General features: G+C 62.2%; 48 protein-coding genes (2 of these 48 running past the window's edge). 23 read left to right on the top strand and 25 right to left on the bottom strand.

Annotated elements, in window-relative coordinates; genetic code table 11:
- Together DDE20_RS04325 and DDE20_RS04320 are read left to right on the top strand one after the other, a co-directional pair.
- Positions 1–1,055, top strand: the 3' portion of a protein-coding gene (locus DDE20_RS04325; protein WP_116557169.1) for a TRAP transporter large permease. The gene continues 262 nt to the left of window position 1, outside the view; 1,055 of the gene's 1,317 nt are visible here — the last part of the coding sequence; its start codon lies beyond the left edge, outside the window; the stop codon is at positions 1,053–1,055.
- A gap of 301 nt (positions 1,056–1,356) precedes the next feature.
- Entirely contained in the window at positions 1,357–2,184 is an 828-nt protein-coding gene (locus DDE20_RS04320; RefSeq protein ID WP_116557168.1) for a sugar phosphate isomerase/epimerase family protein, read from the top strand.
- Between the two features lie 249 nt (positions 2,185–2,433).
- Here DDE20_RS04320 and DDE20_RS04315 read toward each other — a convergent pair whose 3' ends face one another.
- Positions 2,434–3,270: a LysR substrate-binding domain-containing protein gene (locus tag DDE20_RS04315; RefSeq protein WP_116557167.1), complete on the bottom strand. Its 837-nt coding sequence runs from the start codon at positions 3,268–3,270 to the stop codon at positions 2,434–2,436.
- A gap of 150 nt (positions 3,271–3,420) precedes the next feature.
- Here DDE20_RS04315 and DDE20_RS04310 point away from each other — a divergent pair, with 150 nt between their 5' ends.
- The 8 genes from DDE20_RS04310 (at position 3,421) to DDE20_RS04275 (ending at position 11,564) form a co-directional block, all read left to right on the top strand.
- Positions 3,421–4,365, top strand: coding sequence for a 2-hydroxyacid dehydrogenase (locus DDE20_RS04310; RefSeq protein WP_116557166.1), 945 nt, complete (start codon positions 3,421–3,423; stop codon positions 4,363–4,365).
- Between the two features lie 32 nt (positions 4,366–4,397).
- Complete coding sequence (locus DDE20_RS04305) at positions 4,398–5,612, top strand: pyridoxal phosphate-dependent aminotransferase (RefSeq protein WP_116557165.1); 1,215 nt, start codon at positions 4,398–4,400, stop codon at positions 5,610–5,612.
- Positions 5,609–6,055: a RidA family protein gene (locus tag DDE20_RS04300; RefSeq protein ID WP_116557164.1), complete on the top strand. Its 447-nt coding sequence runs from the start codon at positions 5,609–5,611 to the stop codon at positions 6,053–6,055. The genes DDE20_RS04305 and DDE20_RS04300 overlap by 4 nt, the downstream gene beginning before the upstream one ends.
- Positions 6,056–6,125: 70 nt before the next feature.
- Positions 6,126–7,070, top strand: coding sequence for a transcriptional regulator GcvA (gcvA, locus tag DDE20_RS04295; protein ID WP_116557163.1), 945 nt, complete (start codon positions 6,126–6,128; stop codon positions 7,068–7,070).
- Positions 7,071–7,483: 413 nt separating this feature from the next.
- Positions 7,484–8,323 carry an aspartate dehydrogenase gene (locus DDE20_RS04290; RefSeq protein ID WP_240607831.1) on the top strand — a complete coding sequence of 280 codons (840 nt, stop codon included), beginning with the start codon at positions 7,484–7,486 and terminating at the stop codon, positions 8,321–8,323.
- Between the two features lie 60 nt (positions 8,324–8,383).
- Positions 8,384–9,346: a Bug family tripartite tricarboxylate transporter substrate binding protein gene (locus DDE20_RS04285; protein WP_116557162.1), complete on the top strand. Its 963-nt coding sequence runs from the start codon at positions 8,384–8,386 to the stop codon at positions 9,344–9,346.
- A gap of 33 nt (positions 9,347–9,379) precedes the next feature.
- Positions 9,380–9,856 (top strand): tripartite tricarboxylate transporter TctB family protein, encoded by a 477-nt coding sequence (locus tag DDE20_RS04280; protein ID WP_116557161.1) that lies wholly within the window; start codon positions 9,380–9,382, stop codon positions 9,854–9,856.
- Between the two features lie 55 nt (positions 9,857–9,911).
- Positions 9,912–11,564, top strand: a complete 1,653-nt coding sequence (locus DDE20_RS04275) for a tripartite tricarboxylate transporter permease (RefSeq protein ID WP_116557160.1) — start codon at positions 9,912–9,914, stop codon at positions 11,562–11,564.
- Between the two features lie 119 nt (positions 11,565–11,683).
- Here the strand turns inward: DDE20_RS04275 and DDE20_RS04270 are convergent, their stop codons facing one another.
- Complete coding sequence (locus DDE20_RS04270; protein ID WP_116557159.1) at positions 11,684–12,766, bottom strand: NAD(P)/FAD-dependent oxidoreductase; 1,083 nt, start codon at positions 12,764–12,766, stop codon at positions 11,684–11,686.
- Between the two features lie 111 nt (positions 12,767–12,877).
- Between DDE20_RS04270 and DDE20_RS04265 the strand changes: the two genes are divergently transcribed.
- A complete protein-coding gene (locus DDE20_RS04265; RefSeq protein WP_116557158.1) occupies positions 12,878–13,222 on the top strand; it encodes a MerR family transcriptional regulator in 345 nt (114 codons plus the stop codon).
- Positions 13,223–13,393: 171 nt separating this feature from the next.
- Here the strand turns inward: DDE20_RS04265 and DDE20_RS04260 are convergent, their stop codons facing one another.
- Positions 13,394–14,776 (bottom strand): ATP-binding protein, encoded by a 1,383-nt coding sequence (locus tag DDE20_RS04260; RefSeq protein WP_165814418.1) that lies wholly within the window; start codon positions 14,774–14,776, stop codon positions 13,394–13,396.
- Complete coding sequence (locus tag DDE20_RS04255) at positions 14,773–15,507, bottom strand: response regulator (protein ID WP_116557156.1); 735 nt, start codon at positions 15,505–15,507, stop codon at positions 14,773–14,775. Before DDE20_RS04255 ends, DDE20_RS04260 begins: the two co-directional genes overlap by 4 nt.
- Before the next feature lie 240 nt (positions 15,508–15,747).
- Between DDE20_RS04255 and DDE20_RS04250 the strand changes: the two genes are divergently transcribed.
- Positions 15,748–16,395: an EF-hand domain-containing protein gene (locus tag DDE20_RS04250; RefSeq protein WP_116557155.1), complete on the top strand. Its 648-nt coding sequence runs from the start codon at positions 15,748–15,750 to the stop codon at positions 16,393–16,395.
- 452 nt (positions 16,396–16,847) lie between these two features.
- Here DDE20_RS04250 and DDE20_RS04245 read toward each other — a convergent pair whose 3' ends face one another.
- The 5 genes from DDE20_RS04245 to DDE20_RS04225 are packed head-to-tail and all read right to left on the bottom strand — an operon-like array spanning position 16,848 to position 19,773.
- Entirely contained in the window at positions 16,848–17,894 is a 1,047-nt protein-coding gene (locus tag DDE20_RS04245) for an energy transducer TonB family protein (protein WP_116557154.1), read from the bottom strand.
- Between the two features lie 5 nt (positions 17,895–17,899).
- The gene (locus tag DDE20_RS04240) at positions 17,900–18,292 is read right to left on the bottom strand and encodes an ExbD/TolR family protein (protein WP_116557153.1); all 393 of its coding nucleotides are present in this window, start codon (positions 18,290–18,292) and stop codon (positions 17,900–17,902) included.
- On the bottom strand, positions 18,289–18,675 hold the full coding sequence (locus tag DDE20_RS04235; protein ID WP_240607830.1) for an ExbD/TolR family protein: 387 nt from the start codon (positions 18,673–18,675) through the stop codon (positions 18,289–18,291). Before DDE20_RS04235 ends, DDE20_RS04240 begins: the two co-directional genes overlap by 4 nt.
- 10 nt (positions 18,676–18,685) lie before the next feature.
- A complete protein-coding gene (locus DDE20_RS04230; RefSeq protein ID WP_116557152.1) occupies positions 18,686–19,366 on the bottom strand; it encodes a MotA/TolQ/ExbB proton channel family protein in 681 nt (226 codons plus the stop codon).
- Entirely contained in the window at positions 19,363–19,773 is a 411-nt protein-coding gene (locus DDE20_RS04225) for a hypothetical protein (protein ID WP_116557151.1), read from the bottom strand. Before DDE20_RS04225 ends, DDE20_RS04230 begins: the two co-directional genes overlap by 4 nt.
- A 228-nt stretch (positions 19,774–20,001) precedes the next feature.
- Between DDE20_RS04225 and DDE20_RS04220 the strand changes: the two genes are divergently transcribed.
- Genes DDE20_RS04220 through DDE20_RS04200 form a run of 5 tightly spaced genes read left to right on the top strand, consistent with a single transcriptional unit; the run spans position 20,002 to position 25,846 of the window.
- Complete coding sequence (locus tag DDE20_RS04220) at positions 20,002–21,024, top strand: hemin-degrading factor (protein ID WP_116557150.1); 1,023 nt, start codon at positions 20,002–20,004, stop codon at positions 21,022–21,024.
- Positions 21,025–21,027: 3 nt separating this feature from the next.
- Positions 21,028–21,846: a heme/hemin ABC transporter substrate-binding protein gene (locus tag DDE20_RS04215; protein WP_116557149.1), complete on the top strand. Its 819-nt coding sequence runs from the start codon at positions 21,028–21,030 to the stop codon at positions 21,844–21,846.
- A 6-nt stretch (positions 21,847–21,852) separates the two neighbouring features.
- Positions 21,853–22,923, top strand: a complete 1,071-nt coding sequence (locus DDE20_RS04210) for a FecCD family ABC transporter permease (protein ID WP_116557265.1) — start codon at positions 21,853–21,855, stop codon at positions 22,921–22,923.
- Position 22,924: 1 nt separating this feature from the next.
- On the top strand, positions 22,925–23,707 hold the full coding sequence (locus tag DDE20_RS04205) for a heme ABC transporter ATP-binding protein (protein WP_116557148.1): 783 nt from the start codon (positions 22,925–22,927) through the stop codon (positions 23,705–23,707).
- Between the two features lie 57 nt (positions 23,708–23,764).
- Positions 23,765–25,846, top strand: a complete 2,082-nt coding sequence (locus DDE20_RS04200) for a TonB-dependent receptor domain-containing protein (protein ID WP_116557147.1) — start codon at positions 23,765–23,767, stop codon at positions 25,844–25,846.
- 112 nt (positions 25,847–25,958) lie between these two features.
- On the opposite strand, the gene xylB is transcribed toward DDE20_RS04200, so the two are convergent.
- The 8 genes from xylB to DDE20_RS04160 all read right to left on the bottom strand — a co-directional run bounded on the left by xylB (position 25,959) and on the right by DDE20_RS04160 (position 35,560).
- Complete coding sequence (gene xylB / locus DDE20_RS04195; RefSeq protein WP_116557146.1) at positions 25,959–27,401, bottom strand: xylulokinase; 1,443 nt, start codon at positions 27,399–27,401, stop codon at positions 25,959–25,961.
- A 71-nt stretch (positions 27,402–27,472) separates the two neighbouring features.
- Positions 27,473–28,423: an ABC transporter substrate-binding protein gene (locus tag DDE20_RS04190; RefSeq protein ID WP_116557145.1), complete on the bottom strand. Its 951-nt coding sequence runs from the start codon at positions 28,421–28,423 to the stop codon at positions 27,473–27,475.
- Between the two features lie 34 nt (positions 28,424–28,457).
- On the bottom strand, positions 28,458–29,456 hold the full coding sequence (locus DDE20_RS04185) for an ABC transporter permease (RefSeq protein ID WP_165814417.1): 999 nt from the start codon (positions 29,454–29,456) through the stop codon (positions 28,458–28,460).
- An 11-nt stretch (positions 29,457–29,467) separates the two neighbouring features.
- Positions 29,468–30,985: a sugar ABC transporter ATP-binding protein gene (locus DDE20_RS04180; RefSeq protein WP_116557144.1), complete on the bottom strand. Its 1,518-nt coding sequence runs from the start codon at positions 30,983–30,985 to the stop codon at positions 29,468–29,470.
- On the bottom strand, positions 30,982–32,133 hold the full coding sequence (locus DDE20_RS04175; protein WP_205961615.1) for a Gfo/Idh/MocA family protein: 1,152 nt from the start codon (positions 32,131–32,133) through the stop codon (positions 30,982–30,984). The genes DDE20_RS04180 and DDE20_RS04175 overlap by 4 nt, the downstream gene beginning before the upstream one ends.
- Complete coding sequence (locus DDE20_RS04170; protein WP_116557143.1) at positions 32,133–33,188, bottom strand: sugar phosphate isomerase/epimerase family protein; 1,056 nt, start codon at positions 33,186–33,188, stop codon at positions 32,133–32,135. The genes DDE20_RS04175 and DDE20_RS04170 overlap by 1 nt, the downstream gene beginning before the upstream one ends.
- A gap of 18 nt (positions 33,189–33,206) precedes the next feature.
- Positions 33,207–34,502, bottom strand: coding sequence for a xylose isomerase (gene xylA / locus DDE20_RS04165; RefSeq protein WP_116557142.1), 1,296 nt, complete (start codon positions 34,500–34,502; stop codon positions 33,207–33,209).
- Positions 34,499–35,560, bottom strand: a complete 1,062-nt coding sequence (locus tag DDE20_RS04160; protein WP_116557141.1) for a LacI family DNA-binding transcriptional regulator — start codon at positions 35,558–35,560, stop codon at positions 34,499–34,501. The genes xylA and DDE20_RS04160 overlap by 4 nt, the downstream gene beginning before the upstream one ends.
- Before the next feature lie 927 nt (positions 35,561–36,487).
- Between DDE20_RS04160 and DDE20_RS04155 the strand changes: the two genes are divergently transcribed.
- Positions 36,488–44,848: an HYR domain-containing protein gene (locus tag DDE20_RS04155; protein WP_205961614.1), complete on the top strand. Its 8,361-nt coding sequence runs from the start codon at positions 36,488–36,490 to the stop codon at positions 44,846–44,848.
- A 163-nt stretch (positions 44,849–45,011) separates the two neighbouring features.
- Here DDE20_RS04155 and DDE20_RS04150 read toward each other — a convergent pair whose 3' ends face one another.
- Together DDE20_RS04150 and DDE20_RS04145 are read right to left on the bottom strand one after the other, a co-directional pair.
- A complete protein-coding gene (locus DDE20_RS04150) occupies positions 45,012–46,499 on the bottom strand; it encodes a flavin-containing monooxygenase (protein ID WP_116557139.1) in 1,488 nt (495 codons plus the stop codon).
- Between the two features lie 12 nt (positions 46,500–46,511).
- Positions 46,512–46,952: a cupin domain-containing protein gene (locus tag DDE20_RS04145; RefSeq protein ID WP_116557138.1), complete on the bottom strand. Its 441-nt coding sequence runs from the start codon at positions 46,950–46,952 to the stop codon at positions 46,512–46,514.
- Positions 46,953–47,084: 132 nt separating this feature from the next.
- Here DDE20_RS04145 and DDE20_RS04140 point away from each other — a divergent pair, with 132 nt between their 5' ends.
- Positions 47,085–48,065, top strand: a complete 981-nt coding sequence (locus tag DDE20_RS04140; protein WP_116557137.1) for an AraC family transcriptional regulator — start codon at positions 47,085–47,087, stop codon at positions 48,063–48,065.
- A 6-nt stretch (positions 48,066–48,071) separates the two neighbouring features.
- Here DDE20_RS04140 and DDE20_RS04135 read toward each other — a convergent pair whose 3' ends face one another.
- The 5 genes from DDE20_RS04135 to DDE20_RS04115 form a co-directional block, all read right to left on the bottom strand.
- Complete coding sequence (locus DDE20_RS04135; protein WP_116557136.1) at positions 48,072–48,485, bottom strand: RidA family protein; 414 nt, start codon at positions 48,483–48,485, stop codon at positions 48,072–48,074.
- 98 nt (positions 48,486–48,583) lie between these two features.
- Positions 48,584–49,534, bottom strand: coding sequence for an MBL fold metallo-hydrolase (locus tag DDE20_RS04130; RefSeq protein ID WP_116557135.1), 951 nt, complete (start codon positions 49,532–49,534; stop codon positions 48,584–48,586).
- A gap of 23 nt (positions 49,535–49,557) precedes the next feature.
- Entirely contained in the window at positions 49,558–50,892 is a 1,335-nt protein-coding gene (locus DDE20_RS04125; RefSeq protein WP_240607829.1) for a TRAP transporter large permease, read from the bottom strand.
- The gene (locus DDE20_RS04120) at positions 50,889–51,452 is read right to left on the bottom strand and encodes a TRAP transporter small permease subunit (protein ID WP_116557134.1); all 564 of its coding nucleotides are present in this window, start codon (positions 51,450–51,452) and stop codon (positions 50,889–50,891) included. Before DDE20_RS04120 ends, DDE20_RS04125 begins: the two co-directional genes overlap by 4 nt.
- 80 nt (positions 51,453–51,532) lie before the next feature.
- A complete protein-coding gene (locus tag DDE20_RS04115) occupies positions 51,533–52,573 on the bottom strand; it encodes a TRAP transporter substrate-binding protein (RefSeq protein ID WP_116557133.1) in 1,041 nt (346 codons plus the stop codon).
- A gap of 228 nt (positions 52,574–52,801) precedes the next feature.
- Here DDE20_RS04115 and DDE20_RS04110 point away from each other — a divergent pair, with 228 nt between their 5' ends.
- Genes DDE20_RS04110 through DDE20_RS04095 form a run of 4 tightly spaced genes read left to right on the top strand, consistent with a single transcriptional unit; the run spans position 52,802 to position 57,017 of the window.
- Entirely contained in the window at positions 52,802–53,554 is a 753-nt protein-coding gene (locus DDE20_RS04110) for an SDR family NAD(P)-dependent oxidoreductase (RefSeq protein ID WP_116557132.1), read from the top strand.
- A gap of 14 nt (positions 53,555–53,568) precedes the next feature.
- Positions 53,569–55,278 carry an FAD-dependent oxidoreductase gene (locus DDE20_RS04105; RefSeq protein WP_116557261.1) on the top strand — a complete coding sequence of 570 codons (1,710 nt, stop codon included), beginning with the start codon at positions 53,569–53,571 and terminating at the stop codon, positions 55,276–55,278.
- Complete coding sequence (locus tag DDE20_RS04100) at positions 55,271–56,176, top strand: DMT family transporter (protein WP_165814415.1); 906 nt, start codon at positions 55,271–55,273, stop codon at positions 56,174–56,176. Before DDE20_RS04105 ends, DDE20_RS04100 begins: the two co-directional genes overlap by 8 nt.
- 43 nt (positions 56,177–56,219) lie before the next feature.
- Positions 56,220–57,017, top strand: a complete 798-nt coding sequence (locus tag DDE20_RS04095; RefSeq protein WP_165814414.1) for an IclR family transcriptional regulator — start codon at positions 56,220–56,222, stop codon at positions 57,015–57,017.
- A gap of 96 nt (positions 57,018–57,113) precedes the next feature.
- On the opposite strand, the gene dctP is transcribed toward DDE20_RS04095, so the two are convergent.
- Positions 57,114–57,671 carry the 3' portion of a TRAP transporter substrate-binding protein DctP gene (dctP, locus tag DDE20_RS04090; protein ID WP_116557129.1) on the bottom strand. Its footprint extends 444 nt past the window's final position, so the window shows 558 of its 1,002 coding nt (coding positions 445–1,002); its start codon lies off the right edge, out of view; the stop codon is at positions 57,114–57,116.

Genomic DNA, 57,671 nt, shown 5'->3' with positions numbered 1-57,671 from the left:
TTATGAACAAAGTTCCCGGCGGGCTTTTGCACACCAATATTCTATCGTGCACGATGTTCTCGGCGATTTCAGGGTCATCTCTTGCCACCGCGACAACCATCGGATCTGTGGCCCTGCCGGTCATGAAAGAGCGTGGTTATAATGAGAGACTGGCGCTCGGGTCTATTGCTGCCGGCGGCACCCTCGGTATTCTTATTCCGCCATCCCTCATCTTGATCGTTTATGGATTGGTCGCCGAGGTTTCCATCGCCAAACTCTATGTCGCAACGCTCTTGCCCGGCTTGCTGATGGTGATCTTTTTCATGCTGGCGATCGCCGTCATTAGCAAATACTCAAAGACAGATTCTGACGCGCCGGCAGAGACTTACACCTTGCGCGAGAAGCTGTCCGGACTGGTTGACATCATTCCCGTCGCCGCACTTCTGACCTTGATCATCGGGGTGATTTACGGCGGCGTTGCCACACCGACCGAAGCAGCCGCTTTTGGCGCCACCGGTGCCTTTTTAATCGCGCTGTTTAAGGGGCGGGTGTCAATGGCGATGTTGCAAGAGACATTCCTGGCAACTTCGACAACAACAGCAATGCTGATGTTCGTTCTCGCTGCGGCGTTCCTATTGCAGTTCATTCTGGGATTTGTCGGTCTGCCGCGCGCACTTTCTCAATGGGTGCTGAGTTTCGGCCTGACGCAATTGCAGCTGATCCTGATGATGTGCCTTGTTTTCATCCTGCTGGGTATGGTTTTGGACAGCCTGCCGATTGTTGTCGCCGTGGTGCCAATATTTCTGCCGTTGCTGGAAGCGCAAGGCATTGACCTGATTTGGTTCGGTGTTCTTCTGGTAATCCTTATCGAGCTCGGTTTGATCACCCCGCCCATCGGAATGAATATTTTCGTATTGCAAGGCGTTCGGCGAAGATTGTATGGCGAGGACAATTGCGGGACCATGACAGATATCTTTTTGGGTGTTCTCCCGTTCGTTGTCGCAATGTTGGTAGTATTAGGTCTGGTCATCGCATTTCCGGGATTCTCCCTTTGGGCCGTAGAGGCGATGAGATGACTTCATGTTCCCATTAGCGCTTATCATGTTGCGTGGATCCAAGAATGGTAAAGGTATCGGGTTGGGATGGTGAAGGCTTAAACGCGTGTGTGGTTCTAATATGATAAATGTAGCGTTCGTGTTTTAGCGCTCATCTATCGTCAAACAATAAATCACACACGCGGGCCTGCACATTGGCTTGCCCGTTCGATGATCCAGATGAATCAACCAATTGCGGGATCGCACCGTTGAACCCGCCAGCAGCACACACAATTGAAACTGATTCCGTTCAATGAGAGACCGGACTCAATGGAATGAAACTATGAAACCTGTCACTGCAGACCGACTGTCACTAAACACCGCGACGGTGAAAACGGCGTGGACGCTTGCGCAATCAATAGATGGATGCGCACGCCACGGAATTGCGGGGATTACGCCTTGGCGCGATGTGCTGCAAGATATGGGCGTAAAACAGGCGGCACGCGCAATCAGGGATGCCGGCCTCACGGTTTCCGGGCTTTGCCGCGGCGGTTGGTATACGGCCGAGGGCGCGCTAACGCCGCAAGTGCTTGACGACAATAAGCGCGCAGTAGATGAGGCCGCCGCTATTGGCGCCGAGTGTCTGGTGATGGTGGTCGGCGGCTTAGCAGACGGGTCACGTGACCTGATTGCCGCACGCAGCATTGTCGAAGAGGGTCTGGCCCATACGCTCGACTATGCAAGGGACGTAGGCGTGCCCATCGCTATCGAGCCCCTGCACCCGATGTATGCTGCAGATCGGGCCTGCATAAATACCATGGGTCAGGCGCTGGATATTTGTGATCGGCTTGGGTCAGGTATTGGTGTGGTGGTGGACGTCTACCATGTGTGGTGGGATCCTGAGGTTCACGCGCAGATACGTCGCGCCGGTAAAGAGAGGCTGATGGGCTTTCAGGTCTGCGATTGGCTGCTAGAAACCCGCGATATGCTGAACGATCGCGGCATGATGGGCGACGGGATCATCAACATTCCAGATCTACGCGCCGCAGTAGAGGCGGAGGGCTTTGCGGGGCTGGTCGATGTGGAGATATTCTCGTCAAATGACTGGTGGAAACGCGATCCAGATGAGGTCTTGAAGACGAGCATAAGCCGCAGTTTGGCGACCTGCTGAATAGCTGTCTCGGCGACGCATCTCGCCCCAGTGACATGACAGGTGCAGCCGCCTGAACACCTCTTGAACCAACATTGCCGCGGGCGACACGCCCTCGACCATATGCCGCGCGGCTCCTGTTGTCTGGACCACAAGCGGGCGGGGCCGAAGTCTGGGCCACTGCGACTTGGTCTGGATTTGCTAGGGTGGCTGAAGGGGGGCGCGTGTATCACACGTCGATTGGGCCTCTGATCGAGCGGGCTAGGCACCCTAGCTCCGCAGCAACCTTATGCTCTCGGTGGTCAATCTTCGATGCGCCAGAACAAGCTCTCGGCTTTGGGCGATCTGCGGCAGGGCGACGCGTTTGACCGAGACGAGATCGTCGAGCCCGGCCCAGGCCGGAATGATGCTATAGCCGATGCCGTGTCCGACCGCGATGGCGATGGCCTCGACGGCGTCCAACTCGCACAGGATCTTGCTGTGCGGGATATGCGCTTTGATCCAGTCCGTCACCAACTGCCCGCCCCAGCTGGTCGGGTCGTAGACCAGCGCTTTTTCTTGGCGGATGATGGCTTCGGGTGAGCGGCTGTCTCCGGCCTGAGTGACCATCACCATGGGCTGCGATTCGATGTGGATGCAGGTGATCGATTTCGGGGTTTTGAACGGCGGGCGCACCAGGAAAGCGGCGTCCAATTCCTCGTCCAAAAGCCGCGCGTAAAGGTCTTTCGAGGTTCCTGGCGTGACGCTGAGCGTGGCAGCCGGGGCCTGCGCGGCGAAGCGCGACAACACGCTGGGCACGCGGTCGCTGAGCGCGGTCGAGATGGCCCCCAGGCGGATCGGACCGGCCAACCCGGTATCATCGAAGTCACTGGCGATCTGCGCGACATTGATTGCGATCTTCTTCAGTCTCGGCAGGATCGACAGGCAGTCTTGCGTCGGCGCGACCTGCTGGCCCGAGCGCACCACCAATTGCTTTCCCAATGCGCTTTCCAGGCTGCGGATGCGTTGCGCCACGGCGGCGGGGGTCAGGTTTTCACGCCGCGCGGCACTGGCAAAAGAGCCCGCATCAACGACGGCCAGCAGCGTAAGGATGAAGCGGGTGTCCATAGAAATCCTATCTTCTAAATCAATTAAAACATATTATATGTTTGCAACCGAACTTGCTAGTTTGCTTCCAAACCCTGCCCGGTGGCGCGGCGCCCGACTTGTGGCACTTGCAGGCCGCCGGGGTCTGAACCGGATGAGGACAGCTTAATAATGAAACCGATCGTTCCCTTCGTTCACAGTCTCACCGACTCCCTCGCTCAAGCCTGGGCAGAGGCCTTGGCGAACGCCGCGCCGGCACTGGATATCCGCGCCGCTGCCGATATGACCGAGGCCGAGCGTGATGCGGTTGAGGTCGCGATTGTCGCCAATCCTGATCCGGCGGCGCTGGCGGATTTTCCGAATTTGAAATGGGTGCAAAGCCTCTGGGCCGGTGTTGAACGCATCCTCAAAGAGATGCCGGGCGACGACATTCAAATTGCCCGTCTGGTCGATCCGCAACTGGCCGAAACCATGGGTGAAGCGGTGCTCTCCTGGACCCTCTATCTGCACCGTGACATGCCCAGATATGCCAAACAACAGGCGCAGCGGGCATGGGTTCAGCATGATCTACCCACCGCCGCCGAGCGCACCGTGGGCGTTCTCGGCCTGGGGCATCTGGGGCAAAAATCCGTGCAGCGCCTGCAAGGCAACGGGTTCAATGTTGTCGGCTGGAGCCGCTCTGCCAAGGATTTGCCCGGTGTCACCACCTATGACGGCGCCGACGGGCTGGCGCAACTGGCGGCGCTGGCGGATATCGTTGTGGTGCTCTTGCCATCGACACCGCAAACCCGTGGTCTTTTGGGTCAGCGGTTTTTCGACGGGATGAAACGCGGCGGGGCGCTGATCAATTTCGCCCGCGGCGATATCATCGACAATCCCGCGCTGTTGCAGGCGCTTGATAGCGGTCAGATGGATCATGCTGTTCTCGACGTCTTCCCCGTAGAGCCCTTGCCCGACGCCGACCCGTTCTGGACCCACCCCGATGTCACCGTCCTGCCGCATATCTCGGCGCCGACCAATAAAACCACGGCCTCCGCAATCGTTGCCCAGAATTTGAACACCTATTTTGCCACCGGCCAGATGCCGGACACGGTTTCGCGCAAGGCCGGATATTGATCCGCCGCGCGCCCCAGTTAACGGAGTTTCCCATGACCGCACTCGATCAGAAATTTGCCGCTCTCGCCGCCGATAACGCCCCGGGGCAGGAGGTCAGGCAGGATATGTCCGGCCTCGATGCCGTGATGAAAGGCGGCTTGTTTAACGGCACGCCGGTCGATTTTTCGCATGGCGATGTCGACGCGCATCCGCCCACGCCGGGTTCTGCCGAGGCGTGGCAGGCGGGTTTCGAGGTCGGCGGCCAGCAGGCCTATACCGAATACCGCGGCGCAGCGGCGATCCGCGAGAAAGTGGCTGCGCGGCTGGCGGAGTTCACCGGTCATCCGCTGAGTGCTGACAGCGAATTGATCATCACGCCGGGCACGCAGGGCGCGCTGTTTCTGGCCCTCGGCGCCACCGTCACCAATGGCACCAAAGTGGCTGTTGTCGAGCCCGATTATTTCGCCAACCGCAAACTGGTGGTGTTCTTTGGTGGCGAAGTGGTGCCGGTGGCGTTGACCTACGGCGGGCAGGGGAGCGATAACGGCCCTGATCTGGCGCAACTCGAAGCCGCGTTCAAATCCGGCACCGAAGTGCTGGTCTTCTCGACCCCGAACAACCCCACCGGCGTGGTCTATTCCGCCCAAGATATCGCCGCGATCGCGCGTCTGGCCTCGAGCTACGGGGTCACGGTGATTGTCGATCAGCTGTATTCGCGGCTGCTCTATACCGGCGAATCCTATACCCATCTGCGCGCCGATCCGCAGGCGCCGGGCAATCTGATCACCATCATGGGGCCGTCAAAAACCGAATCCCTGAGTGGTTTCCGCCTCGGTGTCGCCTTTGGCACCGCCGCGTTGATCGAGCGGATGGAGCGTCTGCAAGCCATCGTGTCCTTGCGCGCAGCAGGCTACAATCAGGCCGCTTTGGAGACTTGGCTCAACGAGCCCGAGGGCTGGATGGACGCCCGTATCGCCGCACATCAGGCGATCCGCGATGAACTGGTCTCGCTGTTCCGCGCGGCGGGGATCGAGGTCGCGGTGCCGCAGGCGGGCAGCTATGTCTTCCCCAAATTGCCCGACCTCAGCGTCTCGCCCGAAGTCTTCGTGCAGCTGCTGCGCCGTCAGGCTGCGGTCACCGTCACGCCGGGTTCGGAATTCGCCCCGGGCACCCGCGACAGCATCCGGTTGAATTTCTCGCAGGATCACGAGGCCGCCGTCGCCGCGGTCAAACGCATCATCGAGATGATCGAAAGATATAAAGCATGAGCCAAAGCCTGCCCCGTCCGGTGCCGCAGGGGCTTTACCTGCCAGCCATCCGCCACGGCGACACGATCTATACCTCGGGGTTCACCCCGCGCCGTGACGGGGTCTTGCTGCATGAGGGCAGGGTGCGCGCTGACCAGCCGGTTGAAAGCTACCGCGAACCGGTTGAAATCTCGGTGCAAAACGCGATCTGGGCCGTGCAGGCCCAGCTGCGCGAAGGGGAGCGTGTCGCACTGGTGTTGCAACTCAATGTCTTTGTGAATGCTGACGCCGGTTTCAGCGCCCATAGCCGCCTTGCCGATTTCGCGTCAGAGGCCCTGCGCGCGGCGTTTGGCGAGGCCGGTATCGGCAGCCGCACGGCGCTTGGCGTCGCGACCTTGCCCTCGAATGCACCGATCGAGATCAACCTCGTCGCTGCAGTTGCGGCGGGCGAGATACAGCGTTAACGACGCCTTGAAAACACCTGTGAACCCGCTAGACTGACCCAGCAAAAGTTATTCATCACGGGGCGGGGCGATGAAACGGCGGTTCCCTTCACTCAACGCCCTACGCACTTTCGAGGCGGCGGCGCGGCACCTGAGTTTCTCACTGGCGGCCGAGGAATTGCACGTCACACAGGCGGCGGTTTCGCGGCAGATCAAGATTCTCGAGGATGACTATGGCACCGCGCTGTTCAACCGGCTGACCCGCGCGGTAGAGCTTACCGATGCCGGTGCGCGGCTGTTTCCGCAGGTGCGCGAAGCGTTTCATCAGCTCGAAGTGGCCTCGAATCAGGTCTGGGGCAACAAGGGCAGCGGTGTGCTCACAGTCTCGGTTCTGCCGACGTTTTCGGTGAAATGGCTGATGCCGCGGCTGCTGGATTTCTCCGAGCTTTATCCTGAAATCGAGGTGCATCTGGTCAATACAATTGCGCCGGTGGATTTCGAGCGGGCGGAGGTGGATCTGGCAATCCGCGTCGGCACCACGGTGCCGCAGGACAGCAATCTGTCGCAAGTCGGCATTGATCTATTGATGGTGCGCGGCGGCGAACCCTTGGTCTATCAAGAGCTTTTTCCCGACGAGATGATCGCCGTTGCCGCCCCCGCATATCTGGAACGGCGCGGGCCGATCACCAATGTATATGACCTGCAGGGTGCCGATTTGATCCATATGGCGACGCGGCAGAATGCATGGGCGGACTATCTTGCCGCACTCGGCTGGCAGGCGCCGCCACCGCAGGACGGGCCGTCATACGGGCATTTCTTTCTGTCGCTGCAGGCCGCCATCGAGGGGCGCGGTATTGCCCTAGTGCCCGAGATTCTGGCCGAGGCGGATCTGCGCTCGGGCCTCTTGCTGAGGGCGCTACCGGATAAAATCCAGAGTGCCGGTGCCTATTACCTGATCGGGCGCAAAAGCGGTTGGAAACAAAAGAAAACCAAGATTTTCCGCGAGTGGATTCTCGGCAACGCGCAGCGCGACTGACCGGCGCCCTCACGCTGTCTTCGGCCCTGGGGCGGCTCTCTTGCATTGCGCGATTTTTGAGCTGCAAGCAGCCACCATCCTTCGCCAACAGCTTATCTTTTTAGCAACGATCCCGTTGAGGTTGCGCGCCACCTCTGCGACGCCGCCCGGCCTGCTCGCGGGTGCCGCATGGCTGGCCTTTGTCTCGCAAACTGGGCTACATATGTATTACAAAATATTATCCATCACTGCGTTAATGTCGTTTGTGATCGCCACAGCTTTCACCCTACCTTTTGACCACGTTGAAACAGCCGGTTTGGCTCTTTTCGATCCAGTTGGCTGCAGTTGGAGACCTGACACACAGCATGGAAGCGAAGTGACGTTGATCCAATTCAGCCCCGCAGATAACGGGGCGTATTCTATGAGGAGTGGGCATGCTGGGACATAAACGCATGGCAGGGTCAAAACCAGCGGTGACGCGGGTGGCGATTGCCAGTCTTGGGGCTGTCGGGCTGAAGCTGGCACAGGTTTTCGATGATGGATTCGATGGCTACCAATTGACCGCCGTCTCCGCGCGCGATCGCGACGCGGCCGCCGCGCGGGTCGCTGGTTTCAAAACCCCGCCCGAAGTGCTGCCGATCGAAGAGCTGGAATCCCGCGCCGATCTGGTGATCGAATGCGCGCCGGCAGAATATTTTGCGGATATCGCCGAGCCGTTCCTGCGGGCGGGCAAAACCGTGGTCGCGCTTTCGGCGGGTGCGGTGATCCGCAACGAACATCTGCTGCAAATCGCTGCCGATCACGCTGGCCGGATTATGGTGCCCTCGGGCGCGCTCTTGGGGCTCGATGCGGTCGCCGCAGCGGCTCAGGGCAAGATCGACTCGGTGCGGATGATCACCCGCAAACCGGTGCGCGGCCTCTTGGGGGCGCCGCATCTCGAAACCCACGGGATCGAGATCAACGGCATCACCGCGCCGATGAAAATCTTTGACGGCTCGGCCCGCGAGGCCGCGGTCGGGTTTCCCGCCAATCTGAATGTCGCCGTGGCCCTGTCGCTGGCCGGTATCGGACCGGACCGCACCCATCTGGAAATCTGGGCTGATCCCGCGCTCGAGCGCAATACGCATCAGATCAAAGTGGTGTCCGACAGCGCCCATTTCAGCATGGAAATCGAGAATATCCCATCCGAGAACCCGAAAACGGGCCGGATCACTGCGCAATCTGTGCTTGCATTGCTGCGCAAGCTGCACAGCCCGCTGCAGGTGGGAACATAGGCCGGACGACACGTAACTATCCGGAATTCGACAACGACAACGAAAACTAGGGAGTTCAATATGCATCTGTTCAAATCTTCGGCGCTGGCCTTGGCCTGTTGCACACTACCTGTCGCGGGCTTTGCGGCGGTGGATCTGGAATGTTCGACCGCGCGCGTCTTGGTCGGCTTTCCGCCCGGTGGTGGTACCGATTTTCAGGCCCGCGTGGTTGTCGATGCGATCAACGAGGTCTCGGACGGTGTCCATCTGCAGGTGGTGAACCTGAGCGGCCAGAGCGGCAACCGCGCCGCCCGCGAGGTGATCGACGCCGCCCCCGATGGCTGCACCCTGTTCTTCCACCACGCCGCGCTGCTGAGCAGCTATCTGACCGGCCGCACCGAAACCTCATGGGATGCCTTTGCGCCGGTGGCGATGGTCAGCTTTGAACCGGCGATCTATGCCGCCAGCCGCAACGACAATTTCAACTCGCTTTCCGAGCTTGTCGATTATGCCTCGGCCCACCCCGGCGAGATCACCGCAGCGGTCAGCGTCGGCTCGGATTCGCACTTCTTTGCGCTGCAATTGCAGGACCTGCTGGACGTTGAGCTGAACCTCGTCGGCTATAACGGCGAGGCCGAGCGCGTCACCGCGATGCTGTCGAATGTGATCCAGTTCGCGCAGGTCACTGAACAGACCGCCTCGCAATATCTGGGCAACGAGCTGGTGCCGCTGACCTACGCCTATACCGAGCGTTCGGACAGTCTGCCGGATGTGCCCACCGCGCGCGAAGCAGGGTATGACTTTGTGGTCGGCACCACCCGTGGGCTGTTGATGCCGAAAGACACGCCTGCCGAGATCGTTGACCATTATGCGCAGCTGATCGAACAGGCGATGCAAAGCGAAGAGGTGCAGGCCGCCTTCGAGCGCACCGGCACCATTGTCGACTACCGCGCCCCCGCCGAGTATACCGCATGGTGGCAAGAGACCGCCGCAGCCTGGGAAGAGCTGGCCATCAAACTTGGCATTTTCCAGCCGCGCGGCTGATCTTGGCATAGATCATTAACGAGGGAGGCCGATTTGAAGCGAGAGGCGTTCTTGGGGGCGGCAACAGTTCTTCTGTGTGCGGTTCTATACTATCAAACGACCCTTATCGCCGATTACGGCTTCGCTCAGGTCGGAGCGGATGTATGGCCCAAGATGATCTTGGGAGCCATCGCCGCTCTGGCCCTATTGCAGATGGCGTTGGGACTATATCGCCCTCGGTCGCGCGTCGGTTCGGAGGTCTCTCCTGCCGGTGCGCGACCGGATTGGCGTGGTTCGGCGCTGGTGCCGTTTACGGTCTTTGGCGCGATCATCGGTTTTGCCCTGCTGGTGCCCTTTGCCGGTTTCACCGTCTCGGGGCTGCTGATGGTCTTCGTGCTGCTCACTGTGATCGGGCCGAAAACCCCGCGCGCCATCGCCGCGCATGCCGCGATTGCGGCGGTCTCGGTGCTGTCGGTCGCGTTCTTCTTTTCCTATGTCATGGGCGTTTTGCTGCCCGGCTGGGCCTTGTGACCGGCCACGTGACCGGCCACGTGCCGCGACACCAAAACGAATGAGGATGCGCTAGATGGACGTGTTGTTCACCGCTTTTCTAGAGATCATGCAGCCCGCGACCTTCGCGCTGATGGCTTTGGGCGTGTTTGGCGGTTTGGTGGTCGGGGCGATCCCCGGATTTTCCGCCACGATGGCGATTGTGATCATCCTGCCGTTGACCTTCACCCTCAGCGCGATGCAGGGGCTGGCGGTGATGATCGGCGTGGCCATCGGTGGTATGTCCGGCGGCTTGGTCTCGGCAATGCTGATCGGCATTCCCGGCACACCCGGCTCAGTGGCGACCACCTTTGACGGGCTGCCACTGGCGCGCAAGGGCGAGCAGGGCAAGGCGCTGGGTCTGGGGATCTGGTCGTCCTGTATCGGCGGCGTGCTCAGCGGTTTGGCGCTGATTGTGCTGGCACCGTATCTGGGCCGGATCGGGCTCGAGATCGGGCCATGGGGCTATTTCGCCATGGTGGTCTTTGCGCTGACGATCACCGCCAGCCTGTCCGAGGGGATGTTGCTCAAGGGTCTGATCGCCGCCGCCGCCGGGCTTTTGGCGGCCAGCGTCGGCGAAGAGCAGATGAACGGCGTCACCCGCCTGACCTTTGGCAATAGCGCGATTGACGCAGGGTTTGATTTCCTGCCGATCATGATCGGGGTGTTCGCCTTTAGCCAATTGCTCAGCGATATGCCCGATACCGCCACCGCGCGGCATACGCTGGCAGGGGATTTGCCCAAGGCCACGCAGCGCATTCAGCATCTCTGGGCGATCCGTGAGTTGATCGTGCGTTGGGTGACGGTGGTGCGCTCGACCGCCATCGGCTTGATCGTCGGTGTGATCCCCGCGACTGGTGCCTCGATCAGCAATATCGTCGCCTATGATCAAGCCAAGCGGAACTCGAAAGAGGCCGACCAGTTTGGCAAAGGCGCCTATGACGGGATCATCGCGCCCGAGGCGGCCAATAACGCGACGCAGGGCGGGGCACTCTTGATGCTGATGGCGCTGGGGATTCCCGGCGATGCGGTGGCGGCGGTGCTGCTGGCCGCTTTGGTGATCCACAATGTGATCCCGGGGCCGAGCTTTATCACCGATGAGCCGTCTCTGGCCTATGGCATCTTTGTCGCCTTCATTCTGGCGCATCTGCTGATGGTCGTGTTCCAGATGCTGTCGCTGAAGCTGTTTTTGCGCGTCGTGCGCCTGCCGATCTATATCATGGCTGCCTCGGTGCTGTTTTACTGCGCGCTGGGCGCCTATACGGTTAACAACAGCATGTATGACGTCTGGGTGATGATCGCCTTTGGCGGCGTCGGCTTCTTGATGACCCGCTTTGGCTATCCGATCGCGCCCTTTGTGCTGGGCGTCGTGCTGGGCGGGATTGCCGAGGTCAATCTGATTCGCGCGCTGTCGATCTCCTCGGATTATATGCAGTTCCTGACCCGCCCGTGGTCATTGTTGTTCATCGGCCTGACGCTGATGTCGGTGCTCTTGGCGATTGTCGCACGGCACCGGATATCGGCGCGCGCGCTGACACTGGTGCAACTGCCGATCCTCTTGGTGATCTGCGCGGCGCTGGCACAAATGCCCGGCATCGTGCGCCCGGCTCTCGCGGTGGGGATCTTGGGGCTAGCTCTGCTGAAGATCTATTTTGCCTTTGCGGACAAAAGCCGCCGCGCCATCGAGTGACCGGCGCTATATGCTCGACGTGTTGCCCGCCTCGAAACACAGGCTTTGTTTCGAGGCGGATAGTCTGGGCGCATTCACGCCTTCGGGCGGTGCCGAAGATCGCAGTGAATGCGGGCCGCTCAAGAGGCGCGGTCGAAGAATTTGTTGCGCTGGGTCAGGAACAGATCCTTGCCCTTCACCAAACGGGTCAAGAAATCGCCCGCGGTAAACAACACGAAAAAGGAGTTTCCTTTCTTGGGGCCGAGCGGCACCAGAAGCGGGGCCTTTTTCCAAGGCTTATAGGGCTTTTGGTCTTCAAGTTTCGCCCCGCCGACCAGCGCCTGCAGCAGTTTGCTCAGCCATGGCAACTGCCGGCTGGTGGCGACGATGGTCATCGCGTCGCCCGCGTCGGCAACATCCCCTGCCGCAAAGACATTCGGCAGATCAGAGGGGCGCAGCCAAGCGTCGGTTTTGATCCGGTTGGCGCTGCTTTTGATCGCACCGGGAAGGGTCTCGAGAATGCCCGACACGGCGCGGGATCCGACGGCGGGAAAGATCAGATCCGCGGTGATACTGTCGCCATTTGATAGCCTGAGCGTCCCTGCATAAGGTTCTGTCAGGCTCTCCAGATTTTCCGCCCTCGCACCAAAGACCAGGTTCACACCTGCCGCCTGCAGTTTGCGCAGAAGCCCCCGCGCAAGCGCCTTGGGCTGGTCGGGAAACAGCGAGGGTTCGCTGGAAATCAGGGTGACTTTGGTCTCGGGCATGTAATGCGCAATCTCGCCGGCCAATTCGGTGCCAACGGCGCCCGCTCCGACGATGGCGACGCTTTTGGCGCTGCTTAGCATGCCGTGAATACGCGCATTGTCGGCGCGCAGGGCGTCGATGCCGCCAGTGTTGGGCTTGAACGGCACCGCGTTGTTCGAGCCGGTCGCGATGACGATGTAATCCGCATCAACTCGCTCGCCGTTTTCCAGCGTTACACCCGTGGCGTCGATGCTTTCGGCGCGCGCCTGCAGGATTTTGCCCTGTTTGAGCAGGCTGTCATAGGGGATCAAGGCGCGGTCAAGAATCAGCGGATCGACCACCGCGCGGATCATCGCGGGCGCGTGTACGAAATGGCTGTGCGGTTCGATCAGCGTCACATCGGCCTTGCCCTCTAAGGACTTAGCCAGCTCGGCGCCAACATAGCCGCCACCCACAATTGCGATACGTTTGGACATTGAGTTCTTCCTTTTGGCGAGACGCCGGTTGCTTTTTCCTGCTTCAAGCCTCATCTAATCTGTGAATGAACAAAAAACAATAGACCTCGGTCCATGGTTTGAGGGCAGATTATGCGTATCGGCGAACTTTCTGAAAAATCCGGCGTCAGCCGCGACACCATCCGCTTTTATGAGCGCAACGGGCTGATCACATCGGTGGCCGGCCAGAACGCGACCAACAACTACCGCGACTATGCCGAGGATAATCTGATCTGGTTGGAGTTCTTTACCGGCGCCCGTGAGGCGGGCATGTCGGTGGCCGACCTGCGCAGCATCGTCGAGGCGGTGGCGGGCAGTTGTGACCGCGACCTCGCCCGCGACATCATGCGCCAGAAAATCAGCGAACTGAAAGCACGCGCCGAGCAGATCGAGGTCGTCGTGCGGTTCTTGGAGAAAGCGGTCGCAGGGCAAGCCTAGATAGGATGCCAGCGCAGGGTTGATGGGGCAGGGGGGCTGCCGCAGTTAACCCCAAAGGGCCGGATCGCATTTTTCTCTAAGCATCAAAGACTTGGCTCAGCCAATAGGGAGCGGATCGCGAAAACCACGCACCCGACTATCTCGCGATAGCTCAGCCGTCGCTGAACCCCTCTACCGCGCCAATTGCAGCGAAATCCGTGCCCTCAGCCCGCCCTCGGCCCGGTTCTCGAGCGTGAGCCTGCCACCATGGGCAATGATGATCGCCCGCGCAATCGACAACCCGAGCCCCGCGCCGCCGGTCTCGTTACTGCGGCTGTCCTCGCCACGGGTGAAGGGCAGGAACATATCCTCCAGCCGTTCCGCCGGAATCCCGGGGCCGTTGTCGTCGATGCTTATCACCGCGCAATCCTTGCTGCGGCTCAGGCTCACCGCGGCGCCGCCACCATAGCGCAGCGCATTGTCGATCAGATTGCCAATCGCGCGCCCCAGACCGACGCGGCGACCGCTCACCTGCAGATCCTCGCCGCCAGTATAGGAGGCGCCGCGATCCCGACACAGCTCTGCCAGCAGCGGATCAAGATCGAGCGCCGCCATAGGCTCCGAGTCGCGCCCGTCTTTGGCATAGGTAATCAGCCCATCCGCCATCACCGTCATTTCATCGAGCGAACGCACCATTGCCGCGCGTTGTTCGTCATCCTCGACCATCTCGGCGCGGATCCGCAGGCTGGTCATCGGCGTGCGCAGATCATGGCCCACCGCTGCCAGCAACCGCATGCGTTCGGCGTCAAACCGGGAAATCTCGGCCTGCATGGCGTTGAACGCGCGCGCCGCCTCGCGCATCTCGCGCGCGCCACCCTCAGGCACCCTTGCGCTGCGATCACCACGACCGGCGGCCTGTGCGGCCTCGGAGAGTTGTCGCAGCGGCTTCGTCAACCGGCTGGCAAACAGCGCACCAACGCCAAGCACGCAAAGCAGCGACAGCCCGAGAAAGGTCAGGAACGGACGGCTTTTGACGCTGATCAGGCCCGGACGCTCGGGGCCGGGCGCGGCCAGCAGATTGAGCCATTCCGCACCAGAAGCCCCACCATCAAGCGCCACGGTCACCGCCAGCCCCGCCGGTGCCGGTGGCTCATTCGGCGGGGCCTCATTTGGTGGGGCCTCGGTGCGGTTCTGTCGCGGTATCGCCGAGGCATGGGAAACAAACACCTGATGCCCGCCCAAGGCTTCAACCAGCCCGCGCGCGATATAGAGCGAGCGGCGGTCATCATCGGATGCAGTCAGCAATGGCGCGGGTTCCACACGCATATAGGTGAAAGGCGTCGATGCCTCTCGGGCGATCAAACCGCGGATTTCGCTATCGACACTGTCCAGCGCGGGCACCAGCGAGGCGATCCGCTCGATCCATTGATCATCGACGGTCTGCCGGTCAAGCTGTTGTTGCTGCAGGCTCAAGACCAGCAGGCCAAGCAGATTGGCCCCCAGTATTGCCGCCGCCAACAGCAGGGTAAATTGCCGCGCCAGCGTATCCGGGGCCAGATCCCTGAGCCGGATCATGCGCCGTGCTCCGGCCCTTCGGGCGCGACCTCCGCCACCAGCCGATAGCCGCCGCCCCATTCGGTCACCAGAATTTGCGGCTTTTTCGGATCATCCTCGATTTTCCGGCGCAACCGGCTGATCTGGTTGTCAATCGCGCGGTCATAGGCTTTGGCCTCGCGTCCGGCGGTCAGATCCAGCAGTGTCGCCCGGCTCATCACATGGCGCGGCTGGTCCAGAAATATCCCCAGCAGGCGGTTTTCGGCACTGGTCAGATCGACCCTGCGGCCATCTTCATGGGCAAGGCTCAGCGCATCGGGATCATGCAGCCAACCGGCAAAGACCCGTCGCCCGCTGGGCGGTGCCGCGACCTCCGGCGGCGCGCGGCGCAGGATCGCCCGCACCCGTGCCAGCAACTCGCGCGGGTTGAAGGGTTTGACCAGATAATCATCCGCGCCCAGTTCCAGCCCGACAATGCGGTCGGTCTCATCCGCCATCGCGGTCAGCAACAGCACCGGCGGCCCGTCATGGGCGACCAGCCAGCGGCACAGGCTCAACCCGTCCTCACCCGGCATCATGATATCGAGCACCACCATATGGATACCGGCCTCGGCAAGGATTTCGCGTGCTTCGGCAGCATTCGCGGCCAGCCGGGTGCGAAACCCCTGTTTGCGCAGATACTGGCCCAGCGGCTCGCGAATGTCGCGGGCGTCATCGACGATCAGGATCTGCGGCGCAATCGGATCGGTCACGAAGGTCTCCTTACAGGCAGTGAGCGCCTTTCCTGACGCCAGTTGCGCCCGTTTTGCCGTGAAAATCAACCGAGTGGCGGGTTTTTTCGGGGCTGAATTGTCGCAAGATGTATCAGCCGAGCCGCCTGTGACAGGTGGCGACAAACGGCGCTGGGCACTGACACACATCGCCGCGCAAGAGCCCCTAGGTTGGGTTCACAAGGCAAGACCGCCTTCGTTGAAAACCCGAAAGGACTGACTATGAAAACCTCGAAACTGATCCCCGCCGGCTTTGTTGTTGTCGCCACGCTTTTGTCGGGTGCGACTGCTGCCACCTCGCTCACCGCCGCTGAAACGCGCCTGCCGCAAGGCGAGGTGACCATGCAGGATAGCGGTGCCAAACGCGCTGATATGCGCCATGGTCATGGCGAGCGTGGGCCGCGCGGCTTCATGGGCCAGATCATCACCAGCATCGACGCTGATGGCGACGGCGCGGTCACCCAGGCCGAGATCGACAGTTTCCGCAGCGCGTTGGTTGCGGGCGCCGATACCACCGGCGAGGGCGATATCTCGCTGAGTGAATTCGAGACCATCTATCTGGAGCTGACCCGCGACCGTATGGTCGATACGTTCCAGGAGCTTGACGCGGATGGTGACGGCGTGGTGACCCAAGCCGAGATGGACGGCCGCTTTGGCTCCATCGTCGCGCAGATGGACCGCAATGGCGACGGGCAACTGGACCGCGCCGATCATGAGCGCCGCGGTGGCGAGCGTGGCGGAGACCGTGGCGGCGAGCGTGGTGGCCCGGATCGCGGTGGTCCCGACCGTGGTGGACCTGACCGCGGCGGCCCCGACCGTGATGGCGACCACCCCCGCCGCGGCGACCGCGGTGGAGACCGTCAGGACTAAGCCAACTCGCGTTGCGCGGAATGCACCAGTTGGGGCCAGCGCGTCTGCCCTGCAACGGCGGCCTCAACAGGTGACGATGCCATTCGCATAGACCGCGACACCGATGAAAGCGCCAGCGGCGGGGGATATCACCCCCGCCGCATCTGCGTTTCAAATCTTCTAACTACGTCCAACCGGTTGATTTCACCCAAGATCATCGATGGCAACACCCACCGGCAAACCGGCAATCGGCTGACGCCAAAGATCAATCCACGCCGAACCGCCGCCAAGTTTCAGGACAGGTTCGCGTCGCACCAGTTACCCCGCAGGGCTTGGCCAGACTACGCGGCGAGCGCAAACCAGCCGAAGCTCTAGTCACCAGACCGTTCCGCGGCATGTCTCCGCAAACGCACCATTGACAAACCAACGTTTGACCGCGCGCCGCAATGGTAGCGCAGTGAGCCCGGCAGCGCCTAGCGAGAGGCGAACTCAAAAGAAAACCGCGTTTGCGCACCGGCTGGCGGCGCGGGGAATGGCGCCGCACGCCGGATATGCTCGAGCGCGGCGCGGTCCAGCGCGGGGGTGCCGGAACTGCGCGCGATCTGCGCCGAGGCCAGACCGCCGTTGCGTGCAATGGTAAAGCCGACCAGCGCAACGCCGCTGCCGCGCACCCGCCGCTGCCGCACCCGCTGGATGCGGCGCATGACCTGTCCGGGATAATTCGACACCGCCGCATTGCCCGCCGCTCCGGTATCGGCGGCCGAGGTCGAGGCCTGCGCCGCCTGACCCTGACCACCATCGGATGTGCCACGCCGCGCATTGCGCTCGGAATCGCCTGCCGCCTGCGCCGCGCTGGCCGATTGAGTGCGTTCAGCGGGCGGCTGCGGGCGGCGTGGTGGCCGCGGGGTGTCGGCCTGCGCCTGTTGCACCTGCACCTCGGGCTGCGCCTGCACGATCTCGGGCGGCGGCGGGGGCGCGCTCTCGATCGTGGCCTCTGCCGCCTGCGCTGGCGGCGCGGTTTGTGCGGTTTCCACATTCGGCTGCGCCGCGGTCGCGATATCCGGAGTCAGCGCGGCCAATGAGGGGCTGACCAATGCCGGCGCTGCGGTAGGTGGCGCAGCTTCCTGTATGTCACTAGGGCGCGCGGCATCACGCGGGGAGACCGGCGCTTGCTCGGCAGGAACACGCGGCGCCTGTTCGGCGGTGGTGCTGGGCGCTTGCGTCACTTCGGGCGCATGTGTCACCCGCTCCACCGGTGTCGGCTCGGCGGGCTCGGTCTCGGTTTGCTGGGCGGAACTGGCCGACGAGGGCAGCGCGCCTTGGGTGAAATCCTGAAAATCATTGCCCAGAGCCGCCAGCCCTTCGCCCGCGCCACCGGCCATCTGCACCGGCGGCGTCGACGGGGCAAACCCCGCCAGAACCGCGCCATGCGCCGCCGCCGAAATCACCGCCGCCAGCCCGACGATACGCCAATCGAGCCGCGTTGACCCTGCCAAGGAATTCTGAACCGCCACCGTCATTGCCCTTATTTCTCGCCCAATACGACAACCCGCTCCGCGCCGCCTTGGCGCAGGGCATTTGCCACCTGCACCATTACCGCCGCCGGCGCGTCGCGGTCGGGCAGCAGCCGCGCAACGCTGCGATCCGTCAGGCTTGCCAAATAGGCCTCGGCGCCGGTGCTGGCGTCATCGCCCAAGGCCATCCCGTCCAGTTCCATCTGCCCGTCAGCGCGCAGCACCAAAGCGTCGGGCGGGGTCTGGGTCTGCGGATCACTCAGTCGCATCAAGGCGATGCCGCCACCCAGCGAGGGCGCAATCGTGCCCGCGATCAGAAAGAAGATCAGCATCAGAAAAACGATGTTAATCAAGCCGATGGTGCTATCACCGCGGGTGCGATTGGGCGGCGTCAACAGGCTCATGACAGCACCCGCACGCTGAACTCGGCGCCGCGCAGAACCGTGAGAACATCGACCAGCCGCTGCGCGGTGACCCCTTCGGCAAGCGAAATCAACACCAACCCGCCGTCTCCCGCCCGCGCGCTCAACCCGTCACGCAGCGCCTCAAGTGACAGCGGATCAGCGTTCACCCGCAGCTCCTCCGGCGCGAGTTGCACAAACACCGGCGCCTGCCCACTGGCGGCACCAGCGCCGCTGCCTTCGGAGAGCAATTCGACTTCGCCAAAGCGGGTGAAGCTCGAGGTCAGCATGAAGAACAGCAACAGCAGAAAGATCACATCGATCAGTGAGGTCAGCGACAGCGGTTTGCGCCGCGTCGGCGGTGTCAGGCGGGAGGTCGGACCCATTGGATTGCTCTCAAGCCGGCGCCAGAACCGGCGCGCTCCTGTGTGACGTGGCGGCGGGTTGCGACAGACCGGCACAGAGCGCGGTGTCGATGATCCGCTCGGCCAATTGCGCCTCGCGGGCGATCCGCGCATCGAGCCACGACAGGATCAAGGACGCGGGCATCGCCACGCCCAGCCCCACCGCCGTGGTCAACAGCGCCACCCAGATGCCGCCCGCCAGCGCCGAAGGATCGACCGAGGCCCCCGCCGCTTGCAGCCCCTGAAACGCTTCGATCATGCCCAGAACCGTGCCGAAAAGCCCCAGCAAAGGCGCCACCTGCGCCACCGAATCCAGCAAGCGCAACCCCGAGGACAGCACCGATAGCCGCGCCGTGGCCAGACTGCTGAGCCGTGCGCGCAGGGCCGCATCCTCGAATTGCGATTGCACCGCAGCCGTCAGCGCCGCTTGCGCAAGGCCGGACAGATGGCTGGGCGCCGTGCCCGCGATCTGCTGCGCATGACCCGCCGCCCCGTCATCCCAAGCCGCCAGCGCCGCGGTCAATTGCCCGTGGCGCCCGACACCAAGCCGGTAGAACTGCCAGAGTTTCACCAGCACCAAAGCCGTCGCGACCAGTGACATCGCCAGCAGGATCATCACCACCGGTCCGCCCAAAGCGGCGACGCGGCCCAATAGCTCAAGGATTGCGGTCATTGCAGAACCTCGACCGCATCCAGCCGCGAGGTGATCGCCAGCGCCTCGGTGCAGCCCTCTGCATCCGCCGGTGCGCAGTCATTCACCCCGTTGATCAGCACCCGACCGAGACCGTCACAGGCCAGCCCGTTAATCTCGAAAGAGCGCACCCGCATATGGCCGGCGGGCAGGTCTTGCAGGTCCAGCAGGGTCAGCGCCGCGACCCCGCCGGTACGATCAAACAGCACCGATTCCAGCACCAGACGCGACAGATCCGCCTCGGCATCGTTTTGCGCGACAAAGACCAGCTGGCAGGCGCCATCGCGCGGGTGCAAGGCGTTCAATTCCAGTCGTACCGGATCGGCACTGGCGGGAAGGGGCAGGGAAAGACCAAGACAGATCAACGGGGTAAGCAGTCGCGAAGCCATGCGTGCTCCAAAAATTTCGGGCTGGAGTTCTGGCTGGCCGTTGGCTGCAAAGCACTGGCTGGCGGGATGAGGAAACAGCGGAAATCTTTTCATTTTTTCCACTTGCATGTTTTGCCTATTATACCCTAGTAATCCAGTCAAGTATTGAAACACACGCAATACGCCGCGCCATCCAGCCTTTTCGCCAGACACGCCGCACCCGCCTCTCTGCTGTAAAAGGAAGACCCCATGACCACTTCAACCGTTCTAGGCCGCGCCCCTTCCGAGCTGCGTCAGGCCCTTCAGGACAACCCCAAACGCCGCAGCCGCGATCTGGCCGATCAACTCGGCGTGAGCGAGGCCGAATTGCTGGCCGCGCGCGTCGATGGCGAGACGGTGGTGCGTATTGATCCGGCGCTCGATCCCCTGTTCGCGCGAATCGCAACGCTGGGGCCGGTGCTGGCCCTGACCCGTAACGAGCATGCGGTGCATGAGCGCGACGGCAGCTATGAGGACTACCGCTCGGGCCAGCACGCCGCGATGGTGCTGGGGCCGGATATCGACCTGCGCATGTTCCCGCGCCATTGGGTGCACGGGTTCGCCGTAAGCGAGGGCGACAAGCGCTCGGTGCAGGTCTTTGATGCTGCCGGTGACGCGGTGCATAAGGTCCATCTGCGCGCCGATTCCGATGTCGCGGCTTTTGAGGCTCTGGTCGCCGAGCTGCGCGTCGAGAATCAATCCGACCACATCGAGACCACGGCGCGCCTGCCGGTGGAAGCGGCGAAGTCGAACCCCGAAAAGCTGGATATCCTGCGCAAGGAATGGGACGGGATGACCGACACCCATCAGTTCCTGCGGCTGGTCTCGAAGCTGCGCATGAACCGTCTCGGCGCTTACCGCATCGTTGGTGCGCCCTATGTGCGCGCGCTCGATCCTGCCGATCTGACCGCTGCGCTCTATGGGGCGGCCGAGAAAAACATCCCGATCATGCTATTTGTCGGCAATCAGGCCTGTATCCAGATCCACAGCGGCCCGATCCACCGTGTCGAGCCGATGGGCCCCTGGATCAACGTGCTGGACCCCAAGTTCAACCTGCATCTGCGCGCCGACAAGGTTGCCGAGGTCTGGTTGGTGCGCAAACCGACGAAACAGGGCGATGTGATCTCGATCGAAGCCTTTGACGCCGAGGGCGGGCTGATCCTGCAGATGTTTGGCGTGCGCGGTGCCGATGCGGCGCGCTGGGCTGAATACGCCAACACGCTGGGGCTCTGATTCATGCGCTATGCCATTGTTCTGGCGGCCTGTTTGGCCGCCCCATTGCAAGTAGCCGCGCAAGAACGTGTGGTGGTTGCGGGCAGCGCGCTGTCCGAAATCACCGCCGCCCTTGGTCAGACCCACCGGCTGGTCGGGCGTGACCAGACCTCGACCTATCCGGCCGAAATCGAGGCCTTGCCCGATCTGGGGTATCTGCGCGCGCTTTCGGCCGAGGGGCTGTTGTCGCTCAATCCCGATCTGATCCTTGCCGATGCGGACGCCGGCCCGCCCGAGACCATGGATCTTGTCGCCTCGACCGAAATTCCGGTGGTGCGGATCACCGCGGATTTCACCGCCGAAGGGGTGATCGAGCGGATCGCTGAAGTGGGGCAGGCGCTGTCCGTCGATCCCGCGCCGCTTCAGGCCGAGGTTCAGGCCAGTTTCGACGCGCTGGCCGAGGCACGCGCCGCCCATCCGCCCCTGCGTGCGATGTTCATCCTCACCGCACAGGGCGGGCAGATCACCGCCGCCGGTAGTGACACCGCCGCCGAGGGTATTCTGCATCTCGCCGGAGCGCAGAATGCGCTGCAGGGGTTTTCGGGATACCGGCAGATCACCGATGAGGCGATCACCAATGCCGCGCCTGATGTGCTGGTGATGATGGAGCGCACCGGCGATCACAGCCTTGAAGACGCGGATTTGCAAAGCCATGCCGCGCTGTCGCTGACCCCGGCGGTGCGCGATGGCCGTGTGATCCGCATGGAGGGCAGCTATCTGCTGGGCTTTGGCCCGCGAACTCCGGATGCTGCGCTGCAATTGCTGCACGCGATGTGGGAGTGAACTGTGATTGCCGCATTCCTCCCGCGCCCGCTTGCTGCGAGTGGTGACCGTTCGCGACCGGCGCAACTGCTGCTGCTTGCGCTGCTGGTGCTTTTGCTGCTGACCAGTGCCGTCTCGCTGGCAGTGGGTGCGGCGGATGTGTCGCCGCTCAATGTGCTGGGCGCTTGGCTCTCGGGCGAGGAAATCTCGATACGCGAGCGGGTGATCCTTTTTGATATCCGTTTGCCCCGGATGCTGACCGGCCTCGTGATCGGCGCGGCGCTGGCGGTCTCGGGCGCGGTGCTGCAGGGGCTGTTTCGCAACCCGCTGGCCGATCCCGGTCTGGTCGGGATCAGCGCCGGCGCGGGTCTCGGTGCGGTCAGCGCGATCGTCTTGGGCAGCGCCTTGCCCGCCACGATAGCCGCCGCTGCGGGGTTTTATCTGGTGCCGATTGCCGCCTTCCTCGGCGGCTGGGTGACGGTGCTTTGTCTCTACCGGATCGCCACCCGCGCCGGGCAAACCTCGGTGGCGACAATGCTGCTGGCGGGGATCGCGCTGGCGGCGCTGGCCTCGGCGGGAACCGGTGTTCTGGTCACGCTGGCCGATGACGCGCAACTGCGGGACCTGACCTTTTGGGGGCTGGGATCACTAGCCGGTGCCAGCTGGGTCAAACTGCTGAGCGCGGCGCCGATCATGCTGGCGGGTCTCGCCTGCGCACCGCTGCTCACCCGCGCGCTCAATGCGTTGGCCTTGGGCGAAGCGGCGGCGATGCATCTGGGCATTTCGGTGCAGCGGATCAAGGCGCTGGCGATCCTCTCGGTGGCGGCCTCGGTCGGCGCAGCGGTGGCGATCTCGGGCGGGATCGGCTTTGTCGGTATTGTCGTGCCGCATCTGTTGCGGCTGGCCATCGGCCCCGATCACCGGTTTTTGTTGCCCGCGTCGGCGCTCTTGGGCGCGACCCTGCTGTTGGCTGCCGATATCGCCGCGCGCACCATTGTCGCGCCGGCCGAATTGCCCATCGGCATCATCACCGCATTGGTCGGCGGGCCGGTGTTCTTGTGGATATTGCTGCGCAAACGCGGCTTGGTGGATGTCTGATATGCTGTGCACACGACAATTATCAGTCACCCTCAACCGCAGGAAAATCCTGCACGGCGTGGATTTTAGCGCCGCGCCGGGGCAGCTGACCTGCATCGTCGGGCCGAATGGCTCGGGCAAGACCACCTTGCTGCGCGCATTGACCGGGGAACTCCCGTTTACCGGTGAAGCGCTGCTTGACGAGACGCCGATCCAGAGCCTGCGCACCGAAGAACTCGCCGCGCGCCGCGCGGTGCTGCCGCAGGCCTCGCCGATGGCCTTTCCCTTCACCGTTCTGGAGGTGGTGCGCATGGGCATCGGTGGCGGTATCGCCCTGCGCGCCGATGCCGCCCGACTGCCGCAGCTTGCGCTCGAGAGGGTCGGGCTGCGCGGCTATGAGGGGCGCTTGTTTCAACAGCTTTCCGGCGGCGAGCAACAGCGGGTGCAATTGGCCCGCGTGCTGGTGCAGGTCTGGAAACCCGTCGTCGGCGGGGTGCCGCGCTGGCTATTCCTTGATGAGCCAGTCGCCGCGCTCGATATCGGGCATCAGTTGCAGATCATGCGGCTGGCACAGGATTTCGCCCGTCGCGGCGGCGGTGTGATCGCGGTGATGCACGATCTGAACCTGACCGCGATGGTCGCCGATACTGTCTGTCTGATGCAAGACGGGCGGATATTGGCGCAGGGCCGCGTGGCGGATGTATTCACCGATTGCACGTTGGGCACGGCCTATGGCTGCAGCCTACGAGTCTCTACACCTCCGCCGAATGGCGGCGTGTTCATCCTGCCGCAAGCGGCGGAGTGAGAAACAACCCAAACCGCCAGCCACCGCCAGCATAAACAAAACGACCACGAGGGACTTATGTCACCACTTTCAAGGCGCTTTGGCGCCGTTTCGACGCTGGCACTGGCCACTGCTTTGGCCACGCCGGTTGCGGCTCAAACCGCTGATGAGGGCGTCTTCACCATGCTTGGCCGGATCATTCTGGCCGCCGGTCGCGCCCGTGTTGCCATTGATACGCCACAAGCCGTCACCGCTTTGGACAGCGAGGATATCGAGCGCGAGCAGGCCAGCACGCCGGGGGATCTGTTGCGCGCGGTTCCGGGCGCAAGCAGCTTTGGCGGCGGCGCGATGACCGGCCAGTTCCTCAATATCCGCGGCATCGGCACCTCTTCGGCCTCGGATGAAAACCGGATCATCGTCTCGATTGACGGGGTGCAGAAATACTTCGAGCAATACCGCGTCGGTTCGCATTTCGGTGAGCCGGAACTCTACCGCCGGGTCGAGGTTCTGCGCGGACCGGGGGCGTCCTTGCTGCACGGTTCGGGCGCCATCGGCGGCGTGGTTGCCTTTGAAACCCGTCAGGCCTCGGATTTCCTCAGCGAGGGGGAAACCACCGCGCTGCGTCTGCGCGCAGGCGGGCATGACAATGGCAGCGGCAGCTTCGGTTCGGCGATCCTTGCACATCGGTTCAGCGACCGTGTCGAAATGCTCGCCGCCATCACCACCCGTCAGGAAGGCGATTATGACGCCGGTGGCGGGGCCTTGGTGCCGGGCACGAATATGTCGGCGCAATCGGCGCTGGTCAGCGGCAGCTGGCTGATGTCGGATGAAAGCGAGCAGCGCCTGTCCTTCTCGGCCTCGCGCTGGCGCACCGAGGGCGATCAGGTGCCCTATTCCGCTTACGGCGATTTCTCGGTCTTTGGCACCGTCGACCGCACGGTGACCGATGACACCGCACAGGTCACCTGGGAGAACCCGGCCTCGGATAACCCGTGGATTGATGCCCGCGTGCAATTGTCCTTCAGCCGCTCGGAAGTCGATCAAAGCAATGCGCAGGGCTATCCCGGATATCCGTTTGCGCCGCCCTATTCGATTTTTCAGGATTCGATCTATGCCTATGAAGGCGTGACCCTGAACGCGCGCAACACGATCACCGCCGAGGGTGAGCGCTGGCAGAACTACCTGACCTTTGGCGGCCAGATCGCCACCCGCGACCGTGAGCAGGTCTCGGGCGGCTCCACGCTTGGCAGCCATCCGGCGGGCAATAGCGACGGCTACGGGCTGTTCTTGCAAAACGAGCTGGTGCTCAGCGAGGACCTGACGCTGCTGGGTGCGCTGCGCTACGATTACTCTTCGTTGACCGCCACCGCAGGCGCCGATCCCTCGCTGCTGAATATGCCGGTCACCCATAGCGGTCTCGCCGGATCGCTGGCCGCGCATTACACGATCAACGAGGCATGGTCGGTCTTTGGCACCTATGCCAGCACCACCCGCCTGCCGACGATTGACGAGATGTTCGACAGCGGCACCTCGGGCGGCACTGCGTCATTGGGCCTGCGTCCTGAACACGCGCGCACCATTGAGTTGGGCGCCACCTGGCAGGGCCGCGATATCATCGCTGCCGGTGACGGGCTGGACGTCAAGCTGACCGCCTTTAACAACCAGTTCCAAGACCGTATCGAGCGGGTCTCGATTGCTGGCCAGCCGTCGTTCCAGAACATCGGCAGGGCGCGGATTCGCGGGGTCGAGATCGAAGCCTCCTATGAAAGCGATCTCTGGTTTGGCCGTTTTGCCGCCAGCGCGATCGAGGGGCTCGACCAGACCACCAACCTGCGGCTCAACTCGACACCGGCGCATCAGGCGATGCTGGAAATCGGTCGCCGTCTGCCCGAGCAAAACCTCGAGCTGGGTTGGCGCGGCACCTTCGTCGCCGGGGCAAGCCTTGCCTCTGGCGAGCGGTTTGCCGGTCACTCCTTGCATGATGTGTTCATGACTTGGCGTCCCGATCAGGGGGCATTCCGCGATATCGAGGTGCAGTTGAGCGTCAACAACATCTTTGACGTCGAGCACTATAATATCCTCGACGGTGCGCAGGCCACCTCGCGCCCGCGTCCGGGTCGCGATATTCGCCTGACTTTGGGCCGGACCATCAGCTTCTAAAGCTGTCCAACCCTAAGATCTGAACCGCCGTCCAGCCAGTTTGGCTGGGCGGCATTTTTCATGAAACGCCCGCCCGATGCAGGCGCGTTTGTTTGATTGTGTGATTGTGCGGTTAGCGCAGGGGCCGCGGGCCAAGCGCGCGGTAGCTTTGCAAGCGTTCGGCGTAGGGCTCGGACAATGCCGGATTCGGCTCAAAGCTCTTGCCAATACGGGCCAGCGTCAGAACCTCGTCAAAGCTGCCGGCGCCGCTTGCCAGTATCGCCAAACGGGCGGCACCCAACGCGGCGCCTTGCGAGCCGCTCTCGGGCACATTCACCACCAGCCCGGTGATATCGGCGATCATCTGCAACCACGCCTCAGACTGGCTCCCGCCACCCGCAACGCTGACCGTCTCAGGCAGCGAACCGGCCATGTCCAAGGCCGCGCAGCAATCGGCAAAGGCAAAGCCGACACCCTCCATCACCGCCTGCACCATATCCGGCAGGCTGTGGTCGCGTCGCAATCCGTGAAACGCAGCCGTGGCATCGGGGGCGTTATGCGGCGTGCGCTCGCCCGAGAGATAGGGCAGGAAGGTGATCGGGGAGGGGGCGGTGACGTCTTTGACCATCCCGGCGAGCGCCGCCGGTGTCTGGCCGGTGATCTGCCCGAACCACGACAGCGCGTCGGTGGCGGACAGGATCACCCCCATATGATGCCAGGTCTTGGGCAGGGCGTGGCAAAAACTGTGAACCGCGCTTTCGGTGTTGGTGGCGAATCTGTCGGTGACCGAAAACAACACGCCGGATGTGCCCAGCGACAGGAAGCCATCGCCCGGATGGACCGCGCCCAAACCGCAGGCGGTGGCGGCATTATCGCCAGCCCCTCCGGCAACAATGGCCGCTCCGACACCCCATGCCGTCTGCAATTCAGGCCGCAGCACCCCTGCGCTTTCGCTGCCCTCGACAAGGCGCGGCATCTGGTCCCGGCTCAGGCCAGTGGCGGCCAGTAGCGTATCGGACCAATCCCGCCGCGCCACATCCAGCCAGAGCGTTCCGGCCGCATCCGACATCTCGGAGGTGTAGTCACCGGTCAGCCACAGGTTCACGTAATCCTTGGGCAGCAAGACCTTGCGTGTGCGCGCAAAAACATCCGGTTCATGCTTTTGGACCCACCGCAGCTTGGGCGCGGTAAAGCCCGCCATGACAATATTGCCGCCGATGCCGCGAAAATCGGCGCGGTCTTCAAGTTCGGCGCATTCCGCCTGCGACCGGCCGTCGTTCCACAAGATGGCAGGGCGCAGGGGCGCGTCGTTTTCATCCAGAAGCGTGGCGCCATGCATCTGCCCCGACACGCCAATGCCGCGCAGGGCGGCGAAAGCGGCGGGGGCTTGCGCGCGGACCTGTTCCACGGCCTGTTCACAGGCGGTGATCCATGACTGCGGGTCCTGCTCGCTCCACATTGGCTGCGGGCGCTCCACGGTCAGCGCCGCATGGCCCTCGGCAATCGCCTTTTGCCGGTCATCAATCAGGAGAGCTTTGACGCCAGAGGTCCCCAAATCCAAACCAAGAAATGTCATACGGACCTCGTCTCGATATCGCAAAAAAGAGGTCACCGGCGCGCAGTGGCGCCGGTGACCGAGGGGACGCCTTAGAACGGGCTGTCAGGATAGTAGAAGTTCATCGCGTTCTCTTGGGTGACCAGAACCGAGCCGATGACGAAGTTGCCCGACACCGGTGCGTTCGAGGTCAGACCCACGGCGGTCAGTTCGATTGCGGTGGCGATCATCGACGGCGGATAGGTCACATTGGCCGGGATCATTTCGTCACCCTCGGCGGTGCGCTGGATCATTTCCTTCATCCCCGCGCCACCCAGAACGAACTGGATGTCGTCACGGCCTGCGGCTTCGATGGCGGCCAGAACACCGATGGCCATATCATCGTCCGAGGCCCAGACGGCGTCGATATTGGGATGTTTCGACAGGAAATCCTGCATCACGGTGAAACTGTCGTCGCGGTTCCAGTTGCCATGCTCCATATCAAGCACATTGATGCCCGAGTCCTCGATTGCTGCGAGGAACGCATCGACACGCTGGTTGTCGATGGTTGTGGGAATGCCGCGCAGGACCACGATGTCACCGCCATCGGGCATTTGCGAGACCATATAGTCGCCCGACACTCTGCCAAAGCCCGAGTTGTCACCAGCGACATAGAGGTCTTCGATACCGTCGATGGAGAGGCCACGGTCGACAACCGTCACCCAGACGCCACTTTCGGCGACAGCCTGCACCGGCGGGGTCAGCGGATCGGATTCAAAGGGCAGGACCACCAATGCGGAGATATTGCGCGTGGCGACCATGTCTTCGATATCATTGACCTGCGCACCGGGGTCCGAGGCCGTCGACAGCACGAAGTCCAGCTCGGGATAGACCGCTTCCAGACGCTCTACGGTTTCGCGGGCATGGAAGTTCATGCCACCGGCCCAACCATGTGTGGCGGCGGGAATCGACACGCCCACGACGCGGACGTCATCATCTGCAAATGCTGCACCGCCGACCGCGGTCGCCAATGCAGCGGCGATGAATGTTTTGGTAAATTTCATTGTATGCTCCTCCCTTGAAGCGTTGGCAGGCGGCTCAACTTACCGCCTTGCGTTCGCGCTGCAGGATCACAGCGAGAATGATGATGACCCCTTGGATCGCGCCATTCAGATAGGGCGACACAAAGTCGGTCAGATTGAGGATATTGCCGATCAGGCTGAGGATCAGGACCCCGATCACGGTGCCCCAGACACGGCCAAATCCGCCTTTCAACACAGTGCCGCCGATGATCACCGCGGCGATCGCCTCCAGCTCCCAGAGCACGCCGGTAGAGGCCGATGCCGAGCCCAGTCGCGGCACATACATGATCGTCGCGACGCCGACCAAAATGCCCAGAGCGGCATAGGAGATCAGGCGGGTGCGTTTGACGTTCACGTTGGAGTAATGGGCCACATGCTCATTCGATCCCGTCGCCGCACAATGCCGGCCATAGGCGCTGCGCGACATGATGATCTCGCCGATGATCACGACAAGGAAAAACACGATGATCGGCCAGCTGACCCCCAGAATGCCGTCAAAGTAGACGGGGCGGTAAAACGAGCGCAGGCCGAAATCCAGCGACAGCGTGCCGCCATCGGCCAGCCAAGTGACCAGCGAGCGGTAGATGCCCATCGACCCGAGGGTGACAATAAAGGCCTCGATCCCCAGCGTGGTGATCAAAAACCCGTTGAGCAACCCCGCCAATAGCCCCGCGACGATCGCCGTGACCATGCCCAGCAGGATAATCGGGATGCCGATCCCCATACTGGGCAGGGCCGCGTTCATCACCAGAATCATCAGACCGGCAATAAACGCCGCCATTGACCCCACCGATAGGTCCAGCCCGCCGGCGGTGATCACAAAGGTCATGCCCACCGCGATGATGCCGATAAAGGCCGAACGCGCCAGAACATTGGTGATATTCGCCGCGCTCAGAAAGTTGGCATTCATCATCGCCCCGATGGCCAGCAGGACCAAAAGCGCCACGATCGGGCCAAGCACGGACATCGAGGGGAAGCGCAGCCCAGTCGTTGGAGATGTGGTTGTGTCGGTCATCTGTTCATTCCTCAGGCCATCTCTGGCGTTTGTTCGGCGGGCAATCCCATGGACAGGCGGACAATCGCGCCTTCATTTATATCGCTGTCTTCCAGCGCACCGCTGATCCGGCCCGAGCGCATCACCAACACACGGTCGGCCAATCCGATCAATTCGGGCATTTCCGAAGTGATCACGATGATCGCATGTCCGGCGTCGGCCAGATTGCGCAAGAACGCATAGATTTGTTGTTTGGTGCCGATGTCGATGCCGCGTGTGGGCTCGTCGACGATCAGCACGCGGGGCTCGGACAGCATGACTTTGGCGAGCAGCAGCTTTTGCTGGTTGCCGCCGGACATATTGCCCACCTTCACACCACGGGTGCCGGTGCGGATGTCAAACTCGGCAATCGCTGCGGTCAGCGCTGCTTCTTCTGCGGCGCGGTTGATCAACATGCCGCCGAATTTGTGCAGGTTGGCCAGCGTCAGATTTTCGCGCATCCCGCGTTCCAACAGCAGCCCGCGCAGTTTGCGGTCTTCGGTCAGATAGCACAATCCGGCCTGCTGCGCGTCGCCGGGGCGTTTGAAACGCACCTCGCGGTCAAACAGGGTGACACGCGCCGCCGAGGCCGGGCGCAAGGCGGCCAGCCCTTCCATCACTTCGGTCCGGCCCGAGCCGATCAATCCGCCGATGCCGAGGATCTCGCCTTGGCGCAGCTCGAATGAGACATTCTCGGCAAAGCCCGGCACGCTTAGACCTTCGACCTTGAGCACCACCGGCGCATCCACTGGCACATCGGGTTTGGCCGGATAAAGGGCCGAGACATCGCGGCCGACCATGGCGATGGCCATCTCGTCTTCGGTCATTGCAGCGGTCGGGCCGGCATGCACCACAGCCCCGTCGCGCATGATCGTGACCTGATCCGAATGCGCTGCGACCTCGTCGAGTTTATGCGAGGTCAGCAGGATCGCCGTCCCCGCATCGCGCAGGGCTGCGACCTGTTCAAACAAGACCTCGGTCTCGCGGTTGGTCAGCACCGCCGTCGGCTCGTCCATGATCAACACCCGCGCTTCGCGTGACAGCGCCTTGGCGATCTCGACCATCTGTTTTTCGGAATTGGACAGGCTGGAGACCAAAGCATCCGGTGATACATCGCAAGCCACGCGCGACAGGTAATCCCGCGTCAACCGGCGCATCTCGGATTTGTCCAGCAGCAGCCCGCGCTTCAACTCACGGCCCAGAAAGATGTTCTGCTCGACGGTCAACTGTTCGGCAAGATTGAATTCCTGATGGATCATCACGATCCCCGCGGCCTCGCCGTCTTGCAGGCTGCCGAAGGTGACGATCTGCTTGTCGAGCCGCACCTGTCCCGCGCTGGGCGGCTGATAGCCGGCCAGTATCTTCATCGTGGTGGATTTGCCCGCCCCGTTCTCGCCGATCAACGCATGGACGCTGCCCGCCTGCAACGCGAGGTCAATATTATGCAGCACTTCGATCGGGCCGAAGCTTTTGCTGACGTTATTGAGAGCAAGAACGGGGGGCTGTGTCATAGGTTGGTCCACGCGGCATTGGCCTTGGACGAGGCCACGCAGGCATTGATAAACCGCATGCCGTCCATTCCGGCCTTGATCCCCGGCAATTGCCCCATCGCGGTAGCGCGGTCGGCCCCGGCCTGCACGGCGCGGATGGCGTCGGCGGCCTCGCTATAGATCGTGGCGAAACCCTCCAGATAGCCCTCGGGATGGCCGCTTGGGATACGGCTGACCACCTGCGAGACCGCGCTGGCGCCCGAGCCGTTGCGGGTCAACAGGCGTTTGGCTTCCCCATGCGGTGTGAACCACAGATAGTTCGGGTCTTCCTGCGACCATTCCAACCCGCCTTTCTCGCCGTAGATGCGCAGTTTCAGAGCGTTTTCATTGCCCGGTGCCACTTGGCTGGACCACAGCATCCCGCGCGCGCCACCGGCGAACCGCAGCATCATATGGGCGTTGTCATCGAGCGTCCGCCCTGCAACGAAAGCCTGCAGATCCGCCGCGAGGCTTTCGACCTCTAGGCCAGAGACAAAACAGGCGAGGTTATGGGCATGGGTGCCGATATCGCCAATCGACCCGCCCGCACCCGAGCGCGCGGGGTCGGTGCGCCATTCGGCCTGTTTCAACCCCTCACTCTCCATCGGTGAGGTTAGCCAATCCTGCGGATACTCCGCCTGCACGATGCGGATCGTGCCCAATTCGCCCGAAGCGATCATCTCGCGGGCCTGCCGGATCATCGGATAGCCGGTGTAATTATGGGTCAGCACGAACAAAGCGTCGCTGTCCGCCACCAGCTTTTCCAACGCGGCGGCGTCCTCCATGGTCGAGGTCAGTGGCTTGTCGCAGATCACATGGATGCCCTGCGCCAGAAACGCTTTGGCGGCGGCCGCATGCACATGGTTGGGCGTGACGATCGAGACCGCCTCGATCCCGTCCTCGCGCGCGGCCTCGGCCTTGGCCATTTCCTCAAAGCTGCCGTAGGAGCGTGAAATACCAAGCGCTTCGGCGCTGGCGGCGGATTTTTCCGGCGTCGAGGACAGCGCCCCGGCCACCAGATCAAACCGGCCATCAATGCGCGACGCAATGCGGTGGACGCCGCCGATAAAGGCGTCATTGCCCCCGCCAACCATACCCAGACGAATGCGGTTACTGTTTTGCTTGGCCATCAGTCGATCCCCAGCATCTTGCGGTTTGCCGCCTCATCCGTCCCGCCATCGGCGAAATCGTCAAAGGCACGCTCGGTGACGCGAATGATGTGATCTTTGACGAATTGCGCGCCTTCGCGGGCACCGTCCTCGGGGTGTTTAATGGCGCATTCCCATTCGACCACCGCCCAGCCGTCGAAATCATTGGCGGTCATTTTCGAAAACACCGCGCCAAAATCAACCTGACCGTCACCAAGGCTGCGGAAGCGCCCCGCGCGGTCGACCCAAGGCTGATAGCCGGAATAGACCCCTTGGCGGCCCGTCGGATTGAACTCGGCATCCTTGACATGGAACATCCGGATCCGGTCCTTGTAGATGTCGATATTGTCCAGATAATCAAGGCATTGCAGCACATAATGGCTCGGATCATAGAGCATGTTGCAGCGCGCGTGGTTGTTCAGCCGCTCAAGAAACATCTCGAAGGTGACACCGTCGTGCAGGTCTTCGCCGGGATGGATTTCGTAGCAGATATTGACGTCGTTATCCTCGGCGTGATCGAGGATCGGACGCCAGCGACGGGCCAATTCATCAAAGGCGGTTTCAATCAGACCAGCAGGGCGCTGCGGCCAAGGGTAGACATAGGGCCAGGCCAGCGCGCCCGAAAACGTCGCGTGGTTCTTGATGCCCATATTTTGAGAGGCGGTGATCGCCTTCATCACCTGATCGACCGCCCATTCCTGCCGCGCCTTCGGGTTGCCATGCACCGAAGGATGGGCAAACCCGTCAAACGCGGTGTCATAGGCGGGATGCACGGCGACCAATTGGCCTTGCAGATGGGTCGAAAGCTCGGTGACTTCGACACCGTTTTCGCGCGCTTTGCCCTGAAATTCCTCGCAATACCCTTTGCTTTCGGCCGCTTTGGCCAAATCGATCAAGCGGCCATCCCAACTGGGCACCTGAACCCCTTTGTATCCGCAATCGGCGGCCCATTTGGTAATGCTGTCCCATGAATTGAACGGGGCTTCGTCACCGGCGAACTGCGCCAGAAACAATGCCGGACCTTGAATGGTTTTCATGCTAATTCTCCCTTCCGCCTAGACGAAACGATTGACGATGTTTTCCAGGATTTCCTGCCGGCCCGAGCGCGGCTGCGGGTTGATGCCATCGGCCACGACCTGCGCCGCGATCGAGGCGAAATCACTCTCCAGCAGGGCTTTGCCATCCCCGGCATCCCAGCCCGCGTAGCGCTCAGCCCGCATCTTTTCCAAGGTGCCATCCTCCAGCATCGCCGCCGCCGCCTTGAAGCCACGCGCGCAGACATCCATCGCACCCGCATGGGCCGCGACCAGATCGACCGGATCCAGCGACTGGCGCCGCAGTTTGGCGTCGAAATTGGTGCCGCCAGTGGTGAACCCTCCGGCCTTGAGAACCTCGTAATAGGCCAGCGCCACCTCGGGCACGTTGTTGGGAAACTGGTCGGTATCCCAACCGGATTGATAGTCGTTGCGGTTCATATCGATGGAGCCAAAGATGCCCAGCGATGAAGCCAGCGCCAACTCATGCTCAAAAGAATGCCCCGCCAAGATCGCGTGGCCCTGTTCGATGTTCATCTGCACTTCATTCTCAAGGCCGAATTCCTTGAGGAAGCCGTAGACGGTCGCCACGTCATAATCATACTGATGCTTTGACGGCTCTTGTGGCTTCGGCTCGACCAGAATCGCGCCCTTGAAGCCGATTTTATGCTTATACTCGACCGCCATCTGCAAGAACCGCCCCGCCTGCTGGCGCTCGCGCTTCAGGTCGGTGTTGAGCAGGGTTTCATAGCCTTCGCGCCCGCCCCAGAGCACATAGTTCTGCCCGCCCATCTTATGGGTGGCATCCATGCAGTTTTTCACCGTGGCGGCGGACCAGGCGAAAATCTCGGGGTCGGGGTTGGTCGCGGCACCGGACATAAAGCGGCGGTGGCTGAACAGATTGGCGGTGCCCCACAGGAGCTTGGTCTTGCTGTTTTCCATCTTGCCGATCAGATAATCGACGATCTCTTCAAAGTTCCGCTGGCTTTCCGAAAAGCTGTCACCCTCGGGGCGGATATCCACATCATGCCAGCAAAAGAACGGCACATTCAGCAGCTCGAACATCTCAAATGCCACATCAGCCTTGAGCCGCGCCAGATCCATCGTCTCGCCAAACCATGGGCGATCAAAGGTCTGGCCGCCAAAGGGATCACCGCCGGGCCAGGCAAAGGAATGCCAATAGGCAACGGCAAACCGCAGATGGTCTTCCATGCGCTTTCCGGCAATGACCTCATCAGGGTTGTAGTGGCGAAAACCCAATCCGGTGCTGTCAGGATCATATGACAGGGGGCTGATATCTTTGAAAAAATCGGTCATCTTATCTGGACTTCCATCGCATCATTGAGAGTGTCCGCGGGCAGATTGTCCCGCACATAAATCGTTGGCATGAGGTCTGGCATCGGCGGCAATTCTCGGTCGTCGATCAAGGCGCGCAAAAGGGCGAAGGCGCGGTTGACCTCGACATCGGGGCGCTGGTCGATCACCAGATCAATGTGATTGTCGATCAATGCCTGTTTCGAATGCGCGACCAACTCATGGACCACGCAAAACGGACGCGCGCCTGGTGACGTGCTGATCGCCTCGATCAACCCGACATTGCCCGCCCCGACATTGTAGAAGGCGGTCACAGAGGCGCCGGATTGCAGGGCGTTTGCGGCTGATTTGCATAGAACCGCAGGATCATCTTTGGTCAGGATCGGGTCCAGCACCGTCAGATCGGGGAAATCCGCCGCGATCACATCGCGAAACCCCTGCAGGCGCTCGGCGTGGTCGCGGGCTTCCATCGAGCCGACAAAGGTCTGGATCGCCCCCGCCCGCCCGCGATGAGCGAGGCCGGTCATCCGTGCAGCGGTGCGCCCGGCGACCTTATTGTCGATCCCGATATAGGCCGAGCGGAACTCAACCGGCAAATCCGAGACCAGCCCGATCACGGCCACGCCGCGCGCGCGCAATTCGGCCAGCGGCTGTTCCAGCAACCGGCTTTGCAGCCCGACAATCGCGACCCCGTCCAGCTCACTGCCTGCGAGGTCAACGATACTGTCTTTCAGCCCCTCCACCGAGAAGGCCGAGACATCGACGATCCTGACGCTGATACTATCCGCGCTCAGGTGATCGGCCGATTGAATGATATGATCGCGGACGCGGCTAAAGAAGGCGTTCGATCCGGTGGGGATCAGAAAGGCCAAGCGGTAGACGCGCCGCCGGGACAGATTGGCGGCAGCGACATTGCGCACATAGCCCAGTCTTTCGACGGCGTCGCGCACCTTGTCGATCGACTTCTGCGCAACATTTCCACGCTTGTTGATCACGCGATCCGCGGTTGCATAGCTCACGCCTGCAGCCTCAGCGACATCGCTCAATGTCGGACCTGACATATTTCCTCCCCGAACGCGGCGCTCCCTCACCGCGTGATCTCGAAGCTAGCGGATTTGATTGCAAGACGTCAATCATTTTTTGATATACGTCGATCATTTCCGAAATTGCGGGAGGGTAGGTGGCGGCGAAGAGGGGAGGTGGATGGGGAATTTACCCTTTATTACAATCAATTAGATGGATGCTGCGAATGCGCCGAGTGCCGTCAGTCGCCGCATAGCGTGCTGGATAAGAAGCGGGCGCTACATGACGGGCGCACAACGGCGCTCTGAGTGGCAGCGATCCTGTTTTCTCTGGCAGGTTGCTTGGCGAGGGCTGAGTCGGAAGTCGCCGTCCAAAGGGGGCGAAATCAGGGGTGAGTCGCCCTTGGGTTGTTTTTTGGCGACTGGAAAACCGGCGTTACCACAGGGCGCGGATGGTTGCATGACACGACACCAAGTAGCGCGCAGTGGTTGATTTAAATATACTTAATATCAGCTGGTTGCGGGATTGTTTCGGCGGAAATCACACCGCCCAAACACGCCCTTGCGTCGGATGAATTCACGCACAGAGGCATATAAACTTGCCTTTTACTAGCTTTTTAGCAAAAGTCACAACCAAGGGGTGATCAACCTATTGGTGTGTTGATGAATGTTCTCGCGCGTATGAGTGTTGTGCTTGCGAACCAAACCACGTCCAAGACTGCGCCCAAAACCAAGTCGGGCGTGGCGGGCCGAAACCATGGCCAAACCGGAATGTCCGGCATCCGCCAGCTACTGGCTGCGGCCCTCGTCTTGCTCTTTTCTCTGGCCGCCGCTGGCGCCAGCACCCAAACCGATCCGCGATGCTATGACCCCAGCAACGCAGGGCAGGTCGGTGCCTTGGAATGGACCGGTTGCGCGGGGATGTATATTGTCGTGGACGGGGACCAGCTGCGAGCAGGGGCTTCTATGTCGCGGATCGACATCGGGTCTGTTCGATACTGGTTCGGTGACTTCGGCAATAATGTATTCACCGGCCAAGTCACCGATATGCGCGACCTCTTCTCCGGTGAGTCGCGTTTCAACGCTGATATCGGATATTGGGACACGTCCCGCGTCACAAACATGAGCGGCATGTTTCGCAGTACTGCCGCGTTCAATCAGGACATTAGCGGTTGGGATACGTCCAGCGTGACCAATATGTCAGGCATGTTCGCCTATGCATCGCAGTTCAATCAGGACATCGGCGATTGGGATACGTCCAGCGTGACCAATATGTCAGGCATGTTCACCTATACATCGCAGTTCAATCAAGACATCGGCGGCTGGGACACGTCGAGCGTTACCAATATGTCCGATATGTTCAGATCATCGACGCAGTTCAATCAGGACATCGGAACTTGGAACACCTCGAGCGTCACCAACATGTTCCAAATGTTCCGGTCGGCGTCTCGGTTCAATCAAGATATTTCGGGTTGGATCACGACGAATGTTGCCAATATGGAAGGCATGTTCCGCTGGGCGGCGGCATTCAATCAAGACCTGTCCGGCTGGGATGTGGGGCATATCCCGTCAGAACCGAGCATGTTCAGTGCGTTTGCAGGCGCTTGGGAACTCGCCCAACCCAACTGGGGGAGCCAAGGGCCGCTCGGTATCGCGGGTGTTAACGCAAGCACCGCGGATGGGATCTATGCAGCGGGTGATCTGATCACGGTGACCCTGCATTTCGACGCAGCGGTGATCGTCACCGGCACCCCGCAGATCAGTTTGAATATCAGCCCCATCGCCCGCCGGCTCAGCTACTCTGGCGGCAGCGGCAGTGACCGGTTAACCTTCACTTACACCGTGCAGCCGGGGGATAGCGCGGCAAATCTCGATTATTCCTCCACCGAAATATTGCTGAATGGCGGCGTGATCATTTCGGTCGGCGGTGACGTTCTGCAGCTCATTCTACCGACGCCCGGAACTTCCGGATCCTTGGGCGCGAATAGCAACATCGTGATCGACGCGGTGGCGCCGGTGATCTCGGGCTTGCCCGCTGATATGTCTGTCTCGACCGATCCCGGCCTGAGCACCGCCACCGTCACTTGGGCCGAGCCAACGGCAAGCGACAATATCGCGGTTGCAAGCTTTTCCGCAGACCACGCGTCGGGCGACAGTTTCCCGCTTGGCGACACTCTGGTCACCTATACGGCGGTCGATACGGCAGGCAACCGGACCGAGGGAAGTTTCACCGTTTCGGTCAGCGACACCGAAGCGCCCAGCCTTGTCGATATGCCCGAAAGTTTCAGAGTTGAAACGGATAAAGGTGCGGAAACGGCAAGGGTCACATGGGAGGCTCCGACCGCCCGCGACAACGTCGATGCGGATATCGTGGCCGAGCAATCGGCAGGGCCGGTGAATGGGGCGATCTTTCCCCTCGGCGCGACCACGGTCAGCTATTCCGCAACCGATACCGAGGGCAACACGGTGACCGCCGATTTCACCGTGACGGTGTTTGACGCCGAGGCGCCGGTGCTGGCGGGCATGCCCGAGAGTGTCACCGTGCGCACCGGCGTCGGGTTGGCAACGGCAGTGGTGGAATGGGAGCCAGCCACCGCCAGCGATAACGTCGGGGTCACCGCATTGACCTCAAGCCACGCCCCGGGGGCGGTGTTCCCCATGGGCGATACCCTGGTGACCTATACCGCTCAGGATGCAGAGGGAAACACGGATAGCGCCGATTTCACGGTGACGGTGATCGACGTTGAGCCTCCGGTATGGGCGGCCTTGCTTGAGGATATTTCGGTCACCACCGATGATGAGTTGCCGACAGCCGTGGTCACTTGGGCGCCGCTGACCGCCAGCGATAACGTCGACGGTGCCATCACGCCGGTGCAGACCGCAGGGCCGCCTTCCGGCGCGGCCTTCCCGCACGGAGAAACCTTGGTGAGCTTCAGCGCCACCGATACATCGCTGAACGTGGTGACCGCCAGTTTCCGCGTCACCGTCACCGATGACGAACCGCCGGTGTGGGACGAGATGCCGGAGGACATCGATATCACCACGGATGCGGGCATGCCGACGGCCACCGTGCGCTGGGATCCGCCCACCGCCAGCGACAATGTCGACGGCGCGATCACCGCCGCGCAGACCGAAGGCCCAGCGTCTGGCGAGGCATTTGCCCTCGGGTCCACAACGGTGCGCTACACCGCCACCGATGACACAGGCAACGCGGTCGAGGCCGGATTTACCGTAACGGTGACCGACGATGAACCACCGGTTCTGGCCGGTGTTCCCGAGGATTTCACCACCGGCACGGAACTGGGCCAGCGCTGGGCCAAGGGCGGTTGGACGCCGCCCACCGCCAGCGACAATGTCGGCGTCACCAGTTTCACCTCGTCGCACACCCCGGTTCAGTCTTTCGGACTCGGGGACACCGAGGTGAGCTATACGGCAACAGACGCATCCGGCAATACGACCACCGCCAGTTTCACCGTGACCGTCCTCGATCTGGAGCCACCGGTGATGATCGACCGGCCGCCAAATATCACCGTCAATACCGCGAGAGGGCAGGCGACAGCGGTGGTCAATTGGCGCTCGCCTTCGGTCACCGATAATGTGGATGGGCCGATGCTGCCGGTGCGGACCGAGGGCCCTGCGGCGGGTTCGGAGTTTCCACATGGCGTGACGCTGGTCACCTATACGGCCACCGATTCGTCGGGCAACACCTCCACAACCAGCTTTCGCGCCACGGTCATCGACGAAGAACCGCCGGTTCTGGCCGGTGTTCCAGAGGATATCAGCGTCACCACCGATGCTGACGCGGCGACGGCGGTGGTGGGGTGGGATCTGCCAACCGCCAGCGACAACGTCGACGGCGCACTCACGCCCGAGCTGACCGCCGGGCTGGCACCGGGCTCAGCCTTCCCTACGGGCGCGACGCAGGTGACCTACACCGCCACGGATACGTCCGGGAACGCAAGTAGCGGCAGTTTCACCGTCACGGTCGGTGATGCTGAGGCGCCGGTGATCACTGGGATGCCCGCTGATATTGACGTTGAAACGGACGCGGGATTGCCGACCGCGGTGGTTAGCTGGGATCCCCCGACCGCCAGCGACAATGCCGACGGCCCGCTCGCCCCAGTGCAAACCGCAGGACCAACGCCGGGCTCAGCCTTCCCGCATGGCGAAACCACCGTGAGCTATGCGGTCACGGATAGGGCTGGCAATGTCACCACCGCCAGTTTTACAGTGACCGTGGGCGACGGTGAGGCGCCGGTGATTTCGGGAATGCCGTCCGACATTTCCGTGCCAACCGAAGCCGGTTTGAGCACCGCCGCAGTGACATGGACCGAGCCAACCGCCAACGACAACACCGCCGTTGCTAACTTCACCTCAACCCATACCTCCGGCGATCGCTTCCCGATTGGTGACACGGTCGTGACCTACGCGGCGGACGACGCGATGGGGAACAAGACAGAAGCCAGTTTCACCATCTCGGTTGGTGATACAGAGGCTCCGGTGATCATTGGATTGCCCGCTGATATCGCTGTTGGAACAGACGCGGGCATGCCGACTGCGGTGGTGAGCTGGGACCCTCCCACCGCCAGCGACAACGCCGACGGCCCGCTCACGCCAGTGCAAACCTCAGGCCTCGCCTCGGGTTCAGCCTTCCCGCAAGGCGAAACCATCGTCACCTATAGCGCCACCGATTCAACCGGCAACACCACCACCGCCAGCTTCACAGTGGCCGTGGGCGACGGCGAAGCGCCGGTTATTTCAGGAATGCCGTCTGACATTTCCGTGCAGACCGAGGTTGGTCTGAGCACCGCTGTGGTGACTTGGACCGAGCCAACGGCAAGCGACAACACAGCCGTTATTAGCCTCACCTCAAGCCATACGTCTGGCGATCGCTTCCCGATTGGTGACACGGACGTGACCTACACGGCGGAAGACGCAGAGGGCAATAAGGCCGAGGCCAGCTTCACCGTCTCGGTCGGCGATGCCGAGGCGCCGGTGATCTCTGGGATGCCCATCGATATCGCTGTTGAAACAGACGCGGGCTTGCCGACTGCCGTAGTGAGTTGGGATCCCCCAACCGCCAGCGACAACGCCGACGGCCCGCTCATTCCAGTGCAAACCGCAGGACCAGCGACGGGCTCCGCCTTCCCGCAGGGCGAAACCACCATCACATACACCGCCACCGATTCCACCGGCAACACCACAACCGCCAGCTTCACAGTGACCGTGGGCGACGGCGAAGCGCCGGTGATCTCGGGGATGCCGCCTGACATCTCCGTGCCAACCGAAGCCGGTCTAAGCACCGCCGCAGTGACTTGGTCCGAGCCAACGGCTCACGACAACACCGCCGTGACAGGTCTCATTTCAACCCATATCTCCGGCGACCGCTTCCCGCTCGGGGACACGGTCGTGACCTACACGGCTGAAGACGCAGAGGGCAACAAGACCAGCGCCAACTTCACCATCTCGGTTGGTGATACAGAGGCTCCGGTGATCATTGGATTGCCCGCTGATATCGCTGTTGAAACAGACGCGGGATTGCCGACCGCGGTGGTGATCTGGGATCCGCCCACCGCCAGCGACAACGCCGACGGCCCGCTCACCCCAGTGCAAACCGCAGGCCCCGCCTCGGGCTCCGCCTTCCCGCAAGGCGCATCCACCGTCACCTACACCGCCACCGATTCCACCGGCAACACCACCACCGCCAGCTTCACAGTGACGGTAGGCGACGGCGAAGCGCCGTTGATTTCGGGAATGCCGTCTGACATCTCCGTGCCGACCGAAGCCGGTCTGAGCACCGCCGTGGTGACTTGGACTGAGCCAACGGCAAGCGACAACACCGCCGTGACAAGCCTCACCTCAACCCACACATCCGGCGACCGCTTCCCGATTGGTGACACCTTCGTGACCTACACGGCTGAAGACGCAGAGGGGAACAAGACCAGCGCCAATTTCACCGTCTCGGTCGGCGATACAGAGGCGCCGGTGATCATTGGGATGCCCGCCGATATCGCTGTTGAAACCGACGAAGGCTTGCCGACTGCCGTAGTGAGTTGGGATCCCCCGACCGCCAGCGACAACGCCGACGGCCCGCTCACCCCGCTGCAAACCGCAGGCCCCGCCTCGGGCTCCGCCTTCCCGCAAGGCGCATCCACCGTCACCTACACCGCCACCGATTCCACCGGCAACACCACCACCGCCAGCTTCACAGTGACGGTAGGCGACGGAGAAGCGCCGGTGATTTCGGGAATGCCGTCCGACATTTCCGTGCCAACCGAAGCCGGTCTGAGCACCGCCGTGGTGACATGGGCGGAGCCAACAGCCAGCGACAACACCGCCGTGACAAGCCTCACCTCAACCCACACATCCGGCGACCGCTTCCCGCTCGGGGACACGATCGTGACCTACACGGCGGAAGACGCAGAGGGGAACAAGACCGAGGCCAGTTTCACCGTCTCGGTCGGTGATGCCGAGGCTCCGGTGATTCTTGGGATACCCGCTGATATCGCTGTTGAAACAGACGCGGGTTTGCCGACTGCGGTGGTGAGATGGGACCTTCCCACCGCCAGCGACAACGCCGACGGCCCGCTCACCCCAGTGCAAACTGCAGGACCAGCGCCGGGCTCCGCCTTCCCGCAAGGCGCGACGACCGTGCGCTATGCCGTCACGGATAGGGCGGGCAACACCACCACCGCCAGCTTCGCCGTGACCGTGGGCGACAGTGAGGCGCCGGTGATTTCTGGAGTGCCGTCCGACATCTCCGTGCCGACCGAAGCCGGTCTGAGCACTGCCGTGGTGACTTGGACCGAGCCAACCGCCAGCGACAACACCGCCGTTGCTAGCTTCACCTCAACCCATACCTCCGGCGATCGCTTCCCGATTGGTGACACGGTCGTGACCTACACGGCTGAAGACGCAGAGGGGAATACGACCGAAGCCAGTTTCACCGTCACAGTCGGCGATGCGGAGGCTCCGGTGATCATTGGGATGCCCGCCGATATCGCAGTTGAAACAGACGCGGGCTTGCCGACTGCAGTGGTGAGCTGGGATCCCCCAACTGCCAGCGACAACGCCGACGGCTCGCTCACGCCGACCCAAACAGAGGGGCCAGCACCTGGCTTCGCCTTTCCGCAAGGCGCAACCACCGTCACCTACACCGCCACCGATTCCACCGGCAACACCACCACCGCCAGCTTCACAGTGACGGTGGGCGACGGCGAACAGCCGGTAATCATGGGAATGCCGTCCGACATCTCTATGCCAACCGAGGTTGGTCTGAGCACCGCCGTGGTGACATGGTCCGAGCCAACGGCAAGCGACAACACCGCCGTTACTAGCTTCACCTCAACCCACAGTTCCGGCGACCGCTTCCCGCTCGGGGACACGGTCGTGACCTACACGGCTGAAGACGCAGAGGGGAACAAGGCCGAGGCCAGAATCACCGTCACAGTCGGCGATGCCGAGGCTCCAATTCTGGCGAATATGCCCGCTGATATTGATGTTGAAACGGACGCGGGATTGCCGACCGCGGTGGTGAGCTGGGACCCTCCCACCGCCATCGACAACGCCGACGGTCCGCTCACCCCAGTTCAAACCGCAGGCCCCGCCTCGGGCTCTGCCTTCCCACAAGGCGCAACCACCGTCACCTATACCGCCACCGATTCCACCGGCAACACCACCACCGCCAGCTTCACCGTCACCGTCGCGGATCACACAGCGCCCACCCTTCACATCGCGCCCTTGGAGCGCACAGACGGCGTCTATAGCGCAGTGATCACGCTTTCTGAGCCCAGCACTGACTTCGACGCCAGCGATTTGCGTGTGACCAACGCCCGCGCGACCCTCGAAGGCACGGGGCAGAGCTATGTCGCGCGGCTCACACCCTTGGCCGACGGCGAGATCACGCTCTCGGTGGCGGCGGGCAGTTTCACCGACAGCGCCGGCAACCCCAACGAGGCCTCGGATCTGGTGAGCGCGCTCCATGACGGCACCCCGCCCGAGGTCACGCTGATCGGTCCGGCGGAGGCGGTCAGCGACGTGTTTACCGTCACCGTGGCCTTCTCGGAGCCGGTGACCGGTTTCGCGCCGCTGGCGGTCATCGTGTCGGGTGGCGCACGAAGTGACGCGGGTCTGGCGCGGTCGACTGCACGGCTCAGGGGCATGATCACCACCTATCACATCGAGATCACGCCGGTGATGGGGCACGTGGTGCAGGTCTCGGTTCCGGCGAATGTGGCACGGGATAGCGCCGGAAACAGCAATTTGCCCTCGGCGGTTTTCGAGGTTCGCGCGGCCTCGCCCGCCACCGAGTTCGCGGCACAAGAGCAAGAGGTCCGCGAGATCGTCACCGGAGCCGCGGCGCAGGATCTGCGCGGTCATATCGAGCAAGGGCAACTGCTGGTGCGCAGTGCGCGCGACCGGCTCAGAATGCGCCAGACGGCGCGGCAATCAGGCGTCGCGAGCCGTGGCGAGGTGCCGTTTGATATCGACGGGGTGGCCGCCTATCGCAACGGGGTTTTCGCCAGCAGCGGCACGTTTTTCGAGCAATCGCGGCTCAGCCTGAGCGGGGTGCAACGGCTGATCTTCGGGGATTTCGTCGTGCAGCATGACACCGAGGGCACCACCACTGCCGCGCTGAATGCCAATGTCGCATGGGAGCGGATGCTGTCGTCGCGCACGCTTCTGGGCACCTATCTGGGCGCGCAACTCGGGCGTTCCGAGATTGAAACCAGCTTCACCGGAACCCGCGAGGGCTATGCGTTGAGCGCCGGTGCCTATGTGGTGACGCAACTGCGCGAGAACCTGTTTTTCGACGGCTATCTGGCGCTCAGCTATGGCAACAACAGTCTGGCGATGGACAATGGCGTGTTGTTTCTGGACGGCAGTTACACCACCGGCTCGCTGGTCGTCGGTGGCAATCTGACCGGCGTGATGGAGTTTGCGCGGTTTGAGCTGCATCCCGAGGTCGGCTTTGCCTATGGGCGCACGCAGATCGGCGCGGTGGGTTTTAGCGGCTGGGCGCATGGCATCCGCGACGACGGGCTGACGATGGACGCAGGCCATGTCTCGATGGCCAATCTGACCCTGCGGCCCGAGATGCGCATCCCGCTGACACGGTTCGAGCGCGGGGATGCGCTGCTGAGCCTCGCGCCGCGGGTGCTCTGCGAGTCGCTCGATGCCGAGGTTTTTTGCGGGGCGGGGGCCGAGGTCGGCTTTAGCTATGATTCGCTTGACGGGTTGAGCCAGTTCAACGCGCGGTTGACCGTGGACGATATCGCCAGTTCGCGGCGCTCGACCCTGCGGTTTGATTTCGCGCGAAGGTTCTGAGGGGCGAAAACAAACCGCAGGTGTCAGCTGTGGCGGTGGGGCAGCGCGGGCATATGTCTGTAGCAGCTACACATTCGCACCGCGCAAAACCCTCGGGGCGAACGGCGGCACCGGAATGCCACCGTCTATGGTGCTACCCAAACGCCCCGCCTGTCGCGCGCGGCTACCCGGCCTGATACTGCGGCGTTGTCGCCAGAAATGACCCGTAAGCCGCCGCATTCGGATAGGAGAATTGCTCGGCAATCGGGTTGCTGCGTTTGACCTTGCGCGCCCCCATATCGGCAAGCAATTCGTCGAAATGCTTGAAGTGGAACGGCGCCGAGCATAATCCGCCATAGATCCTCGCCGCCGGTCGCTCATTGCGTTTCCAGTTCAGCATCATCTCGATACTGCGGTTCATCTCTTCGGCGCTGGGCTGGTTCTTGAGCTGCCCGTCCGCATAGCGCACCAGCCAGTTGGCGATCATCTCGGCAGAGAGCACGGTGCAGAAACTCGAGTTGAAGCCGACAAACCCCATATCCGGCAGATCGGGATTCACCGAGAGCCGGTAAACGCGGTATTGCCCGTCATCCTCGATCAGCTTGTCCTGAAACTCCTGCGGCAGATAGGGCACGCCCAGCTTCCAGCCGACCGCAAGGATCGCCACATCGCAGGGCACGGTCTCGCCGGTTGATAGCTTCAGACCGGTCACGCTATAGCTGTCGAAAGTGCCAATGATCGGCTTGATCTGCCCCTTGTCGAGACATTCAATCAACCCCGGCGTGACAATCGGCACCGAGCAAGAGACCTCTTTCTCGATCGGCGTCTTCGGCACCATCCCATGTTTTTTCAGCTTCAACTGGGTTTTCAACAGTGTCTCAAGCCCGCGGAAGTTGACCCAGACCAGCGGTTTCAGCGCCGCCGCAATGCCACGCTGCAGGGGATTCTTGCCCCATTGGTTGAACTGCTGTTCCTGCGCGCGGATATAGAGGATGCGTTTGAAATTGATCCCGCCGACGAAATAGGGCACCCGCCAGACGTTTTCCAGATAGACCAGCTTCACCGACTTCGCGCCACTTTTGACCGCGTTGACGGCGATATCGGTGGCCGATTTCGACCCTCCCAGCACCACCACATCCTTGCCCTTGCAGACCTCGGGATCGGTGTATTCCGAGGAATGCATCACCTGACCGCCGCGCGCGACAAACGCATCCTGACCCGGATGCGAGATGATGTTTTTCTCCGAGAACTGGCCGGTGCAGACCGAGACGAAATCAAAATCCTCCTGCCAGATCCGGCTGCCAGCCTCCAGCGTCAGGGTCCAGCCCGGTTGCCCGTCAGCGCGGCGCTCCATGGTTTTCACTGCAGTGTTCAGCTTAAACAGCCGCGACAGATTATGTTTGAGCGCGTAGGAGTGCAGATATGCGTGCACCTGCGGACCCTTGGGCCATTCGGGGTAGGCCTCGGGCATCGGGTGATCTGTGTAGCAATACAGATCCTTGGGCGATTGCGTCTGCACATCGGGATACGAGCGCGACAACTCCCAGACACCGCCGAAATCATGGCTGCGTTCAAACCCGCAGACGCGGTGGCCCTTTTCGTCAAACGCCTTGGCAGCAGCCAAGCCGCTCACGCCTCCGCCAATCACGGCGACCTTTTTACGTTTAATCATGATGATACCCTCTTATGCGTCTGCGGGCGGGGGCAGGAAATCGACTTCATACATCGCCGACAGCCGCACCAGCTCCTCGGGATCGGTGACACCGTCGAGTTCGATGAACAATTCAAACAATTTGCGCGCCGGCGCGACGCCGAACACGCAGGTTGCCTCTGCGCCCGAGCGGTTGAAGATCCCATGCGCCTCGCCCATCGGCATCCGCACCAGATCGCCGGGGCCGGCCTTATGCACATCGCCCAGAAACTCGATCTCCAGAGTGCCGGTCAGGATGATGATCCATTCGTCCTGCGTCGGATGGATATGCGGCGGCACGAAGGTGTCGGCGGGGATTGTCGCGTGCCAGACAAAGGCGTTCTCGCTGAGCATTTTCGGCACATAAGTCTGGCCGACGACATTCCACGATCTGTTCTCAACGCTGCCAGCCGCGGGGGTGATTCCCTTTTCCATAACGTCTTCTCCCTGTTGATTATGGGGTATCTTGCGGCAGGACGCGCAGAGCCCTTATCCAAAAAACGAATGAAAAAGCTTCAGACTTGAAATATGATTTGTTCTGATCAACTCTTTTGGCGGGAGAGGCATATGGTCGGGACACAGACGGAGTATCTTGCCGGTTATCCGCTGTTGCGGACCGATGATCTGGACGAGGCGCGCCACCGCGTCACCGAGAAGTTTTGCGATCACAAGCTGGATAAATCCTCGCGCGTCGAGGCGCTGGCGGTCTGCCACAACCATGTCGCCGGCCGCCATCTGTCGATCAATTACCTGCATTACGGCGCTGATGTGCGCATTGATCCGGGATTGCTGGGCGAGTTCTACCTGCTGCAGGTGCCGCTAAAGGGCGCGGCCTATATCCGGCATCGCGGCTTTGAGATCAGCGCCAGCCCGCAGGTCGCCACCTTGCTGAACCCGGACCGCGAGACCGATATGCGCTGGCGCCAAGATTGCCAGAAACTGCTGCTGCAGATCGACCGCGCGTTCCTGCACCAAGTCGCCGAAACACTGCTGGGCTGTCCGGCGCCGGGGCCGATCCGCTTTGATCCGCAGGTGGATCTCTGCTCGGCGGCGGGGCGTCGCATCCGGCAAACCTTGGAGTATGCCGCGCTTATGGCGGGCGAGGGTGCGCTTTTCGCGGGGCGCAGTTCGGCGCAGGATCTGTGGACCGAGACCGAATTGGTCACCACGCTGGTCAGCCATCAGGCGAGCAATATTTCGCATATGATCGAAGCCGCGGACCATCACGCGCAATCCATCCATATCAAACGCGCGATGGCCTATATCCACGGCAATCTCGGCGAGCCGATGACCCTCGCCGAGATCGCCCGATACGCCGGAACCAATGTGCGCACCCTGCAAAAGGGCTTTCAGCGCGCTTACGGGAAATCACCGATGCAGATGCTGAAAACCGCGCGGCTTGATGCGGCGCATTATTACCTGTCGGTCAAACGCGATGCGCCCAGCGTCACCGATGCCGCCTATCAGGCGGGGTTCTCGCATCTCGGGCGGTTTTCACGCGATTACAAGGCGCGGTTCGGCATGCTACCCAGCGAGGCTCTGGGCTGACCCCGCTCAGGGCGCGCGGTAGGCGACGGCCTTGATCTCGATCACCAGTTCCTTCCGCGCCAGACCGGCGACTTCCAGAATGGTCCAAGCGGGAAAGGGCGCCGCGATGTAATCCGATTTGATCCGGGTGAAATCCGCCAGATTACCCGCAATCCCGACGTGATAGCTGACCAGTTCCACGATATCCCCCATCGCATAACCCGCACCCTCGATCACCCGTTTCAGACGGCGGAAGGCGTGCTCGATCTGCTCGGCATCGCTTGCGGGGATGGTGCCGTCTTCACGCAGCCCGATCTGCCCCGCCACATAGAGAAACCCGCCTGCCTGCACCGCGGCGGAATACTCGAAAGCCTCGAAAATCGTCGGGCCAGCGGCGGTGCGAAACTCGGTGTCATCGGGGCTGAAGGTGGAGATGCTCATCGGGTCTACCTGTTGTTGCTGTAGTGGACATGAAAACGGCGCCAACCGAAGCTGGCGCCGCATGGGTTTTCGCGAGGCGCTGGGCCTGCGTTACGGGGTTAGCCCTGCAAATCGCTCCACATCTGCTGGTCGCGCTCGGCGGTCCAGATACGCGGGGTGTCGATGCCGCGGGCCTCATCATAGGCGCGGGCGACGTTGAACGGCAGGCAATGCTCATAGATTGCGTAATCGGCGAACTTCGGGTCACATTCGGCGCGCACCGCGTCCCATACCTCTTTCAGTGTGCCGCCCCGTGCCGCAACCCGCTGTGCGGGCCGGTAGGTGCTTTCAACGAAATCATAGGTATTGGTCAGCGCCGCTTCGACCATTTCCTCACCGACCAGCGCATCGCCGCGACCGGGGGCAATCGCCACCGGATTGTAGTCGGCAATCGCCGAGAGCGTGTCTCCCCAATCGGCAAAATGCCCGTCACCGCAGTAGCAGGCCGAGTGGTATTCGACGATATCACCGGTGAACATCACTTCGGCATCGGGCACCCAGACCACCGCATCACCGGCGGTATGGGCGCGGCCCAGATGCATGATATCGACGCGGCGTTTGCCCAGATAGACGGTCATCTTGTCGCTAAACGTCGTCGTCGGCCAGGTCAGGCTGGGGATTTCCTCATGGCCCTGGAACAGGCGCGGGAAACGGCCGAATTCGCTGTCCCAATCCTCTTGGCCACGCTCGACCACCATCGCGCGGGCGGCGTCGGACATGATGATCTCGGGCGCGCCGTAGGCGCTGGCGCCAAGCACGCGGACCGCGTGGTAATGGGTCAGCACCAGATGGCTGATCGGCTTGTCGGTCACCGAGCGGATGCATTCCACCACTTTGCGCGCCAGACGGGGCGTCGCTTGCGCTTCAATCACCATCACCGATTCGTCGCCGATGATCACGCCGCTATTGGGATCGCCCTCGGCGGTGAAGGCGTAAAGCCCTTCGCCGATTTCGGTGAAGCTGATCTCTTTGTCTTCCATATCTCCGGCGGAGGCGAAGGATTTGCTCATGATGGTCTCACTTTCTTGACGGGTTAGCGCGCGGCTATCGGCAGCCAGAGCGCAATGGAGGGATAGATGATCACCAGCAGTAGCGCGGTGATCTGGATGACAACAAAGGGCAGTACGCCGCGATAGATCGTGGTGATCGGGATATCGGGGGCAATGCCGCGCAGGTAAAACAGCGCATAGCCAAACGGCGGGGTCAGGAAACTGGTCTGCAGGTTCACCGCCAGCGCGATGGCGAACCAGATCATCACCTGATCCCCGGGCAGGCCGAAATCAAGCTGCGCGACAATCGGCGCGATGATCGGCACGACCACGGCGGTGATCTCGACCCAATCAAGGAAGAACCCCAGAATGAACACCAACAGCATGATGAAAAACAACACCACATAGGGGCTATTCTCGCGGATGTTGAACATATCGAGGATCATCGCATCGCCGCCCAAACGCCGGAACACCACCGAGAAAATCGACGCGCCGATCATCACAAAGACAATCATCGCGGTGGTTTTGGTGGTCTCGTAAAGCGCATCACTCAGCGTCGGCAGGCTCAGGCGGCGCGACAGTAGCGCAAGGATCAAGGCACCGGCGGCACCAATGGCGGCGGATTCGGTGGGCGTCGCAATGCCGGCGATGATCGTGCCCAGAACCGAGAGGATCAGCAACAGCGGCGCCACCAGATCGCGGGTCAGCGACCAAACCGCGACGCCGAAACTGGTTTTCGCCACCCGCTCGGGCGCCGGCACACGGTGCGGGGTGAAAAACGCCACCCCCGCGATATAGAGGAAATACAGCCCCGAGAGCACCAGACCCGGCACGATCGCAGCAAGGAACAGATCGCCCACGGAAATCCGCAACTGGTCGCCCAGAATGATCAACATGATCGACGGCGGCAACAGGATGCCCAAAGTGCCGGACGAGGCGATCAACCCGCTGGCAAAGCTCATGTCGTATTTCGCCTCGCGCATCGCGGGCAGGGCCATCATCCCCATCATCACCACCGAAGCGCCGATAATGCCGGTCGAGGCCGCCATGATCACCCCGATGATCATCACCGACAGCGCGTATCCCCCCGGTGTCGAGCGAAACAGCGAGGCCAGCGAACGCATCAACCGCTCGGCAATGCCGGATCGTTCGAGCATCAGCCCCATGAACACAAACAGCGGGATCGCCACCAACAGCCAGTTGGTCAGCGTGCCGGAATAAATCCGCTGCACGCCCATCGACAGGAACAGCACCGGAATGCCGTTCATAAAGGAAAAGATGATGCCGACGCCTGCCAGCACGAAGGCGACGGGATAGCCGGTGAAAATCCCGCCGATCAGGGCGAGAAGCATCATTGCGGGCCAGAAATGTTCGATCACCGGATGTCCTCGGATAGGTTGCCGCGGTAAAGTTGGATGGCGGTGCCAATGGCACGGGCCAGACCCAGAAGGCCCATCATCCCGAAGCTGATCGGCAGCACCGATTTGATCAGCCAGCGATTGTTCAACCCGCCTTGGGTCGAGGCTTCGGCGGTGCGCCAGGCGACCTCGGCAAAGCTCCAGCCATACCAGGCCATAATCAGGCAAAACGGCAGCAGAAACACCAGATCACCGAGCATGCGGAACCACAGTTGCTGGCGCCGCGACATTTGCAGCGACAGGAAATCCACCGAGACATGGCGGTCGTCGCGCAGAGCCCAGATGCCGCCAAACAGCACCAGAAGCGCGAAAATATACCATTGCAGATCAACCAGCGAGTTCACTGTCAGTGCGCGGCCAAGGATCGGGATTTGTCCCTCCCAGTCCAGCAGGGTGCTGCTGCCGAATTGCGCCATCACCACGGTGACAAGGATCATCGCGATCAGTGGCAGGGTCAGCCAACTGATCCATCTCGCGGGGTAGCATATGGCATCAATCAGTCGCTTCAGGAATTCTGGCATCGTCGCTCCTGCTTGGCTGGAAAACAGCGGGCGGCACCTATGCCGCCCGCCAAACCGGAATGCAATAACGCAGTTGGCCGTTACCGCGCGGGCAGGGCCTGCAGCGTGCTCCACTCACCGACGCTGTCCATATACGCGCGCAGCGAGGCGAGGGCTTCGGCAAATATCGGATCCTGCTCGGCCTGTTCGTCCAGCACCGCATCCGAGGCGTCGCGCAGCGCGATCAGCACCTCGTCGGGGAAGCGGCGCACATCGGTGCCGCCTTCGCGAATGGTGGCAATCGCCGCGGCTTGCTCGTTGACCTGATCGCCCAAGTTATAGGTGATATTCGCCATACAGGCTTCGGTCATGACGTTCTGCGTGCGCTCATCGAGACCGTTCCAGACATCCATATTGATGATGATGCTGTCCCAGCTCGAGGGCTGATGCCAACCGGGGAAATAGTAGTAATCGGTGACCCGCTGAAAGCCGAAGCCGACGTCAAGCTGCGGCGCCGAGAATTCCGCCGCGTCAATGCGTCCGGTTTCCAGCGACAGATAGATTTCGCCTGCCGGAACCAGCTGGGTATTGGCGCCGAGACGCGCCATTGCCATGCCGCCGAGACCGGCAATGCGCATGTTCAGACCCTGCAGATCCTCGACCGAGTTGATCTCGCGGTTGAACCAGCCACCGGCTTCGGCGCCGACCAGATGGCAGGGCAGAACCTTGACGTTGAACGGGTCATAGGCACGCTGGATGATCTCCAGACCGCCGCCCTCGAACATCCATCCCAGCGCGATATCCGGGGTCGGGCCAAAGGGCATCGAGCCGACAAGGTTGGCAACGGGGATTTGCTGGGCCCAATAGCCGATCCAGTCAAAGCCCATCTGCAACGCGCCCGAGCTGACCGCGCCGAAGACTTCAAAGCCGGGCACAAAATCGCCCGCGCCATGCACATTGATCGTTACCGCACCGTCGGTCATCTCGTTGACCCGCTCGGCCCACAGCGTCGGGCTGGGCCCGATCGAGGGCACGTTCAGGCCAAATACGCTTTGCAGGTCAAAGGTTTGGGCATTTGCAGCACCCGTAACAGCAAGCGCCGCCGCCGCTGCCAGAGTGGGTAGCGTGGTAAATTTCGTCATGTCTCTCCTCCCTCAAGTCTTGGCTCTGTGACGAGCCGAAATCTCTGTGATGCGGTGCTCATGCATGCGCCGCTGCCGAAAGATTAGTTACAGCCAAATCTATTTGCAAGCGAAAGTTTGTTATTGGCAAATGTATTTGCAAGTGACTAATTGTGTGCGTAACCAGGATGCAAATCTTGTCGCAGTTGCAAGCCGGAGTTGATTCGTCCGGTGAAGAGGGAAAGAGCCATGGATGGAATTCGAGACGCAGTCGCCGTGGTGACCGGCGCCGCCCAAGGCAACGGGCGGGCCATCGCGCTGGGATTGGCCGCAGCGGGCGCGCAGGTTGCCTGTTGTGATCTGCAATCCGAGGCGGTGCAGGCGCTGGCTGCCGAGATTGTCGCGGGCGGTGGCAAGGCCATCGGCGTGCGGCTGGATGTGACGCAGCCGGGCGAATGCGCCACCGCGGCGCGGGTGGTGGCCGAGGTCTTGGGGCCGGTGGAAATCTTGGTGAACAACGCCGGTATCATCCGCCGCACCACCCCCGATTCCGACAGTTTCGCCCAGGATTGGGACGCGATGCTGGCGGTGAACGCGACCGGCACCATGCAGATGGTGCGCATTTTGCTGCCGCAACTGCGCGCCACCAAGGGCCGGATCATCAATCTGGCCTCAATCATGTCGGTCAGCGCTGGGCCGGGGTTGAGCGCCTATGCCGCCTCCAAAGGTGCGGTTTTGCAACTGACCAAGGCGCTGGCGCATGACCTCTCGCCCGACGGTATCCGGGTGAATGCGATTGCCCCCGGCGTCATTGAAACCCCAATGACCGAAGTGACCCGCGCCGATCCCGAGGCCATTGGCCGCTTCATGGCCCATACGCCGATGCGCCGCGTGGGTCGCCCCGAAGAACTGGTCGGGCCGGTTCTGTTTCTGGCCTCCGAGGCCTCGAGTTACGTGACCGGCGCGCTGCTGCCGGTCGATGGCGGCTATCTGACCGCATGAGTGAGGAAATGACGATGAAAACCCATGAAGTAGATGTTCTGGTGGTGGGCTCGGGCGCGGGCGGTCTGGCAACCGCGGTGGCCGCCGCGCACCGGCGGCTGGATGTTCTGGTGGTGGAAAAAGAGCCGGTTTTCGGCGGCACCACCGCACGTTCGGGCGGCTGGATGTGGGTGCCCGGCAACGGCCCTGCCATGCGCGCCGGAGTTGAGGATAGCGCCGAGAAAGCACGGACGTATCTGCAGCATGAAGCCGGTGAGCATTTCGATGCCGAGCGCGTCGATGCCTTCCTTGAGGCCGGCCCGAAAGCGGTGTCCTTCTTTGAGGATAACACCAACCTGCAGTTCGATCTCGGCCCGTTCTTTGCCGATTACCACCCCGATGCGCCGGGCGGTATGGATGGTGGCCGTTCGATCGTCGCGCGGCCTTTTGACGGGCGCGAATTGGGCAGCGAGATCCGCCGGCTGCGCCCGCCGCTTAAAGAGATCACTTTTCTCGGCATGATGATCGGCTCGGGCAAGGAATTGCTGCATTTCTTCAATGTTATGCGCTCGCCGGTCTCGGCCTTCTATGTCGGCAAACTGTTCATGAAATTCCTCTATGATATGGCGTTCTACGGGCGTCCGATGCGGTTGATGAACGGCAACGCATTGGTCGGGCGGCTGGCGAAGTCGGCCTTCGACAAGGATGTGCCGATCTGGACCCATGCGCCGGTCTCGAAACTGCTGCGCGACGACTCGGGCCGGGTGATTGGCGCCCGGGTCGAGCGCCGCGACGGGCCGGTCGAGGTGATCGCGCGCAAGGGCGTGGTGCTGGCAGCGGGCGGCTTTCCGCAGGATGCGCTGCGCCGCAAAGAGCTGATGCCGCATGCGCCCAGCGGATACGAGCATGTCTCGCCTGCGCCTCCGGGCAACACCGGCGACGGGCTCCGCCTTGGCGAATCGGCGGGCGCGGTGGTCGACACCACGCTGCCCCATGCCGCCGCATGGGTGCCGATTTCGCGCCCGGTTCGCCCCGATGGCACGCTCGGAACCTTTCCGCATTTCGTCGACCGCTCGAAACCCGGCGTGATCGCCGTGACCCGCTCGGGCCGCCGCTTTGTCAACGAGGCGAACTCTTACCACGACTTCTGTCAGGCGATGGTCGCGCGCTGCCGCGAGGAAGACGGCGAGGGCGCCGAGCCCGCCGCATGGTTCATCACCGACCACCGTGCGTTCCGCAAATACGGGCTCGGCTTTGCCAAACCCGCGCCGGTGCCGTTCAAATCGCTGATCAAGAACGGCTATCTCTTGCAGGGCAAAACCCTTGCCGATCTCGCCGCACAAATCGGCGCTGATCCCGCGCAACTGCAGCAAACCGTAACCGAGTTCAACGGCCCCGCCGCGCGCGGCGAAGATCCCGCCTTTGGCAAGGGCACGACCAGCTACAACCGCTCGCTCGGCGATCCCGAGCACGGGCCCAACCCCTGCCTCGCGCCGCTCAAAGACGGGCCGTTCTATGCGGTGCGCCTCTATGTCGGCGATCTGGGCACCTTCGCGGGGCTGAAAACCAACAGCAATGCGCAGGTGCTGGATGAGGGTGGCAAGCCACTTGGCGGGCTCTACTCGGTGGGCAATGACGCGGCCTCGATCATGGGCGGCAATTACCCCGGCGGTGGCATCACCTTGGGACCGGCAATCACCTTCGGCTATATCGCCGCACGGCATATGTCGTCCGCCAATGACTGAGCGTGTGCAGCTGCGGCAGGGTCTGATTCTGGGCCTGCTCGCCGCGCTGAGTTGGGGGATCTATAACGTCGGCGCAGAGATCGGGCAGGCCACCGGATTCCGTCCGGTGGACCTGACCATGTTGCGCTACGGCGGCGCGGCACTGTTGATGCTGCCGCTCCTCTATCTGGCCCGAAATCGCCTGCCTGCCTTGCGCCAGATCGCCATTCTGTCGCTGCTCATCGGGCCGGGCTTTGCGCTTTTGTTCAACGAGGGCTTCCAGCGCGCGCCGCTCTCGCATGCGGTGGTGATCGGGCCGGGCACTTCGATGCTGGTGGCGAACATCCTTGTGCGGCTGATCGACCGCAGCAAAATGAGTTGGAATCGCAATATCGGCATGGCGATCCTGATTGCCGGGCTGTTGATCATTGCCGCAGATGCACCGCCGCCGCGCGCTTCGGGCGGGGCGGTCTGGCTCGGCGATCTTTGTTTTCTGGGCGCCGGTTCGCTCTGGGGCTGCTATGTGTTCATCATGGGCCGCTGGCGTCTGCCGCCGATTGAAACCACCGCTGCGATTGCTACGCTGTCGTCGCTGTTCTTTGTGCCGCTCTACCTGATCCAATGGGGGCTGCCGCCGATGACGCCCAAACTCTGGGCCGAGCAGTTCTTTTATCAAAGCGTGATGGGCGGCTGTCTGGCCTTCATCATCTTTGCCGCCACCGTCCAGCGCCTCGGGGCAGGGCGGGCGGCGCTGTTCTCGGCCCTCGTGCCCTCCTGCGCGGTGCTGCTGGCGATTCCGATCACCGGCCAGTTTCCCAACGCATGGCAATTGACCGGCGTTATCGTCACCACTTTGGGGTTGATCGTGTCGATGGATCTGCGCCGCGCGCGGCCAGCGCGATTGCCCACCGCGGGATGAGGCGCTAGCTATGGCGCAGACTGCAATGGGGAGGGGCCAGCGCGTGACGGAGACAGTTCGGCAGCCGGGAAAGGCGCAACGCGGCATTCGCTCGCTGGATACGGCGGGGGCGATTTTGCGGGTGATGGCCGAGGCCTCGGGGCCGATGAAGCTGCGCGATCTGGCCGAGGCGATCGAGGTCGCGCCGGCGCAGCTCCATCCCTATCTGGTCAGCCTGCGGGCGATGCGCATGGTCGAGCAAACCGAGACCGGTCAATACGGGCTCGGCCCTTTCGCGTTGGAGGTCGGGCTTAGCCGGTTGCGCGCGCAGGATGCCTATCACGAGGCGCTGCTGCGGATTTCCGCGCTGGCCGAAGAGACCCGCCTGATGGTCGCGCTCTCGGTCTGGGGGCTGCACGGGGTGACCATCGTGCATGTCCGCGAAAGCATCGCCCGCATCCATGCCAACGTGCGCGTCGGCGGCGGCTTCGGGCTGACCACCACCGCCACGGGCCGGCTGTTTCTGGCCTTCATGCAAAGCGCCGCCACCGAGCGGCAACTCCAGCGCGAGATGGATGAGCGCGCCACCTCCGAGCTGGATTTCGATTTTGACGCCGAAGGGTTCCACGCCGAGATCGCGCGCATCCACGCGCAGGGCTATGAGACCACGCTCGACCTGCCGATCCCCGGGATCAGCGCGGTCGCGGCGCCGGTGTTCGACTATTCCGGCACGATGAAACTGGCGGTCACGCTGATCGGCCCGACCCGCCAGATCGACCTGAGCGCGGACGGGCCAGCGGTGCGCGATACGCTCGAGTTCACCCGCCAACTTTCGGCGGATCTGGGGTATCGGCCTGAGTAACCCGCGGATGCTGCACAGCTATTCACGACAAAACCGGCGGCCACCTATGTGACCGCCGGTTTCAATTCTTGCCTTATCCCGCGCGGGCGGGGGCGATTACTGCGAGGCCATGAAGGCTTCGGTTCTGTCGATGAAAGCGTCGATCACCTCGTCACCGGCAGCTTCGCGCACTTCCGCCATCAGATGCGAGGTGGCCTCGCGCATGGCGGCGATATCCTCGGGGGTGGCTTCGACCACCTCATGACCGCGCTCGACACCATCCGCAAGAATCCGCTCGAGGTTGGAGTTGTAGAACTCGATCCACATGGTCTTCCACTGGTCCCCCGCCGAGTCGATCAGCGCCTGACCTTCGGGCGACAGTTCGGCATAGCTGTCGGGGTTCATCACCAGTGACATCGCCAGCGAGCCCAGCGGCATCGTATAGCTGTAATCGGTAACCTCGGCGATGCGGAAGGAATCGTAGACCGACCAGTCCGACAGCACACCGTCCAGCGTGCCACGGTTGATCGACTCGGGCGCTTCGGTGATCGAGATCGCCTGTGGCACACCGTCAACCGCCAGCACGGATTCGGTCTGATACTGGCCCAACACGCGCAGACGCACGCCGCTCAGCCCCGAAATATCGTCAATCCGGTCGCGGTTATGGATGATATA

It is taken from the genome of Pararhodobacter oceanensis, assembly GCF_003076755.1.
GTDB lineage: Bacteria > Pseudomonadota > Alphaproteobacteria > Rhodobacterales > Rhodobacteraceae > Pararhodobacter > Pararhodobacter oceanensis.
This window is presented reverse-complemented; position numbering and strand designations above follow the sequence as displayed.

Excerpts from the sequence above, each read along its gene's own strand:
- DDE20_RS04120 (WP_116557134.1), bottom strand. The coding sequence starts at position 51,452 with ATGCCAGAATTCCTGAAGCGACTGATTGATGCCATATGCTACCCCGCG.
- DDE20_RS04270 (WP_116557159.1), bottom strand. The coding sequence starts at position 12,766 with ATGTCCAAACGTATCGCAATTGTGGGTGGCGGCTATGTTGGCGCCGAG.
- DDE20_RS04140 (WP_116557137.1), top strand. The coding sequence starts at position 47,085 with ATGGTCGGGACACAGACGGAGTATCTTGCCGGTTATCCGCTGTTGCGG.
- DDE20_RS04180 (WP_116557144.1), bottom strand. The coding sequence starts at position 30,985 with ATGACACAGCCCCCCGTTCTTGCTCTCAATAACGTCAGCAAAAGCTTC.
- DDE20_RS04160 (WP_116557141.1), bottom strand. The coding sequence starts at position 35,560 with ATGTCAGGTCCGACATTGAGCGATGTCGCTGAGGCTGCAGGCGTGAGC.
- DDE20_RS04100 (WP_165814415.1), top strand. The coding sequence starts at position 55,271 with ATGACTGAGCGTGTGCAGCTGCGGCAGGGTCTGATTCTGGGCCTGCTC.
- DDE20_RS04275 (WP_116557160.1), top strand. The coding sequence starts at position 9,912 with ATGGACGTGTTGTTCACCGCTTTTCTAGAGATCATGCAGCCCGCGACC.
- DDE20_RS04205 (WP_116557148.1), top strand. The coding sequence starts at position 22,925 with ATGCTGTGCACACGACAATTATCAGTCACCCTCAACCGCAGGAAAATC.
- xylA (WP_116557142.1), bottom strand. The coding sequence starts at position 34,502 with ATGACCGATTTTTTCAAAGATATCAGCCCCCTGTCATATGATCCTGAC.
- DDE20_RS04230 (WP_116557152.1), bottom strand. The coding sequence starts at position 19,366 with ATGACCGCAATCCTTGAGCTATTGGGCCGCGTCGCCGCTTTGGGCGGA.
- DDE20_RS04285 (WP_116557162.1), top strand. The coding sequence starts at position 8,384 with ATGCATCTGTTCAAATCTTCGGCGCTGGCCTTGGCCTGTTGCACACTA.
- xylB (WP_116557146.1), bottom strand. The coding sequence starts at position 27,401 with ATGACATTTCTTGGTTTGGATTTGGGGACCTCTGGCGTCAAAGCTCTC.
- DDE20_RS04150 (WP_116557139.1), bottom strand. The coding sequence starts at position 46,499 with ATGATTAAACGTAAAAAGGTCGCCGTGATTGGCGGAGGCGTGAGCGGC.
- DDE20_RS04155 (WP_205961614.1), top strand. The coding sequence starts at position 36,488 with ATGTCGCGGATCGACATCGGGTCTGTTCGATACTGGTTCGGTGACTTC.
- DDE20_RS04110 (WP_116557132.1), top strand. The coding sequence starts at position 52,802 with ATGGATGGAATTCGAGACGCAGTCGCCGTGGTGACCGGCGCCGCCCAA.
- DDE20_RS04225 (WP_116557151.1), bottom strand. The coding sequence starts at position 19,773 with ATGGCTTCGCGACTGCTTACCCCGTTGATCTGTCTTGGTCTTTCCCTG.
- DDE20_RS04315 (WP_116557167.1), bottom strand. The coding sequence starts at position 3,270 with ATGGACACCCGCTTCATCCTTACGCTGCTGGCCGTCGTTGATGCGGGC.
- DDE20_RS04235 (WP_240607830.1), bottom strand. The coding sequence starts at position 18,675 with ATGGGTCCGACCTCCCGCCTGACACCGCCGACGCGGCGCAAACCGCTG.
- DDE20_RS04130 (WP_116557135.1), bottom strand. The coding sequence starts at position 49,534 with ATGAGCAAATCCTTCGCCTCCGCCGGAGATATGGAAGACAAAGAGATC.
- DDE20_RS04145 (WP_116557138.1), bottom strand. The coding sequence starts at position 46,952 with ATGGAAAAGGGAATCACCCCCGCGGCTGGCAGCGTTGAGAACAGATCG.
- DDE20_RS04185 (WP_165814417.1), bottom strand. The coding sequence starts at position 29,456 with ATGACCGACACAACCACATCTCCAACGACTGGGCTGCGCTTCCCCTCG.
- DDE20_RS04290 (WP_240607831.1), top strand. The coding sequence starts at position 7,484 with ATGCTGGGACATAAACGCATGGCAGGGTCAAAACCAGCGGTGACGCGG.
- DDE20_RS04175 (WP_205961615.1), bottom strand. The coding sequence starts at position 32,133 with ATGGCCAAGCAAAACAGTAACCGCATTCGTCTGGGTATGGTTGGCGGG.
- gcvA (WP_116557163.1), top strand. The coding sequence starts at position 6,126 with ATGAAACGGCGGTTCCCTTCACTCAACGCCCTACGCACTTTCGAGGCG.
- DDE20_RS04250 (WP_116557155.1), top strand. The coding sequence starts at position 15,748 with ATGAAAACCTCGAAACTGATCCCCGCCGGCTTTGTTGTTGTCGCCACG.
- DDE20_RS04310 (WP_116557166.1), top strand. The coding sequence starts at position 3,421 with ATGAAACCGATCGTTCCCTTCGTTCACAGTCTCACCGACTCCCTCGCT.
- DDE20_RS04245 (WP_116557154.1), bottom strand. The coding sequence starts at position 17,894 with ATGACGGTGGCGGTTCAGAATTCCTTGGCAGGGTCAACGCGGCTCGAT.
- DDE20_RS04320 (WP_116557168.1), top strand. The coding sequence starts at position 1,357 with ATGAAACCTGTCACTGCAGACCGACTGTCACTAAACACCGCGACGGTG.
- DDE20_RS04135 (WP_116557136.1), bottom strand. The coding sequence starts at position 48,485 with ATGAGCATCTCCACCTTCAGCCCCGATGACACCGAGTTTCGCACCGCC.
- DDE20_RS04305 (WP_116557165.1), top strand. The coding sequence starts at position 4,398 with ATGACCGCACTCGATCAGAAATTTGCCGCTCTCGCCGCCGATAACGCC.
- DDE20_RS04115 (WP_116557133.1), bottom strand. The coding sequence starts at position 52,573 with ATGACGAAATTTACCACGCTACCCACTCTGGCAGCGGCGGCGGCGCTT.
- DDE20_RS04200 (WP_116557147.1), top strand. The coding sequence starts at position 23,765 with ATGTCACCACTTTCAAGGCGCTTTGGCGCCGTTTCGACGCTGGCACTG.
- DDE20_RS04190 (WP_116557145.1), bottom strand. The coding sequence starts at position 28,423 with ATGAAATTTACCAAAACATTCATCGCCGCTGCATTGGCGACCGCGGTC.
- DDE20_RS04215 (WP_116557149.1), top strand. The coding sequence starts at position 21,028 with ATGCGCTATGCCATTGTTCTGGCGGCCTGTTTGGCCGCCCCATTGCAA.
- DDE20_RS04240 (WP_116557153.1), bottom strand. The coding sequence starts at position 18,292 with ATGAGCCTGTTGACGCCGCCCAATCGCACCCGCGGTGATAGCACCATC.
- DDE20_RS04260 (WP_165814418.1), bottom strand. The coding sequence starts at position 14,776 with ATGATCCGGCTCAGGGATCTGGCCCCGGATACGCTGGCGCGGCAATTT.
- DDE20_RS04265 (WP_116557158.1), top strand. The coding sequence starts at position 12,878 with ATGCGTATCGGCGAACTTTCTGAAAAATCCGGCGTCAGCCGCGACACC.
- DDE20_RS04300 (WP_116557164.1), top strand. The coding sequence starts at position 5,609 with ATGAGCCAAAGCCTGCCCCGTCCGGTGCCGCAGGGGCTTTACCTGCCA.
- DDE20_RS04170 (WP_116557143.1), bottom strand. The coding sequence starts at position 33,188 with ATGAAAACCATTCAAGGTCCGGCATTGTTTCTGGCGCAGTTCGCCGGT.
- DDE20_RS04105 (WP_116557261.1), top strand. The coding sequence starts at position 53,569 with ATGAAAACCCATGAAGTAGATGTTCTGGTGGTGGGCTCGGGCGCGGGC.
- DDE20_RS04220 (WP_116557150.1), top strand. The coding sequence starts at position 20,002 with ATGACCACTTCAACCGTTCTAGGCCGCGCCCCTTCCGAGCTGCGTCAG.